This window comes from Epilithonimonas bovis DSM 19482 (assembly GCF_900108115.1).
GTDB classification, from domain to species: Bacteria; Bacteroidota; Bacteroidia; order Flavobacteriales; family Weeksellaceae; genus Epilithonimonas; species Epilithonimonas bovis.
This window is the reverse complement of record NZ_FTPU01000006.1, coordinates 1-57,671: the sequence shown is the minus strand read 5'-3', so window position 1 is coordinate 57,671 and position 57,671 is coordinate 1. Positions and strand designations below refer to the sequence as shown.

The 57,671-nt window shown below is 36.4% G+C and carries 52 protein-coding genes (1 of these 52 running past the window's edge); 13 read left to right on the top strand and 39 right to left on the bottom strand.

The window, feature by feature from the left end; translation table 11 throughout:
- A protein-coding gene (locus tag B0B05_RS03975; protein WP_143745935.1) for a hypothetical protein crosses the window boundary here: on the bottom strand, positions 1-622 show its 5' portion. Its footprint begins 92 nt before the window's first position; only the first 622 of its 714 coding nucleotides appear in the window; its start codon is at positions 620-622; the stop codon falls past the left edge of the window.
- A 340-nt stretch (positions 623-962) separates the two neighbouring features.
- Between B0B05_RS03975 and B0B05_RS03970 the strand changes: the two genes are divergently transcribed.
- The gene (locus B0B05_RS03970) at positions 963-1,502 is read left to right on the top strand and encodes a transposase (protein ID WP_076782190.1); all 540 of its coding nucleotides are present in this window, start codon (positions 963-965) and stop codon (positions 1,500-1,502) included.
- 196 nt (positions 1,503-1,698) lie between these two features.
- Here B0B05_RS03970 and B0B05_RS03965 read toward each other — a convergent pair whose 3' ends face one another.
- From B0B05_RS03965 to B0B05_RS03925, 8 genes are all read right to left on the bottom strand, one after another.
- The gene (locus B0B05_RS03965; RefSeq protein WP_076782189.1) at positions 1,699-2,532 is read right to left on the bottom strand and encodes a PRTRC system ThiF family protein; all 834 of its coding nucleotides are present in this window, start codon (positions 2,530-2,532) and stop codon (positions 1,699-1,701) included.
- Positions 2,529-3,251, bottom strand: coding sequence for a PRTRC system protein B (locus B0B05_RS03960; protein WP_076782188.1), 723 nt, complete (start codon positions 3,249-3,251; stop codon positions 2,529-2,531). Before B0B05_RS03960 ends, B0B05_RS03965 begins: the two co-directional genes overlap by 4 nt.
- 137 nt (positions 3,252-3,388) lie before the next feature.
- A complete protein-coding gene (locus B0B05_RS03955; RefSeq protein ID WP_076782187.1) occupies positions 3,389-4,546 on the bottom strand; it encodes a hypothetical protein in 1,158 nt (385 codons plus the stop codon).
- A 120-nt stretch (positions 4,547-4,666) separates the two neighbouring features.
- Positions 4,667-4,885, bottom strand: a complete 219-nt coding sequence (locus B0B05_RS03950; protein ID WP_076782186.1) for a PRTRC system protein C — start codon at positions 4,883-4,885, stop codon at positions 4,667-4,669.
- An 11-nt stretch (positions 4,886-4,896) separates the two neighbouring features.
- Positions 4,897-5,469 carry a PRTRC system protein E gene (locus B0B05_RS03945; protein WP_076782185.1) on the bottom strand — a complete coding sequence of 191 codons (573 nt, stop codon included), beginning with the start codon at positions 5,467-5,469 and terminating at the stop codon, positions 4,897-4,899.
- A gap of 18 nt (positions 5,470-5,487) precedes the next feature.
- Entirely contained in the window at positions 5,488-5,958 is a 471-nt protein-coding gene (locus B0B05_RS03940; RefSeq protein ID WP_076782184.1) for a hypothetical protein, read from the bottom strand.
- Positions 5,942-6,685, bottom strand: a complete 744-nt coding sequence (locus tag B0B05_RS03935; RefSeq protein WP_245799204.1) for a DUF1281 family ferredoxin-like fold protein — start codon at positions 6,683-6,685, stop codon at positions 5,942-5,944. The genes B0B05_RS03940 and B0B05_RS03935 overlap by 17 nt, the downstream gene beginning before the upstream one ends.
- A gap of 11 nt (positions 6,686-6,696) precedes the next feature.
- On the bottom strand, positions 6,697-7,107 hold the full coding sequence (locus tag B0B05_RS03925; protein WP_076782183.1) for a single-stranded DNA-binding protein: 411 nt from the start codon (positions 7,105-7,107) through the stop codon (positions 6,697-6,699).
- 682 nt (positions 7,108-7,789) lie between these two features.
- On the opposite strand from B0B05_RS03925, the gene B0B05_RS03920 reads away from it, so the two are divergent.
- Positions 7,790-8,326, top strand: a complete 537-nt coding sequence (locus tag B0B05_RS03920) for a Panacea domain-containing protein (protein ID WP_076782182.1) — start codon at positions 7,790-7,792, stop codon at positions 8,324-8,326.
- Positions 8,326-8,730, top strand: a complete 405-nt coding sequence (locus tag B0B05_RS03915; RefSeq protein WP_076782181.1) for a hypothetical protein — start codon at positions 8,326-8,328, stop codon at positions 8,728-8,730. The genes B0B05_RS03920 and B0B05_RS03915 overlap by 1 nt, the downstream gene beginning before the upstream one ends.
- Before the next feature lie 92 nt (positions 8,731-8,822).
- Here the strand turns inward: B0B05_RS03915 and B0B05_RS03910 are convergent, their stop codons facing one another.
- The 25 genes from B0B05_RS03910 to B0B05_RS03790 all read right to left on the bottom strand — a co-directional run bounded on the left by B0B05_RS03910 (position 8,823) and on the right by B0B05_RS03790 (position 35,244).
- Entirely contained in the window at positions 8,823-8,999 is a 177-nt protein-coding gene (locus tag B0B05_RS03910) for a histone H1 (RefSeq protein ID WP_076782180.1), read from the bottom strand.
- An 82-nt stretch (positions 9,000-9,081) separates the two neighbouring features.
- Positions 9,082-14,181, bottom strand: coding sequence for a helicase-related protein (locus tag B0B05_RS03905; protein ID WP_076782179.1), 5,100 nt, complete (start codon positions 14,179-14,181; stop codon positions 9,082-9,084).
- Positions 14,174-14,854: a hypothetical protein gene (locus tag B0B05_RS03900; protein WP_076782178.1), complete on the bottom strand. Its 681-nt coding sequence runs from the start codon at positions 14,852-14,854 to the stop codon at positions 14,174-14,176. Before B0B05_RS03900 ends, B0B05_RS03905 begins: the two co-directional genes overlap by 8 nt.
- 70 nt (positions 14,855-14,924) lie before the next feature.
- Entirely contained in the window at positions 14,925-15,680 is a 756-nt protein-coding gene (locus B0B05_RS03895) for a hypothetical protein (protein WP_245799202.1), read from the bottom strand.
- A 71-nt stretch (positions 15,681-15,751) separates the two neighbouring features.
- On the bottom strand, positions 15,752-16,471 hold the full coding sequence (locus B0B05_RS03890; RefSeq protein ID WP_076782177.1) for a hypothetical protein: 720 nt from the start codon (positions 16,469-16,471) through the stop codon (positions 15,752-15,754).
- A complete protein-coding gene (locus B0B05_RS03885) occupies positions 16,461-17,309 on the bottom strand; it encodes a M23 family metallopeptidase (protein WP_076782176.1) in 849 nt (282 codons plus the stop codon). The genes B0B05_RS03890 and B0B05_RS03885 overlap by 11 nt, the downstream gene beginning before the upstream one ends.
- A 4-nt stretch (positions 17,310-17,313) precedes the next feature.
- Complete coding sequence (locus B0B05_RS03880; RefSeq protein WP_076782175.1) at positions 17,314-19,302, bottom strand: type IV secretion system DNA-binding domain-containing protein; 1,989 nt, start codon at positions 19,300-19,302, stop codon at positions 17,314-17,316.
- A gap of 68 nt (positions 19,303-19,370) precedes the next feature.
- Positions 19,371-20,240, bottom strand: a complete 870-nt coding sequence (traN, locus tag B0B05_RS03875) for a conjugative transposon protein TraN (RefSeq protein WP_084173873.1) — start codon at positions 20,238-20,240, stop codon at positions 19,371-19,373.
- A gap of 14 nt (positions 20,241-20,254) precedes the next feature.
- Complete coding sequence (gene traM, locus B0B05_RS03870; RefSeq protein ID WP_076782173.1) at positions 20,255-21,448, bottom strand: conjugative transposon protein TraM; 1,194 nt, start codon at positions 21,446-21,448, stop codon at positions 20,255-20,257.
- The gene (locus B0B05_RS03865) at positions 21,449-21,838 is read right to left on the bottom strand and encodes a hypothetical protein (RefSeq protein WP_076782234.1); all 390 of its coding nucleotides are present in this window, start codon (positions 21,836-21,838) and stop codon (positions 21,449-21,451) included.
- Between the two features lies 1 nt (position 21,839).
- Positions 21,840-22,454, bottom strand: a complete 615-nt coding sequence (gene traK, locus B0B05_RS03860; protein WP_076782172.1) for a conjugative transposon protein TraK — start codon at positions 22,452-22,454, stop codon at positions 21,840-21,842.
- A gap of 37 nt (positions 22,455-22,491) precedes the next feature.
- A complete protein-coding gene (locus B0B05_RS03855) occupies positions 22,492-23,739 on the bottom strand; it encodes a TraJ family protein (protein WP_076782171.1) in 1,248 nt (415 codons plus the stop codon).
- 1 nt (position 23,740) lies between these two features.
- Positions 23,741-24,568 (bottom strand): hypothetical protein, encoded by an 828-nt coding sequence (locus B0B05_RS03850; RefSeq protein ID WP_076782170.1) that lies wholly within the window; start codon positions 24,566-24,568, stop codon positions 23,741-23,743.
- A 16-nt stretch (positions 24,569-24,584) separates the two neighbouring features.
- Positions 24,585-25,256, bottom strand: a complete 672-nt coding sequence (locus B0B05_RS03845) for a hypothetical protein (RefSeq protein WP_076782169.1) — start codon at positions 25,254-25,256, stop codon at positions 24,585-24,587.
- 2 nt (positions 25,257-25,258) lie between these two features.
- Complete coding sequence (locus B0B05_RS03840; protein ID WP_245799200.1) at positions 25,259-25,978, bottom strand: hypothetical protein; 720 nt, start codon at positions 25,976-25,978, stop codon at positions 25,259-25,261.
- A gap of 38 nt (positions 25,979-26,016) precedes the next feature.
- A complete protein-coding gene (locus B0B05_RS03835; RefSeq protein WP_245799198.1) occupies positions 26,017-26,724 on the bottom strand; it encodes a hypothetical protein in 708 nt (235 codons plus the stop codon).
- Positions 26,705-29,785, bottom strand: coding sequence for a TraG family conjugative transposon ATPase (locus B0B05_RS03830; protein ID WP_076782168.1), 3,081 nt, complete (start codon positions 29,783-29,785; stop codon positions 26,705-26,707). The genes B0B05_RS03835 and B0B05_RS03830 overlap by 20 nt, the downstream gene beginning before the upstream one ends.
- Entirely contained in the window at positions 29,757-30,071 is a 315-nt protein-coding gene (locus B0B05_RS03825) for a DUF4133 domain-containing protein (RefSeq protein ID WP_076782167.1), read from the bottom strand. Before B0B05_RS03825 ends, B0B05_RS03830 begins: the two co-directional genes overlap by 29 nt.
- Position 30,072: 1 nt before the next feature.
- The gene (locus B0B05_RS03820) at positions 30,073-30,390 is read right to left on the bottom strand and encodes a DUF4134 domain-containing protein (RefSeq protein WP_076782166.1); all 318 of its coding nucleotides are present in this window, start codon (positions 30,388-30,390) and stop codon (positions 30,073-30,075) included.
- A 55-nt stretch (positions 30,391-30,445) separates the two neighbouring features.
- The gene (locus B0B05_RS03815) at positions 30,446-30,991 is read right to left on the bottom strand and encodes a hypothetical protein (protein ID WP_076782165.1); all 546 of its coding nucleotides are present in this window, start codon (positions 30,989-30,991) and stop codon (positions 30,446-30,448) included.
- 46 nt (positions 30,992-31,037) lie between these two features.
- Positions 31,038-31,691, bottom strand: coding sequence for a ParA family protein (locus B0B05_RS03810; RefSeq protein ID WP_076782164.1), 654 nt, complete (start codon positions 31,689-31,691; stop codon positions 31,038-31,040).
- A gap of 60 nt (positions 31,692-31,751) precedes the next feature.
- Positions 31,752-33,245, bottom strand: coding sequence for a relaxase/mobilization nuclease domain-containing protein (locus tag B0B05_RS03805; RefSeq protein WP_076782163.1), 1,494 nt, complete (start codon positions 33,243-33,245; stop codon positions 31,752-31,754).
- A complete protein-coding gene (locus B0B05_RS03800; RefSeq protein ID WP_076782162.1) occupies positions 33,235-33,600 on the bottom strand; it encodes a hypothetical protein in 366 nt (121 codons plus the stop codon). Before B0B05_RS03800 ends, B0B05_RS03805 begins: the two co-directional genes overlap by 11 nt.
- Positions 33,601-33,630: 30 nt before the next feature.
- A complete protein-coding gene (locus tag B0B05_RS03795; protein WP_076782161.1) occupies positions 33,631-33,954 on the bottom strand; it encodes a bacteriophage spanin2 family protein in 324 nt (107 codons plus the stop codon).
- A 54-nt stretch (positions 33,955-34,008) separates the two neighbouring features.
- A complete protein-coding gene (locus B0B05_RS03790) occupies positions 34,009-35,244 on the bottom strand; it encodes a hypothetical protein (protein WP_076782160.1) in 1,236 nt (411 codons plus the stop codon).
- A gap of 799 nt (positions 35,245-36,043) precedes the next feature.
- Between B0B05_RS03790 and B0B05_RS03785 the strand changes: the two genes are divergently transcribed.
- Both B0B05_RS03785 and B0B05_RS03780 read left to right on the top strand, forming a co-directional pair.
- Positions 36,044-37,672, top strand: coding sequence for an ATP-dependent nuclease (locus B0B05_RS03785; RefSeq protein WP_076782159.1), 1,629 nt, complete (start codon positions 36,044-36,046; stop codon positions 37,670-37,672).
- The gene (locus B0B05_RS03780; RefSeq protein WP_076782158.1) at positions 37,662-38,771 is read left to right on the top strand and encodes a UvrD-helicase domain-containing protein; all 1,110 of its coding nucleotides are present in this window, start codon (positions 37,662-37,664) and stop codon (positions 38,769-38,771) included. Before B0B05_RS03785 ends, B0B05_RS03780 begins: the two co-directional genes overlap by 11 nt.
- A 209-nt stretch (positions 38,772-38,980) precedes the next feature.
- Here the strand turns inward: B0B05_RS03780 and B0B05_RS03775 are convergent, their stop codons facing one another.
- Positions 38,981-40,210: a site-specific integrase gene (locus tag B0B05_RS03775; protein ID WP_076782157.1), complete on the bottom strand. Its 1,230-nt coding sequence runs from the start codon at positions 40,208-40,210 to the stop codon at positions 38,981-38,983.
- Positions 40,211-40,556: 346 nt separating this feature from the next.
- Between B0B05_RS03775 and kdsA the strand changes: the two genes are divergently transcribed.
- The 3 genes from kdsA to B0B05_RS03760 all read left to right on the top strand — a co-directional run bounded on the left by kdsA (position 40,557) and on the right by B0B05_RS03760 (position 44,324).
- Positions 40,557-41,366, top strand: a complete 810-nt coding sequence (kdsA, locus tag B0B05_RS03770) for a 3-deoxy-8-phosphooctulonate synthase (protein WP_076782156.1) — start codon at positions 40,557-40,559, stop codon at positions 41,364-41,366.
- Between the two features lie 513 nt (positions 41,367-41,879).
- On the top strand, positions 41,880-44,063 hold the full coding sequence (locus B0B05_RS03765; protein ID WP_076782231.1) for a TonB-dependent receptor plug domain-containing protein: 2,184 nt from the start codon (positions 41,880-41,882) through the stop codon (positions 44,061-44,063).
- A 9-nt stretch (positions 44,064-44,072) separates the two neighbouring features.
- A complete protein-coding gene (locus B0B05_RS03760; RefSeq protein WP_076782155.1) occupies positions 44,073-44,324 on the top strand; it encodes a hypothetical protein in 252 nt (83 codons plus the stop codon).
- A gap of 54 nt (positions 44,325-44,378) precedes the next feature.
- Here the strand turns inward: B0B05_RS03760 and B0B05_RS03755 are convergent, their stop codons facing one another.
- The 3 genes from B0B05_RS03755 to B0B05_RS03745 form a co-directional block, all read right to left on the bottom strand.
- Positions 44,379-45,095, bottom strand: coding sequence for a C40 family peptidase (locus B0B05_RS03755; RefSeq protein WP_076782154.1), 717 nt, complete (start codon positions 45,093-45,095; stop codon positions 44,379-44,381).
- Between the two features lie 34 nt (positions 45,096-45,129).
- A complete protein-coding gene (locus B0B05_RS03750) occupies positions 45,130-45,777 on the bottom strand; it encodes an O-methyltransferase (RefSeq protein WP_076782153.1) in 648 nt (215 codons plus the stop codon).
- Between the two features lie 256 nt (positions 45,778-46,033).
- Complete coding sequence (locus B0B05_RS03745; RefSeq protein WP_076782152.1) at positions 46,034-46,870, bottom strand: OmpA/MotB family protein; 837 nt, start codon at positions 46,868-46,870, stop codon at positions 46,034-46,036.
- Positions 46,871-46,991: 121 nt separating this feature from the next.
- Here B0B05_RS03745 and tilS point away from each other — a divergent pair, with 121 nt between their 5' ends.
- The 5 genes from tilS (at position 46,992) to purU (ending at position 56,813) form a co-directional block, all read left to right on the top strand.
- Complete coding sequence (gene tilS, locus B0B05_RS03740; RefSeq protein ID WP_076782151.1) at positions 46,992-48,287, top strand: tRNA lysidine(34) synthetase TilS; 1,296 nt, start codon at positions 46,992-46,994, stop codon at positions 48,285-48,287.
- Between the two features lie 50 nt (positions 48,288-48,337).
- A complete protein-coding gene (locus B0B05_RS03735) occupies positions 48,338-50,404 on the top strand; it encodes a protein-disulfide reductase DsbD family protein (RefSeq protein WP_076782150.1) in 2,067 nt (688 codons plus the stop codon).
- 221 nt (positions 50,405-50,625) lie between these two features.
- Positions 50,626-53,871: a c-type cytochrome biogenesis protein CcsB gene (ccsB, locus tag B0B05_RS03730; RefSeq protein WP_076782149.1), complete on the top strand. Its 3,246-nt coding sequence runs from the start codon at positions 50,626-50,628 to the stop codon at positions 53,869-53,871.
- A gap of 236 nt (positions 53,872-54,107) precedes the next feature.
- Positions 54,108-55,916, top strand: a complete 1,809-nt coding sequence (gene typA, locus B0B05_RS03725) for a translational GTPase TypA (RefSeq protein ID WP_076782148.1) — start codon at positions 54,108-54,110, stop codon at positions 55,914-55,916.
- A gap of 66 nt (positions 55,917-55,982) precedes the next feature.
- A complete protein-coding gene (gene purU / locus B0B05_RS03720) occupies positions 55,983-56,813 on the top strand; it encodes a formyltetrahydrofolate deformylase (RefSeq protein ID WP_076782147.1) in 831 nt (276 codons plus the stop codon).
- A gap of 9 nt (positions 56,814-56,822) precedes the next feature.
- Here the strand turns inward: purU and B0B05_RS03715 are convergent, their stop codons facing one another.
- The gene (locus B0B05_RS03715; RefSeq protein ID WP_076782146.1) at positions 56,823-57,476 is read right to left on the bottom strand and encodes a YggS family pyridoxal phosphate-dependent enzyme; all 654 of its coding nucleotides are present in this window, start codon (positions 57,474-57,476) and stop codon (positions 56,823-56,825) included.
- Positions 57,477-57,671: the final 195 nt, after the last annotated feature.

Here is a 57,671-nt window from a genome sequence, read left to right as displayed (position 1 = left end):
TTTGAGGGTCTATTAGTATTGAAAATTCAATAAATTCTTTAATCTTTTCTTTTGGAATTTCTCTTGAAATGAAATACTCATCTCCATTTTGTTTAGTTATCCAATTAATATTTCTGTGCATATCTTCATATTTATAAAGAGTTTTCATTTTTCGAGCTTCACCACTCGCTGTCTTATAAATAGTATCAGGATTTAAAGAGAGTATAGCCAACGGTAAAGAAGTATTTGGTACTTTTTCTCTTTGAATACCTCTAAGCTGTGGTAGTCCTATTTTTTTTTGTAGAATTTCTTTTGAATAATCAGTTTTTAACCTATTAACATCCTTATTTAAGTCTCCAGTTGGTTTAATTACGACTTTCACCTCTTCAATCTCAATGGGAATTCTGTCTAATTTAATAAACATCGGTATTAAAAAATCTACATTTTGAATAACTTTAGATTCTCTTTCAAAATTTTCTTTTATAAATCGTAATTCATCATTTTTTTGAGCCTCAATTTTAAAATAACCTTCATTATTAGTGAATGTTTTGTTACCATTTTTCATATTAACAATTGTTACATTTTGAAGTACAAAACCACCTTCTGATAAAACATTTCCAGATAAAAAATTTTGTGCATACATTATAGTATTAAAGAAAAAAAATAGTAGATACTTCAATTTTGTCATTTTGAATGTCACACAAAAATACTTATTATTTCAAATAAAATTTCAATCAAAAAACTTTTTTTTATTGAAAGATGGCCTAAAATAAAAAATTGATAAAAAACAAAATTTACTCTATTTAGGTCTATGAATAAATCTAAAAAAGAGGTTGCTCCGCCCGATTTAAAAATTCGGTTGCTTTAAAAGAGATAAGAAACTCAGAAATGACAAATGATTTCACGGTAAAAAATCAAAAAGCATCGGTCAAAAAACACCATTTTAATAGTATCTTTGGGCATTCAATCAATAAAAAAACAAAATGAAGAAAATCCTATTTTTATCCGCAATTTCGGTAGTTTCATTGATGTATAGCCAAACCAATTGCGATGCTCTCAAAAAAGAAAATGAAACTTTACAATCGACGAATAAAACTTTGACTTCGGAAAATGAATATTTGAAAAAAGTTCTCGAAATCAATAAACCAATTCTTGAAATAGAAACGGAAAATTCTTCTTTTAAAATCACAAAAATTGTTGGAAATAAGGCGGAAAAAAATATTACCATTAGTTTTCTCATTGAAACAAAAGACGAGAACAAAAAAATGACGATTGAAGATATTTCTATCGTTGATGTTGAGGGAAATGAATATAAAATTGATTTGTATAAATCCAGTAAACCTTTTCCGGAGTTGGTAATGGGAGTACCGATGAAACTCAATTTTTCATTTAAAGATATACAGGGCGAACCATTATTTATCAAACTATTCAAGTTCAAAGCGACCGCACAATCCGGGAAAAATTCATTTGACAAAAAGAGGTCGAATTTAGAATTTAAGGATTTAAAAGTTTCTTGGAATTAATTCAACAATTTGGGTTTAAAGTTCAAAAAAAAAATTAGTCCGCAACCTCTTTTCCAAAACATCAAAAGCCCAAACCCGGCAATGTTTTTGAAATGTGGTTGCTCCGATTTTCCGCAAAAATACGTTTCCGACCGCAGGGAGGAAATGTATTTTTGCCGCCCGCCCCAAATTTTGGGGTCTTATTTGGCGACAAAAATTACAACCTTATCGGTTGCGATTGAAAACTTTTCAAATTCAGAAAAAACCCTCTGTTTTCGGTCATTCCGTTGCGGAATAAGTTCCACAAAAGCGAACTTCCCATTTGTGCCAAAACCGAATTGATGAACAAATCCTGCTTTTCGAGTGCTTCCGCCAAACTACAACTCGGTGTATCGTCCTCTGTTTCAGATTGTTTCAAAAGTTCGCCAAATTCTTCGGTTACGAAAGGCAGATTTTCCACCGTTTCGTATTTTTCGGAATCGGGTTGTCTTATCGTTCCGACTGTGGAAAGTAAAACCTGCCCCGAAAATTGGCTGTTCCCGAAGTCCAACCAATATCTCGAACGGTTGGAATAATAACCGGAATTGCTCAAACTCTTCAAAATTTCGGCAATTTCAAAACGGGATTTTACGCTGTCCACACAAGAAATAAAAATATTGGCACTCGCATTTTCGGGTAAATTGTTCAGATGATTTCTTTCAAATTTCACGGTTTCGGCTTTCCAATTTGTCCCGAAAAATCGGTTGGTTCGGTTGATTAATGCGACTGATTTTTTTAAACCCAATTCGCTTTCCGCAAACAATTGTCTGCCTAAATTAGCTCTCGTTATCACATCATCGTCCCACAATCTCACAGAAAATCCAGCGTGATTGAGTTCGGTCAAAGCGTGGCTCATTCTCGCCAAAGTTGTAAGCATTTGCGAACCTGTTCCACCTGCTCCGATTAAATTTATCGTAATCGGATTGGTCGGATTGAGCAAAAAATTTTCCGTAAAATGTATTCTCGTTTTTGCCATTTCGTTTGCGGTTAAAATTTCGTTTTCTGTATTCATTTCAATAAGGTTTTTAAAGTTCTGTTGGTTTTTTTTAATGTTTCTTTCGGAAAAATTCCGCCTGTTTTGATGAGTTTTTTCCAAAGATTTACGCAATTTCCGTTGATGGGATTGTAATTTCCGAGCAAATGACTGAAATAGGAATTGAAAAAATAATCTTCCCAATTTGCCGTAAATTCTTCCAACGAAACGGAGTTTTTGATGTTCATATTTACCGTTCCCATACACACATTTCCGCTTTCGTAAACATTGAAAAACGGAGCGTAAAAAAGCGGTGTTTTCTCTGTCGGTCTGCGGTTTTGGGCAAGAGCAAAAACGCTTAAACTTCGTTTCGTTGCCCTCCAAATCATTGCTGGAACTTCTGCCGTTCCGTTCGGAATTTCTAAATTTTCGCTAAAAAACATTGGGCGTTTTCCTGCTTTCGTGAACCACAAAACCGTAGCGTTTTCCCCCGAATTGATGTGCAAAATGTTGGTCGGCAAAATGCCTTTCGGTTTCAAATATTCCTGACTTTTTTCTTTTTTCAAATTCACGCTCAATGCTTTTGCCAATGCTTTACTTTCCCGCTCTGTCAAAGGATGTGCGTTCATCGGATTGCCGTTTTTGTCCATATCGAAATGCTCCACATAAGTATTTTTGTTTCGTTCATCAGTTTGATAAAAAACTAATGCCGATGTCGGATAATAAAGCGTTCCGAAATTTTGGGTTATATCTTCCATTTTTAAATTTGTTTTTAATTTTAGACTTATTTTAATATTGTTAAGTGTCTGATTTTGTTTGAATTATAATCTTATTTTATGGTCTAAGTAATTTGCCAAAAGCCATTAGCAACAAGCCAAATGCTATTCGCCAACTGCTAAAAGCAACTCAAAATGTAAATCAGTTCTTCAATCAAAGGGAAAAGTCGGTTTTCAAAATCGAGATTGTTATTTGTGATACTACTTCCGTCAAATTTCTTAATGATAATCGGCTCTTCCGTAATGCTACATTCGTTTAATTCTGCATTTATGGTTTCAAAAAGCATATCAGATAGCATTCCTTTTGTTTCGGCACAAAATGAAATATATTTGTCCATCGAAAGTATCGTATCTCTTTCGTACTCGTCTGTTTCAGCGTTTGGTCGGGAATTTCTGTAAATGGTTTCATTCGGAAATTGGCGGTAAAGCAAAAATATTTTTGATGCCAACAAAAAGCAATCGTTCTCGAAATTATCTTTCGCTTTAAATCCTTTCAAACGCTCTTTAAATCGGCTTAAATTCTGCGGATTGCAGATTTTCTTTTCCATAAAATCGCCAATTTGTTCCGCCTGTTTCATTTCGTGCAAATATTTGGCTGTATCTTCGTTTTCTTCATCGGAAATTATCCAATCCGTAAGTATTTCATACATCCACAAAAGATAACTGCTTTGCTCTCGGTAATACGGAATTTTCGCAACGTGAATCAGATAGCAACATATTGATTTTAAGAATTCTACAACCTTTTTCCGTTTCGGATTTTTGCTCAATCGAAACAACGGAAGTATCGGAATATAATGTAAAGTTTGCCCTGTATTGTAGCGTTCTTCACTCGTGAAATAAGTCGAATTTTCGTCCTCTATCAATCGGATTTCCTGCCAATTTTCTGTCTTATTTTTCAGTTGGTTTTGCACATCGTTCAATGTCAAAGCGATATTGTAAGGAAACTCAAAATTTTCCGTATTCATCGGGTTTATTCCGTAATGTTCCACCAATCGGAAAAGCGATTTGTAAAAATCTTTTTCCGTTTTTTTGGATTTTTTTTGGGTCTGTTCCTGCCAATAATTTTCCTTTAATTTTGGTAAAAATTGACATTTCAGAAAATCATTGGAACTTGGTTCACAGGAGCGGATTTCCGCCTGTCTTTCCGTATTTCGCTCGTATCTTTCGGGCGTTTCAGCCAATCTGCGAATTCGCCCAACTGTCGGTGCAGTTCTCTTTGTTTTTGCTCTTTGGGAATGATTATTTTTCCCGAAATGGTTTTTTGTTGCATAGTCCATAAGTGATAAGTAATGAGTAATGAGTAATGAGTAATGAGTAATGAGTAATGAGTGATTTTTTATTCTAAAAAGTATTTTTGTAAAAGTCCCTCTCCTTTGGAGAGGGATTTAGGGAGAGGATTATCCTTTCGTTCCCATTACGCTTTCAAATCGGTATTGAACGCTGTCATTTTTGATTTGTGGTTCGGAAATTTTTGCGGTGGTTAAAATCGGATAGGTATTGGCATAAAAGTTCATTACGGCTTCTACACTCCATTTCGGTTCCGGGTCGGGAAGTTGGATTTCCTGTCCGTTTTCTTTCAAAATGAAAATCCGTTCTAATTGTGTGGCTAATAACATAATTTTAGGTTTTAAAAGTTAAAGTTTTGATGAGCATTTTCGCTTTCCGTTGCTTTGTCAGTCGGTGTTTCCGTGAAAAGACTTGGTGCAAAATGTCTTTCGTATTCGTCTTGTTTTTTGCGGATTTCTTCGGTAAAATCGGGATATTCAGAAACTTTAGGAAGTGCCGACCACGCCTCTTTGTATTTGCCCTCTTTTTCGAGCGTTTCGGCTTTTTCAAAAGCGTCTTTGTACTTTTTCGCTTTGACTTCCTTTTCCTTTTTTTCTCTCTCGGATTTCTCTTTTTCCATTGCGGATTTCTTTTTGACTTCCTCAAGTTGTTTCATAAAATTTTCCATATCCACCATTAATCCCGAAGTAGTTTGTAGCGGTGTGGAAATATTTTCAAAAAATCCGTTGTCCAATTCTTCGGCTGTTCCCCGAAGATTTAAAGGTGGAATGAGTTTTTTGGCATCGTCTCCGCATTGCTCATTTTTGAGCAATACGGAAAGCACGAAACTGTTTTCTGATGTCGGTCTTAGCGTAATTTGCAAATCGCCCGAAAGGTTCATTTTTGCGATTTGTCTGAAAAAATTGGTTTGCATAATTTTTGGGTTTAAGGTTTAAAGTTCAATGTTTAAAGTTGTTGGTTCTGAATGTTTTACGAGTTGGTTTAATGAAAATTCTTCGGTGTAAAATTCTTCGCCTGTGTGTTTTCCGAATGCGTTGTAAATGGCGTTTCCGTTTTTGAAAACCTGCATTTGGTAGCAGTTCAAACTGTTTTCGGGTTGCAACAATTTCTTTAAATCGCCCGTTTCCAACTCAATGAAAATTTGGCTTTTTTCCGAAAGTAACTCCTCAATTTCGGGATAATCATCTTCCGAAAATTTGAAGAATTCCACATTGGTATCGGCATAATTCAGCCACTTTAAATCGTAATCGTTTTCTACCGTTTTTGCGGTTTCCAAACGCTTTCTTTGGGTTTGTTTCCACTCGTCCGAAATGTGAATTATTGCAAAATCGCATTCGTCCCAATCGCTGTTGTTCATTGCTTTTATGAGCAAATGTTCTGTTGGTTTATCTGATAATTTCATTTTGTTGATTTTTAATAGTGTTCAACTGATTTTCGATTTTTCGCTCCAAAAGAATTTCTAATATTTCGTAATCGCTACCGTAAATATTACCCTCGAAAATCCATTGGTCTTTTTCTTCATCGTATTCGTATTGGTCAAAATCTTCATCTTCCAAATAAATGTCGGTCAGTTCGCTGTTTTCAAAGATTGCTTTGCCAAAAATCAAGTTTCCCATTTCTTCATAATCTTGCACAAAATCGACCTTAAAATGTTCCGCAATTTCTTGGACGATTTCAATATTTGGCGACCATTTCGTCTGATACTCGAAAGTGTCGGTATTTTCGTCATTCAAATGGATATAGAAAAAATATCCGCCGTTGTTTCGGTTCACAAAATCGGGAAGTTGTCCGCAACCCTCTTTTTCCTGTTTTTTTGCCATTGTTTGAAACAACCATTTTATCTGCTCTATCGTTTCGGGGTTTCCCTCGAAAACTACCGTGTTACTGCACCAATTAGGCATAATTTTTAATTTTAAAGGTTCTGCTTGTTCGTAAATGTATGTTCCGCTTGTTTTCAGCGGTTCTGCTCCTTGTGTCATTCGGATTTCCGAGTGGAAAATCTTTGAAAGTCGCCTTGCATAGCGGATTGCCGTGTTTCTTTCGCAATAGATTTGATAAGAAACTTCGATGAGTTCCCAATCTCGCTTGTCTTTTCGGTTTTTGATTTGAAAATTGAATTGTGTTTCCATACTACTGAATTTTAAAATGGTAAATCGTCCTCCAAATCATCGGCAAACACTTTATTTTCCTGCGGTTTTGCCGTTGTCGGATTGTTTGTGGTTTTCGCTGTTTGGTCGGTTTTTCCCTTTCCGTGAAATTTTATCCGTGAGGTGTTTAAATTCAATCTCGATTTTATTTCACCGTCTTTGCCAATCCACGCACTCGAAGAAATTTTCCCCGATAATTCCACCAAAGTCCCTGTGGTAAGGTATTCCGCTATTTTGGAACTTATCCAATACGCACAATTATAAAAGGTGGTTTGGTCGATTTTTTCGCCTTGTTTGTTTTTGTAATAATCATTCACGGCTACTGAAAAATTCACGACTTGTCGGTTGTTTGCCAATGTTTTGATTTCTGCATTTTTGGTAATTCTGCCTACGATTGTGTTCATAATCTTTGATTTATTTTGTTAATGATTTTGTTAATGATTTTGTTAATAATGATTGATTGTATTAATAATTGAAATTTGCGAGTGAATTGATTTGGTATCGAGGACACTCGGCTTTTTTTTAACTTTTACCAAATTGTAAAAGCATAATTTTTTGTTGTTGTTTCTTCTGATTTTTTTCCGTTGATGTCAAAGAACGTCTGCATTTTGAATTGATTCGTACAACTGAGGTTCCGGCTTTTTCTTTGCCGATGACCATTGGACAGTATCTTTCACACAAAACCCGGTTCGGTTCCGTTTAGAAAAAACAGAAATCCCGAACCTGGCTTGAAATCTTTTTGCTCGAAGAGTTTAGGAGTGTCTGAAAAAATTGTTGGAGCGAAGTGGAGAGAATTTTTTTAGAAACCCAAAAAGATTTTTTTGTGCGAAAAATGCTGTCCTACATTTGCAAACGTAAAAGCCAAAACCACAGTTGGGATTAATTTCAAATGACGTTGTTTGTCAATGGAAAAATAAAAGGAAATTCATTAAGGAAATAGGTTATTTCAATGGATTTTTGAAGTTTTATAATTAATTCCATAAATAACTATTTTATCAAAAATTTACTTCACATTGTGCTATATAGCAGATTTTCATTACATTTGTATCATATTTCCAACGACTTATAAGAGTTACGAGTTTTAGAATGAATTTAGATTTTAATATACAATCTTTTATACAACCTGTTTTATATATTCTTAATAAAGCAGGTAAACCGCTTGATACTCATAAGATTTCAAAAATATTATACTTTGCCGATAGAGAACATTTGGCAAAATACGGTACATCAATTACAGATGACAGTTATATTGCGATGAAGTATGGACCGGTGCCGTCCACAATTTATGATATTATTAAGGCGGTTTTAGGATCCAGTGAGATTATTCCTGAAGAAGTGGTAAATAATTATTTTGAAAAATTTTCCGAAAAAGAAATTAATGCTTTGGCAGGATATGATGAAGATGAATTTTCTCAATCAGAAATTGAATGTTTGGATAATTCTCTCAAAAAATATCTGAATCGTTCATTTAGTTTCCTTACCAATGAATCCCACGATTTGGCTTGGGATAATGCGTATTATACGATGGACGTTCTCAAAATTGCTAAAGCAGGTGGTGCAGATAGAAATATGCTCAATTACATTAAAGAGCATAATGAGTTGGCGAACGCAAAATTTTACTAATGGTAAATGTTGGCGATGTTCTTTACCTATTTGTTGAAGACACAGATCCCCCAAAGAAGAAATACTTTTTTGTGCTGGGAGTTACAGAAGACGAAATATCTTTAGCTTCTTTCTTCGTAAATTCCGAAATCAATTTCAATGTAAACCGCAATGCTGTTTTAGTTAAATATAATATTGAACTAAATCCGGTTGATTATCCTTTCCTGCACTATACTTCTTATTTGGACTGTACCAAAATGGTAATCAGAGATAAAAGAGAGTACGATGAAATTGTGAAAAACCGTCCCGAAGCTGTTGTTTATCAACTATTGCCGGAACAATTGGAATTTTTTCGGCAGGTAATTAGAGAAGTTCCTACCATTAAAGGTAAAATTGTGAAAAAATTTGGATTCTATGATGATTAATGAGTTTTAACCACTATAAAATTTAGACAAAAAGGATTACAAACCCCATTATATAAAACACCCTGTTTCGATGAGAAACAGGGTGTTTTTTCTTATTTTTTTGATTCCTCCACAGATATTTTTCTAAAGTCTTTGAACAATTTGCTCAATTCCAATGCTGATTTTCTCGCTCTGGTTCCGGCTGCTTTGTTTCCTTTTTCAACTTGTAGTTCTGCCTCTTTAGAAAATGCTTCAAATTCTGCGTTAATCTTTTCAATAAGTTCTTTCATTGTATGAAATTATAAATTAAGGGTGCAAATATAGAAGATTATTCCAATCCCGAAAAATTTTCACAAAACCACTCATTTCAAATCATCTCCTCCTCTGAAAACCCACCTTTTCCTCTCTTTCCTCATTTTCTATCCGATTTTGATGTTCCGAAAGACTACATTTCTCTTCGTAATTTTCAATATTTTCTGCTTTAAAAAGAGAAATATTTTCGGTTTCCCTTTCTTTGGCATAATTTCTTTTCAAATTATCAGCGGTTTGTTGCTCCTTTTCCTCTTTGTATCGGGAAATCAAAGCCATTCGTATTTCCGGAAGTTCTTCGGATAATTTTTTATCAATTTCCTCGATTTTATCATTAGTGGCTTTAATTTGCTGTTCAATTTCAGCAACATTTACGCCTTGTTCTGCTAATTTGAGTGCTACTTTTTCCGCTTCGTCTTCGGCAAGTTCTACTGTTTTTCGGTAAGATGGCAATCTCGTTTTCCAAAATCCGTCTTCTTGTTCTTCTTCATTTGCCCACATTTCGAATTTACTATATTCATCTTTTGCCTTTTGAATCTCGTTCTGTGCTTTGATATAACCTTCATACTTCCTCAAAACAAACGCATTATCTGCCAAAAATTTATCTTTCTCGGCAGCAATCTGCTTTTTCATCAGTTCGATTTCAATATTGGCTCTGGTTTCCGGATCGGTAATAATCGCTGTTTTCAGTTCCTGCGTAGAAATATCCGAAATATCCAAAACATCAGCACCTTTTTTCATTGCTTCTAAATATCTCGCCTGTTTGGATTGAAGTTTTTGAAGCATAAAAACATCGATACTGTCATTCGTGAGCATAAAATTAATTCTCACATTATCGTTTTTATTGCCTTGTCTCCAAGCTCGACCTTCTACTTGTCGAAGCGAAGTAAAATTATACGGCAACGAAAGCATATAAATATCCGTCGTGTTTTCCTGCAAGTTCATTCCTTCCTGAATCGCTTCGCTTCCAATCACGATTTTTATTTTTCCATTATTAAATTCATCTTGAATTTTCAAACGGTTCGGTTTGCTCGTTGCTCCGGTAATAATCCCGATTTCTTCGGGTTTGTAGCCGATTTCATTCACGAGATATTCTTTGATTTTCGGAAATTCCGATGTCGCCAATTCGGAATAAATGATTTGCCCTGAATCGGGAATATCTTTCTTGTTTTGACGGATTAAATCCACCGTCTGCATCAGCTTTGGCGAATTTTCGACATACTCTTTTATGCTCGGTTCATCTCCGTCATAATACGGCGACAAATACGGCGAAATAGCAATCATTCTTGCGTTGAGAATATGGGTAAGAATTGCTCCTTTTTGCTCGTAATCAAAATTATCATTGAGATTTTCGTATTGCTCTTTCGTGAGGTCATTCTGCTCAATTTTATATTCTTTGTTAAGTTTTGTCGGACGTTTCAGTTCGGGATTGTCTTCTTCGCCTTTGATGTCGATAAATTCGGATAAAAGTTGCTGAAACAAGGTATTGTTTTTAAATCTCCGGACATTGGTTTTGAATTTCACATCGCCTTTTGCATCAATTTCCATATCATTGTCCGCCTCCATAAAGGTTTCAAAAAACGTATTGACATTGAAATATCCCGATTCTTCCAAACGATTATTGGCAATCAGCGACAAAATGGAATAATATTCCAAAGGTTTGTTGGTAAAAGGCGTTGCAGAAAGGAGTGTAACATTTCTGCCATCGTAATTTTCCTGAATGTATTGTGCCGCCATCCACGTATTCATTCCCAACTTTGAAGTCTGTTGGTTCTGACTTCTGAAATCGGAAGCGAATTTTCTGTCCTCAATCCGCACTTTACCAACGATGTGATTGGCGTTATGAACTTCATCAAAAGTCAAATGGTCAAAACCGAAATCTTCCCAATCGTAGATTTTCCCACGTTTCATTTTGCCCTCAATTTCCTTTTCTTTTTCTAATTCTTTTTGGAAATCCCTTTCACTGATGGTGTTTAAGCTCCTCAATTCACTTTCTGAAATGTAGGAATACTGGGAAGCCAATTGCCGTGTCATATTTTCGGAAAAACCGATATTGTTAAAACCTTCATAAGTAACAATGGTAATTTCTCCGTCTTTATTATCGAATTTTGAAAGGTCGTAATCTTTCCCCAAATTCCCTAAAATATTGACTTTCGCATTCGGAATGGTTTCAAAAATTGTATCAACCCATTGTTTCAAAATACTTTCGTTGGGAACAGCAATCAGCGGTCTTTTTGCATTTCCCCTTTCCATTGCTTCGTGCATTGATAAAATTCCCGATAACGTTTTCCCGAAACCGACTTCGTGAGCCAATAATCCAACTCCTTTTGTTGTCAATCTTCCGATTCCGGCTTTCTGAACTTCGGTTAAATTGAGAGGTTTTCCTTTAAAATTCTGATGAATTTCCGAAAACAAAGGAAATTTAGAATAGTCCGGAACGTGGATATGGTTGTAATTTCTGTTGAATCCACTTACAAAACGCTCTCTGTCATTATCGGATAATTCTTCCCTCAAAAATTTCTGAAACAAATCGTTGGCAGCCGCTTTTCTTCGTTCACGAATTAAGGCATTTCTTTCTTTGTCGCTTCCCGTAACCGTTTCGTTATCGACAAACTCACGAACTTCCCACGATGAAGAACCTGCAAACGCTTCACGGGATAATGTTCCGACAAAATCTTTGAATTTATCGGCAAGGCTGTAATCGGCAACAATGGTTTCTCTTTGCTTTTTTTCGGAATTATAAACCTCTTTTTCAACCTTTCCCATTGGGAATTTATGTATAAATTCGTGGTTCGGACTGATTGAAATTTCATCAAGCGATTTTGGTTTTGGCAGAACGCTTTCCAATAATGACTTTTGCTTTTCATACTGATTCTCTGTTCCGCCGACAGAATATTTAACGGCAAAATCTCTTTCAAGCTGTTCTAACTTTTCATAAATATTCCCTTCCGCATAATAAAAATCGTGAATCCATTTTCCGTAGATATAATTGGCAAATTCATAGTGTTTACCGTAATTATTGAGCGTTCCGTCATATTCTGTATCCCGAAATGCTTCAATCTGTTTTTCGGAAATTTCCGAACTGTTTTGAAGTGAAGTATTGACGATTTCATCGGGTTTTATAAAATGATATTTCAGAATTTTTTTCTGAATATTCGGTTTGGTTTGAACTCTGTATTCTGTGGATTTTTCGCTTTGAGATTGAATGATTTTATCCGCTTTTTTTCGGATTTCCTCGATTTGGTTTTGAGAAAAAATTTCGGGTTCATTCAATATTTGGGATTGAAGTTGGGTGTATTTTTCAATCTCTGTCAAAACCGCCGGAGATTTGAATTTTACAGCATCAAGATCTGATAAAACCTGTCCTATTTTCTCTTGAATTTCAGCAAAATTTAGCTCCTTTTTTTCTTCATTAATGAAATTTTCCGATTCATTTTCAGCTAAATTATTTTCAGTTTTTGTTTCAGAATTTTCTAAAAACAAATCCTCAAAAAGATTTCCGATTTTTTCGGGTTTTTCAACTTTTTCAATCTTTTCAGATTTTTCGGGTTTTTCAACTTTTTCAGTTTCAATTTTATTTTGATTTTTAAACTGTTCAATTTTGAGCAAAGCATCTTCCAGACTGCCGTGAACGTATTCTTCCAATCGCCCGAAACGATTGGTTTTTTCTTTGGTTTCGCCTAAAATTTTATCGGGATTATTTTCAAAATAATTGGAAATATCCTCCGAAATTTTCTGTGAATTTTTCTTCAGAATAATAATATCCGTCCCGATTTGCGTTCCCGAAAAAGCACCGACAGGAAGTCTGAAAGCATTTGTGATTTCGGTATTTTTCAGATTATTTTGACGGTTCAGCCAACCCGATGGAAGCACCATCGCCAAAGTTCCGCCGTCTTTCAAAACGTCCAAACTTCGTTTTACAAAATAATCTTCATATTTCGAGATTTTCGGTTCTTCTCCCAAACCTTTGTAAAGTCCACGATGGTCGCCATAAGGCGGATTTCCGATGATTAAATCGTATTGGTTTTGATAATTTTCGGGATTGGTTTTAAGTCCTTTTTCGTTAATAAATTCGGTTTCAAAAGAACGGAGATTAATGTCGGTTTCGGGATAAAGAATTTTTGCAATTTTCGCCGTAGTTTCGTTGATTTCAAAGGCGGTAATGTTGGTTTTTATTCCTAAATTTTTCGCTGCATTGAGAAAATTTCCCGTTCCAACGCTGGGTTCTAAAACGGAAATTTCATTTTTTCCTTTGAATTCATCTTTGATGAGATGGCGAACTGCCTCTACAATTTTTGAATCGGTGTAGTATTCATCGAGGATTCCTCGACCTTCTTTCGCTGTTCCGCCACTTTTGAATTGGCTACAGATTTCCTTTAAATCATCGGAAATTTCCAGATTTTCTTTGAGTAAAATCTTCTTGTCGCCGGAAACAAAACAAGCTGCGGAAACTACTTCTGCAACTTGTTCGTTGGTCAGTTTCTGACCTTTGTATTGTTCAATAAGATTTTCTACATCGGAAAATAATCTTCCTCTTCCTCCGTTTCCGACCAAATGCTGCTCGATTGTGTCTGCAAGTCCATTTCCAGCATCGTTGCTGCCCAAAGTTTGTCCGCTTCGGTGATTTCCGTTTTGCTCGGATTGGCTGTTTTGGCGAGGTTCTCCAATGTTTCGTTCAGGTGTTTCTCGTTCCAGGTGCTGAGTTTCGGAAATTCGGTTGGGTTCAGTTCTGTCTGCATTTTCTGATTTTTTTGGTTCGACTAAGTTAGGATTTTTCTCTTGAAAATTGATTTTATTTTGCAAATATCCGCTCAAATTTTGGTTGCCGTTTTCGGAAATTCCGTACAACAAACGGATATCTTTAATGTTTTTATTTTTGAACTCCGCCAAAATTTTTTCCGTTGCGAAATTTCCGCTTCGGTTTCCGTTTAAACAAAGAAAAATTTTACCATTGAAATTTTGATAGCGGTTCAGAAATTTTTTGGTATTTTCAATCGAATTTAAGGAAATCAAAGTCCGGTTATTGCTTTGATTATTCAGTTTCAGAAGTTCCAAAAAAGATTGGGCATCGTTTCTGTTTCCAAAAACAACGAGTTCATTTTTACTTCCTTCCAAAACGGAAATATCATCAGAAACAGGATTTAAAACGGTTTGGTTACTCACTTTTTCTGTTTTTTACAAAATGGTTGAAATCAAATAATTCTTTTGCCGAATCGTCCCAATTTTTTCTCGGAATAAGTTGGAGCGTTACGAAAATATCGGTTTCTTTGTTGTAGGAATCAATGCGTTCCAATCTTCCGCGATAGTCTTTTTCAGCGTGTTTGTAAAGCGAATACGGCAAAATCGTATCAGTCGGATAAACGTAAAATCTCGTGTAATTCCAAGGGGAATTGATTTCAAAACGCTTGTATTTTTTCTTGAACAAAACCGTGTCGGAAAGGTTTCTTCGGTTTCGGTAATATGGGATTTCTTCTTTTGAAAAAATAGCTCCGTCTTTTTTGTTCCAAATTAAATTTGGTTTTTGCTTTTTTGAAATTTCCGAAAAAACAAGCGTATTATTTTCCGTTTCGAGTGGAAAATACAGCGAATCTTTGATGAAATACACCTGTTTGTTGATTTCGGGAAAAGTAAAATCGGGAACTAATTCCACAATGGAATCTCTGGAATAATTGATTTTTGATAAATGGAAACTTTGAAGCTGGTTCAAACCTTTCGATGCACCAAAATAAATGTTGGAAATGATGTCGATTCCGCCTTTTTCAGATGGAATTTCTTTATGGCAGGAAATGCTTGCGAAAAGCAAAAAAAGATAGGACAATAGTATGATTTTCTTCATTTTTTGAATTTTAAAAAAGCGGCAAATCATTGGCTGACTTACCGCTTTCGGATTATGGGTCAGTAAAATTTTATCGTTTGATGCTTTGCTCTTTCACGTTGGCTTTTTCGTGTTTTTCTTCATTTTCAATTCCCTGCAAAGGCTTATTGGTATTGATTCGGTTCATATCGTTGTCGTATAATTTCAGATTTCTGTTTAGTGGGTCAAGAATTGCTTTTCCCTCCATAATTTTGTCGTCCAAATCAAATTTTACTTTCACGATATTTCCTTTTTCCAAACTTTTAATCGCATTGTCTTTGTATTCGGGTTTATCGAAAATAAGGTTGGATTTTTCCACTATTTTTTCGGTGTCCACGCCGTAATTTTGATAAAAATTCTGGAACATATAATTTCCTTTTTCGGTTTTGGGTTCATCAAAATTGAACTGCACAAAAGCGGTTTCCTGTTGGTCGTTTTTCGGATTGTGAAATTCGATTTTTACGCTTCGACCTTCCATCAGATTGATGGCTTCTTTTGCAGTAAACGAATTTTCCCGATTAACACGGAAGTTTTGGGTAATTTCTTCGCCGTTTTCTTTGGTTAATTTCGCATCGTAGGAATTGAAAAAAACGCCGCCGTTTTCACTTTTGTTGAATTTCAAAGCAAATTCCGCCTTGTTTCCCGGCAAAGTTTTGTCGGAAGTGGTTTTGATTTCAAATTCCTGTTTTTTGGAGTTGATGCCTTTTTCTAAATCTTTGTGAAGTTGCTCACTTTCCCCGAAACCAAGGTATTTCATTTGGTTTTTCAGGTAGTCTGTCTGGTTGAATTCTTTTTTTGTTTCCATCATTTTTGGATTTTAATTGTTAATAAATAATTGTTAATTTTTTAATTCTTTAATTCTCTAATTTTAATTGTTTGCTATCTTCTGAAACCTCTCGGTTTTTCAATTTCTTCGTCCTGTTCTTCCTTTTCATCACGGATTTGGTTTGCATCTTCGTACAAATCTTTGTCGTTTACATTCAGATGAACTTCGGAATTTTCGCCTTTGGAGATTTGCTTTTCATCGGGAGAAATACTGTTTACCGTGTCGATTTCTTTCGAAACAATATTCAAATCTTTGGAAATTTCTTTAGCGATTTCGGGATATTGGTTGATTTTATCAAAAAGGAAATTTTTCAGTTTTTGTAGTTCGTTTTTGTAGCGGTTGGTTTCCGAAATATCCTTTTTGTCAGCGATGATTGCGGTGAGTTCCGTCCGGTTTTTGATGAAGTCGAACTCGGTAATTTTTTCGTTTTCTTTATCATAAATAAAAGCGGTTTTTGACCAGTTCAGTTGTGCAGCATTTTTTTCGTCGTTCAGGTCATATTTTGAAAAAGTTTCGGAATATTGGATTTCCTTTTTGCTGTTTTCCAAAATTTCGGACAAGTTTTTATCCCTTTCCAAAAAGATAACTTTCAGTTTTGTGTTGTTTTCAACAAGCTGAAAAGTAGCCCTGTTTTTGTCGTTGTCGGCAACAATCGTGTAGCCGTTCAGAAATTTTTGAATATCATTTTCATTGAGTTTTTTTGAAAATGATAAATCTTCATTGATGATTCCGAATTTTTTCAAATCTTCGGTTGGTAATTGTTCATTTTGCATAATGTGTTGCTATTAAGTTGTTTACTTTGATTAAATCGTTTAAAAAATGGGTCGGATTGATGAGTTGTCCGAATTCTCTCACGGAAAAATGCAAATGCGGTCCGGTGGAATTTCCGGTATTTCCGGATTTTGCAATGATGAATCCTGCTTTTACTCGTTCTCCAACTTTGTAATAAATTTCGGAAAGATGGAGATAAGCCGTTTCAAATCTTCCGAAATGATTGATTTTAATGTAATTTCCGCCACCTTTCGGATCCCAACCGGAAGCGGTAACAATTCCGTCCATTACGGAATAAACATTTTCGTAATGGGCTTTTAAATCAATTCCGTTGTGGGATTTTTTTACGCCAAAAATGGGGTGAGTTCTTATTCCAAAACCCGAAGTAATTTGAATTTTATTGTTTAATGGCATAAAAGCCCCCAAACCCCCAAAGGGGGCTTTTCCTTGCTCCTGAACAGGTTTTTTGGTGTTTTTATTTTCAAAAATTTTTGTTTGAGTATTCAAAATCAAGGAATCTTTGGAGTTTTGTAAATTCCATTTTTCATTATTGAAATCGGTGTAATTTTTCATCAAAATTTTCAGAGAATCCAATTGATTTTTCAAATCAGATTTAGTGGTAATTCCAAAAACTTTCTTCAGAAATTTTTTCTCTTTTCTCGGATTTTCTTTTGATTTTTCATCTTTATTAAATTCGGTTTTCCCTGAGTTTTCAAGGTTTAAAGAGATTTTCGGTTCTGTTTTTGGAACAATCGGTTTGAGCGTATTAAACTGCCCAAACGCAAAAGTTGTAGAAAGGAAAACTCCTGAAAACAGTATTTTTTGAATGTGCTTTTTCATTGGTTTATGCTTTTACGAGTTCGTTCACAATCAATTCGACTTCTTTGTTAATTTTTCGGAAATTGGTCATTAAAACATCGTCTTTTCGGTTGTTTCCGGCTTTGTCCACAAACGAATAATAGGACGGCATTTTCACATAATTTTCTTCTTCCGTTTTGATGGCTTTCATATCCAAATTAATTTTTCCGTTCACTGCGGAAGTCTTGTATTCATCGGTGTCGTTTTCTTCGCCTTGAGCAATCATTCCGACCATTTCTCCGGTTTTGAGAGCCGCAATTTTTCCCGCAGGAATCATAAAATCCATTTTTTCGTTGATACTCGTCGTTGTTCCTTGCTGGGAAATAGATTGGGAGTAACTTTTTTGCTTGATTTTACCAAACATTTTTTCCAACCAATCCAAAGTATTTTTATCTCTTGCCGAACCTGAAAGAATATTTCCGACAATGGCTGAAATGGTATCGGCAACTTCTTTTTTGTAAAACTGACGAAGCTGTGGAAGTTCCTGCAATCCCAATAAAACCGCTACTTTATTACTTCTCGCAGTTGCTACAACATTGTCGATTTTATGAATGTAAATCGTGGGAAACTCATCGGCAATAATTCCTCCGGGAAGATTTTTTTTGGAATTGACCAATCGCAAAGTCCGATTCAAAACTGCGGAATACAAAGCGGAATTGATGTCTTGTGTTCCCGGGTCGGAAGCGAGAATAATAATCGAAGGATTTTCTCTGTCTGTCATTTTCAGTTCCACTTCATCACCGGAAAACACCCAAAAACTTTCTTTGGTTGCCAATCGGGAAAGGAAAATTTTGAGTGTTCCAATCTGTCCTTCCAATTGGTCAAATGCTTTGTTGTCATAAGCCGATTTGAACGGAGATAATAAAGAAAAGAGTTCTTCGTGGTCGAAAAGCGTGTCAAAAATTTCTTTATAGCTTCGGTTCATAAACGACAAAATATGAGGTAAATCCGAATATTTTCCGTTTTCGTGAGTGGCAAAAAAATAAATGCAAGACGAAAGAAAATTGATTGCTGATTGTGTAAAAAACTGGTCTGAACCGCCTCCTGCACTTGCTCCGCCTTTTTGTAATGAACTGACCATTGCTTCTGCCATTTCCTGTGCTTCGGCTAAAGTCTGCACATATTTTTTATGAAACGGATTTACTCTTTTTGATTTTTCAACTTCATTTAGATTAATGACGTGAAAACTGTAATTGTAATCGGAATCCTTGCTTTTTTTGAGCAAATAATGATAGTAAGCAATCTGTGCCAAATCGGGAAATTTAAAATCATAAATGCAGAGACAGAAACCTTTTGCAATCATTTGACGAATCGCAGGATTGATTACTCCGAAAGATTTACCCGAACCCGGCGTTCCGATGACCATTGTTCCACGAAACGGATTAATGTTCATCCAACCCTTGTTATTTTTTCCTTTATATCTGAACAAATACGGAATATTGATGCTTGTATCGGTATTAACCAATTCTTTATTTTGGTCAAAACTTTCTTCATCTACATTCCATCGGTCTTTTCCCATTTTTTGCTTCATATATTTTGAAATATTATCTGCTCCCATTTGCAAAATAACCGCTCCCAGAAACGAAAGCACGGCATAAATCAGTTGATACAAATTCATTCCCGGAAATATTTTTGGAAGTTGTGAGTTTCCGGCTTCGCTTTGCCAAATCAAAGAAGAAAAAATCATCAATAATCCAAAAATCATTGGAAGCACGATTTCCGTAGCAATATTGAGGTCTTTCTTTTTCTTTGCCCTTGTTCCAATAGCAACCAATCCAATCAAAATCAAGGTTGCAAACTTGGCATTGACAGGCGGATAAATGAATTTCATCTTTGTGAAATTTTTCAGCAAATTGGAAAGCACCGGCACATCGGCATTGAGATAAAAAAGCGAAGCACAATCCAATGCCACAATGGCATAAACCGCTTTTTGCAGAAATCCGTAAATTTTTATTTGGTGTTGTTGTTCTTGCATAAGCCCCCTTTCCCCCAAAGGGGAAGATTGTTTTAAGATTAATGATTAATTAGATGCCGAGCTTCGGCTTAAAATGTATCGGCTTTTAAAATTTCCGAATAATTTACTTTCATTTCGATGGTTCTTCCGGAGAGTTGTTCTTCGATTAATCGTATCATCATTACTTTGGAATTTGGATAGGTGAATTTTTTGAAGACATAAATATTTCTGAAGTTTTTTCTAAGATGTTTATTTGGATTGAGTTGGAAAATCGGAGTCATTTCGATGCTCTGATTGTTGGTGGCTTTGTAGATTTTTTTGTCCTCAATGGAAAATTTTAAGTCTTCAATATCATAACTCAAATTGGAATTATTTTTAAAAGTCATATCCAAAAAAATGTAGTCGCTTAGAACATAGACATTATTCAGTTGGACACCCAGTTTAAAATCTTTTTCCTCTCTAATCGGGTTTTTATCGGCCTTTTTTTGGATAATATCCATCGCAAATTTTCTGAGTTCCAAGTTGGAGAAAATCATTTTATTGAACTCAATGGGTTGCATATCTTCGGCTTGAATATGAATATTGGTAATCGTGTTAAAGTTTTCAGAATTTCTGTAAACCGCTTTGTATTGGGCGATGAATGATTGTCCGACAACGGTAATAATTCCGATATTTTCGCCAACGGAATAATGTATCGGATTTTTTGTTTTTCCGGTTTGGTCGGTTTCAGCATCGGTGATTTTTATTCTTGCGATGTTGGAAGTCGGTAAATCTCCGGTCAGTTTTTGGGTGGACAAATCCACATACTGAATGGGTTCGGGTGAAATTATGTGCAGATTAATTCCTTCAGTAATTTCGAGTTCGGGTAAATCGGAAACGATTTGTTCTTTGGTTGCAGTTTGAGCGAAGCCCCCTATCCCCAAAAGGGAGAAAATTGCTAATAATAGGATTTTTTTCATTTTTTTGAAATTTTTTATTTGTTTTTGGATTCTTTAAGTTGTTTTTCGTCGATTAAAAAGACATAAGAGTTGTATTTCAGTTTGGCTTTGTTGGTTTTTATGAGATTGGCGATGGATTTTGAAGTGGAAGTAAATAGTTTAGTTCCCAAACTGGTAAAAAATCCTTCTCCGCCCATATCCATCTGCGTTCCCTGAATAGAATTTTGCCCCATTTCACGCATCATTTCCCGGAAAACACTTTGCGGAACGTATAAACCTTTCATTCCGTCTAAATCGTAAATCGAGAGATTGACAGGGAAAATTTCGCCTTTTGTGAATACCGAAACAATCGTTAAATCCACTCTTTGCATAGAAAATCCTGAGATTTGTCCGTAAAGAATTGAACCTTTTTCAATTTTTCTGTTGCCCACGAAAATATCTTCGAGTAACCGAAAACGGATTCTGCTTCCCAGAAAACCTTTGTTGTTTTCATCAATTACTGCTTTGATAAAATTGTTTTCTTTCTCTTTATAAAAAGCATTGAAATCACTATTAATCCCCGATTTACTGACATTGAAAGTGGAATTGAGAAACGCTTCCATTTTTTCTTTGTTGGCTTTCAATCGTTGTTCAGCAGCGAGTTTGCTTTGGTATTCCGGGTCTTTTGCTTTTTCCAAAGAATCCATTACCAGCATTTGCTGTTTTAATAATTTTACAGGGTCTTGTTGCTGATTTTGTGCCTTTTCTTTCGGTGTATCAGCATAATTATTTTCAGATTTTCCGTAAGATTTATCGTTGAGCATTCGGATAATGTCCGAAGAACGGTTGTAATCTTTGTCATCGTTTTGTCCTTTGGGATTGTAATATGAAGACGGATTTCCTTTTGCCTGATAGCCGTTTTGACGACTTCGTGCATCTTTCAAAGAGTCAATTTTTCTTTTTTGGGCGAGTGATAATTGGTCTTCGTAACTCATCAAAGAATCCTGCTCTTTGTCCAATCCGCCAAGCATTGTCCGGTTGTCATCTTTTTGAAAAAGTGCATCGTAAGCATCATTTTTCGTCATAATGGAATCCTGCGTTTCGCCTAAGGAAAGCGAAAGTTCCTTTGGCTTTTCTTTCGGTTTTTCCTCTTTCGTAAACTGTGCTCCGACATAGACGAAAAGAAGCAAAAAAGGCAAGGCCAAAAGTGGCAGAACGTATTTTTTTTGTTTGAAATTAAGTTTTTTCATTTATTTTTGATGTTTAGGTAAATTGCCTCCGGTGCTACCGGCATTTTTTAGTTGTTGGTATTGATTATACAGATATTCTATTCTCAAGCTATCCGTTTTCAGTAAAGTTTTTTGGTCTCTTTTGGTTTTTAAAATTTTGAGTTCATTCACAATTTTTTCCATTTCTTTTTCATTGTTTTTAAAACCATTTTCAGTCACAACGCTTTTGGTATAAAAAGCAGGAGGTTTTATTTTAAAAGCGTTATCCGAAGGGAAGAAAATCCCCTGTATCAGTGATCCGATAAAGGAAACCGACAAAAATACCATCGAATAGATGTAGAATCTTTTGGGGTTGTTTACTGCCCAATTCATCCATTTTTGTTCAGTGAGCTTGTTTAAAATATTGTTCATTTTAGTAAGAATTTTTGGTTTGATTTGAGATTTCTTCATTGTCAAGGATTCGCCAGTTTTTAAGCAAAACACCGTGAGGATTGTTCGGACTTCGGATAATGTCGTCAAAGAAACCTTCGGTAATGAGTTTTCGGGTAATGACCGCCGATTTTCTCGTAATCATCTCTTTTCCGAAAAACTGAAATTTCTTTTGTTCCATATCCAATTTTATTGAATCAGAATGAATGCTGACCATTGAACTGGAAGCTACAATCTGATTGTAAAATCCTTTTTCTTTGAGGTTGGTGTATTCTTTTTTTCCGCTGTCGTCAATGAGATACAATGATTTTTGAATATTTTCCTTGATGTAAGCATCATCGGGAGCGAGGGTAAAAAATAATCGGTGAAACAATTCAATTTGAGCTTTGTATTCCACAGGTCGGTTCAAAAGTTCATCGGTTTGTTTGGCTAAAACCGGAACGCCGTTGTCCAAAATGTAAATGGATTTTCTGGAATCCTGAATCATTTTATAAGCAAAGAAAAATCCTGCAATGACGATGATTACGGCAAAACCAATCGCTCCGAGTGAAACCAATTTGTTGATTTTAATTTTCTGTTCTATATTTTTGATAAGCATAATTTTTATAATTGATGATTGATAAATGATGGTTGATTTATTTTCCGTTTTTCATTGCCTGCTGAACTCTGCCAGAAGCTGAACCCGCTGCTGCTGATTTTGCGGTGGCGGCAACTGCGGAAGCTCCTCCTGTTTTTGCGGCTAAGACTGCGGTTTTTGCACCTCCTGTCATTTTTGCAGCAGCACTTTTCATTTTGGTCATCGCTCCGGCTCCTCCTGCGGTAACGATGGTGTCGGCAATAGTCGGTGTCATCAGAACTCCGATGCCTGTAACGATGTAGGCAACACAGGTAAAAAGCTGGTTGTAAATCATTCCGGAATTGCTTACATAAACCATCAAAGCATCTAAATTGGTAATCGTTCCGTTGGTTAAAAGCGTGTCGTATCGTTCGATTTCCATTGTATAACCCGATGCGATAAGTTGCTGACCGATATTGATAATGGTGTAAGCGACAAACGTATAAAGATTGATGTTGATGAATTTGGAAACCCAGCTGTACAACGAGTTTTCAAATCCGGGAATGAGTGCCATTCCAACTGCAATCGGACCCAAAATAATCAGAATATATGCCCAAATTTTTTGAATAAAGAAAATCAGATACACACAAATTCGGAGAATGGAAAGGCAGACAAATTCGATGATTTCGGCAACGAGTTTTTGCAACTGAAATTCCATTCTGATTTGCCATTCTTTAATCGGTTGAATGAGTTTATCCAATCCCTCACTGATGTCAAACCAAGAATCATCGGCATCTTTTCCGGTGTTGTTGATTACGTCTTGCTTGGCATCTTCATCGGCTTTCAGCTTGATGACTGCATCTAATAATTGCTGTTGCTTTTTAAATCTCTGAACCCGCAAATCATTGACTTCGGATTCTATATCGGAAAAAATGGAAATTCCCGGCTCGGCAATCGCTTCAAAAGGTGCTTGAATGAGATTGGTAAATCCCGACCAATAAACGAGGGTAAAGCCAATGATAATCGGTTTGAGCATCGGAGTAATTTCCCATTCACGGTCGCCGGCAATCATTTGCCAACCCATATATCCGAGATACATCAACGCTCCCAAACCGCCAATCGCCCGTCCGACCAAAGCGGAACCGGCAGCACTGTCCTGAACACTCGTGTCCAATTTGGTAAAAACTTCCATAAACCATTTTTCAAAAGCACCATCGCCTTTTAAAAACTGGAGCAAATTGCTGTAATCGCCGTCGGTTTGGGCAAAGCCAAGTGTTGGTAATAATATCGCCAACAGGCAGAAAAAAAGTGTAAGATTTTTATTCATTTTAATATTGGTTTTTATATTGTTGCATAATATTTTGAACGATTTGCTTGTCCGTCTGCGGGGTAAAACCCTGTGGTAAAGCCGTGGACAAATGGTTTTTCAGAATGTTTTTATAATCCAAAAGCAATGTGGTTTTGTTGTTGTGTTTTCGGAGTTCTTCGACAAATTTTCGCCATTTGATAAGGGTTTCGTGGTACATCAAAAATCGTTTTCCTCTCGGCATATCCATACTTCTCGACATCGAATATTTTTCTTTGATTAAATCCAATTCTTCCTGCAATCTTTTCAGTGTTCCTGTCGTATTGAGGGTTTCATAAGTTTGCTGGTCTTTTAATCGCCATTCGATAAAATTTTGCGGATTGTCCGGAAATTCTGTAATCGGTTTGAGCATTCTTTTGTAATACAACAACCAAAGCGGGTCTGCATCAACGGTTGCGGAAGTCCAATGGGCAAAATCCTGAACGCTTCTTTTGTAAATGGTGTCGGAAGCGGCTTTGATTTTTTTTGCCTGTTCTTCTTGAAATTTTACTTCAGCTAATCTTATATTCTGTTCGCCGGTCGGCTTTAATGGTCTGATGTCATCACCGTTTTTGTAATCTCTGTTGATTTGCGGAGCCCACATTCCCCAAACCGTGGCATAAGCAAAATTGGTCTGAATGCCCAAAAAATATTTGGGATAAGGTCGCCAATCGCCCCAACTTTCAAAGGTCATTCTTTTATGTTGGGCAACGATGGAAGGGTCGTTGAGTCTTTTTACCGTTTGTCCGAAAACATTGGTTATCATCAATAATAAGAGGAAATATTTTCCTTTTTTAAATAGTTTTTTCATCGTTTTTTTATTGTTTTTAATTAAAAATGTATTTGTATTTTGTGATAATCTCGCCGACAATGGCTCTGTCGATATTGACGTAATTTCTCAGCACCGGAACTTGATACAGATATGGAATTTTCTTGGCGTTTTCCAATCGTAAAATGATGTAGAGAATATTTCCATTGATATTTCTGACACGAGTAAAAACCTTTTCTATAAGCATTTCTCTATCCGAAGCGTCCATCAGAAAATCTTTGTTTTCATTCAAAATATCCTGCGTTACTTCCTGCTGGAGTTTCAAAACCTGATTACCGATTTCTACATAATATTTTGAAACCAAAACCGCATATTCCGGGTGTTGTGCCGATAAATCCAGCATTTTATTGGAATTTTCGGCAATTTCCCCCAAATATTGATAGAGATAAATCAACTTTTTACTCTGTGTTAAAGCAGAATTAACGTTTTTCAACTGTTGATAAATGTATTCCTGAATGGCAATGACTTGAGCGGTTTTTTGCTTAATATCGTCGTATAATTCTTTTTGTTTTTCGTAAGAATTGAGAAAAGTTTGTTCACTTGCTATTCTCACAGCGTGGTCTTTGGTAAGCTGAACCAATAATTTATCGTTGATAACAAAACTATAACTTTGGCTTTTCACGGAAATTCCTGAAAACATCAATATTGCAATGGCTGAAATTTTCTTCATTTTTAAAAGTTTTTAATGTTATTCATAATGTTTTCCACCACCTGTCTGTCCCTGTTCACATAGTATTGGAATGCTCTTTTATTCCGTAAAACTTTGGCTTTTATATCTTTGATTTTGAAAAGCATATAGGTTGAATTTCTGCTCAATGTTTTGACTTCTCCCAAAGCATAATCCAGTAAAATTTTTCGTTCTGATTTTTCCATTTGGTTCATCGCTCCGTAAGAGAGGATAATCCCCGTGATTAAGCGTGTAACCATTTGTAAATCATCTACAAACTGCACTTGCGAAGGCAAAACCGAAATAATGGAAGGTGGTGCGGAACTGATTTCGTTGATAATTGAGGTTTGGTTGTTCGTGATTTTCGTAATCTCCCTGCTCATCGCAATTCCCGTTGGTATTGCCTGAATCGCAAATGAAACAATCCGGAGTCTGTCCTGTACTTTCGTTACCTTGTCTTTAAAATCTTTCCATTGGGTTTGGTTGGCGGTTTCTACGGTTGCATTAAGGGTTTGTTTTTGCCGCATTTCCTTTTGCCTGTCGTGTTCTTTCATTGCCGCATTAATTTGAATATCCATCATCGGAAAAGAAACATTTTCCTTTTGCCAAGCAGGAGTAGAACCGCCACCGGAAGATGTGAGGACGAGATAAACCAACAAGCCCAAGCCCCCTTTCCCCCAAAGGGGGAATTTCAGAGCCTTAATTTTTTTCTTTTTTATTTTCATTTTACATTTTTCTCCCCTTTGGGGGGTAGGGGGCTTGGTTAAAAATTTCGTTTGTACCGGTTCATTATATCTTCCACAATGGCTTTGTCGGTGTTGATGTATCCTGCAAACGGATTAATCGAATTCCAAAATCCTAAGCGGTTGGCTTTTTCCAATCGCAGTTTGATGGCTAAAAGCCAAAGTTTCAGTGATTTTACATTGCCCTCGATATTGTGCAAAATTTTGTATCGGTCGCCGGAAGTAGCCAAATTCAGTTCGCCGGAAGCGAGAATATCGGAAACATCGGTAACAATTTTCAAACTTTGCTCATACGTTTTTTGTGATGCTCTAACTCCAAAAATCGCATATTGAGGGTGTTGGGAAGCCAACTGAACGACCTGTGATGAATAATTGTAACATTTGTTCAATTCCGAATAAATCTGCTGTACCTGAATCCCATTTTGCAAAGTCCCGGAAACTTCTTTCAAACCTTTCAAAATTTTATTCTGAATGTCATTAGCAGCAACCATTTGTGTTCCGACCCACGTTTGGGCGTTTTTCAGATTGGAAGTCTCATCAATGACATCATTTTGCTTGGCTTTCAGATTTTCCGAATAGAGAATCATTGCTGCCGTTACAGTTGGGTCGATGTAAGTATTTTGAGCGAAGCCCCCTGTCCCCCAAAGAATAAAAAAAAGAAAAAGCCTCCCCCAACCCCTCCAAAGGAGGGGAATTTCGTGTGTTTTATTATTGAACTGCATTTTCATAAGTGTATTTTTTAGTGTTGATTAATTCCGAAAAACTGATGTTTCTATTTTCTAATTCCTGTGAAATGATTTTGAAAACATTTTGTCCTTTGTGTTTATTTTTCATCATTTTGTAGTAGGAATCTATTTTTTTGTCCAAAGGATTTTGGTAGAGATTGACGAGTGCCACCAAATTTTCTAAACTGTCGCCGAAAATTTTTAAATCGGAAACAATTTTTATGAGTGCTTCATCGTAACTGCCGTATTTTTGGACATAATATTCAACCGCAGATTTTTCAGGTTTTTCGGTGGTGTAAGTCAGATATTGTTCGAGCGAAACTTCGTTGCCGTAAACTTCTCCCTTAGAACCTCGTTTCAGATAAAATTCTTTGAAACGGCTTCTACCAAATTTATTGTTGAGATTGTTAATCGTGAAAATCTTGTTTTGCTCGACTTTATTGAGTGAAAGCAAAGCCGCAATTCTGTCGAAATTATCTTTAAACTTGGTTTGGTCAAGCAAAATAAACGTATCGGAATTGTTGATAATGGAATCTTTCACGACCGCATTTCCGATAATATCGTCGAGTTCCTGCGTTACAACAACCGCTTCTCCCCAAAATTTTCTAACCGTTTTGTAGAGATACAAAATGTAACCACCCATTAATTTGCTGGCAATCGCTTTCCACGCTTCCTCGATGATTAGGGCTTTTCTTCGGTCTTTTCGGAGTCGCATTTTTTGGATAAACGTATCCATAATAATCAGCGTTACAATCGGAAATAGTTTCGGATTGTCTTTTACATTGTCAATTTCAAAAACAATGAAAGGCTCATCAAACAGCGTATTGTCAGCTGATTCATTCAATGTTGTTCCATATCTTCCGCCTTTGTAAAAATCTTTCAGAACAAATAAAAAAGTACGGAGATTAAATTCTCTTTCATTGATGGCGTGTTTTTTATTGTTCAGATAAAGCGGCAAAAATTTATCGCAATAGTCGTAGAATCCGTTAAAAGACAATTCTTTGGCTTCTAATTTTTCTTCGAGTTCCTTGATTTTTTTGATGATGGCTTTTCTGAACAATTCGTTCCAATCTTCAGCTGTTTCCGGTCTTTTGATGATTTCATTGGATTTAATGAGAATCAGCTGGGTTTCATTGTAGATTTTTCTACGTTCATCATCGTTCAAAGTTTCATACGCTTCGTAGACTTGATAAAATTTTTCGCTGTCATAATCGGGATTATTTACGTTTTTGTCGGGGTGATAAAATTTCAACAACTTTCTTCCGGCTTCTTTGATTTCTTCGGAATTGGCATCGAAAGCAATTCCCAAAATATCATAATAGGAATTTTGTCCGTTTACTTCATTTTCAAACTCTGCGTAAATATCTTCTTCGTGAATGTTGTATTTTCCCAAATAAAGAATCAAATCTTCCGTGCTTTTATGTTCGTACCATTGCTTTCCGTTATTGAAATACTGATGATAATAAGACATCAGTACATTATCCAAAATGGATTTTTGAGTTGCCGACATTGTTGCATCGGGACCTTGCCAAATCAAAAAAATAAGGTTGGTCAAAAATTCGATTTTCTCGATATTGAACTCTTTTTTGTTCATCAAAAAAGGATTCATCGTAATGGGTTTTTCTTCGGTGTATTGAATGTATCTTCCGCCTTTGTATTTGCAAGTTCCCGAGTAAGAATCTCCTGTATCAACGATGACTACATCATAATTATATGTCAGATATTGTTCGATAATATTATTCATCAGGAAGGATTTTCCCGAACCCGAAGGTCCGAGAACAAACTTATTTCTGTTATTGATTCTTCCTGTTTTCATTGGTAAATCTGCTGGGTCTATTTTGAGCGGAACGCCTTGTCTATCGGTAAATCTTAGATAAAAATTGGACTGCTCGTTTACGGGGTAACTTTCCTTAAAAAAAAAACACAAGGCAGCTTCGCTTGTCGTCATAAATAAATCGTATTCTCTAAGTTCCGTCGCATTACCCGGAAGTGCCGCCCGAAAGAGTTCTAATTGGTTGTAGGCATTTTTGGAAACGATAATTCCTTTCGTAAACAGTTTATTTTCGACCATCGACTGGATATTTTCCATTTTTTCCAGCGTGTTTGCAGAAAATATTAAGGAAAAATGGGCATTGACAACCAACTGTCCATCAAGAGCAATATTGTGTAAAAGTGTTTGGATTTCCTCAGCAATAATGGCATTGGACGGAGAATTGTTTGCTGCTCCTTCGTGCTTTTTCTTTTTTTTGTCGAGTTCTCGTTGTTGTGGAGCTTGAAGCGGAATCGTGATGACTTGATTGTAAATAATCGTTTCATAATCTTCCAATTCATTGATAAAAGTGAAATTATCAACGGCTGTTTCTGATGCTGCACCGTTTCCGCCTAAAACGGAAAATGGGTCTATTTCAGAGGGTAAATCAATGTTTTCGACATCAACATAAGAGATATTTTTAACGAAACGATTTCCAATTTGCAGATATTCGTTGGTGCTTTTGATATTGTCAAAAACAGGTTTTTCGGAAAATTGCATCGACAATGCTCCGGAAATGTAATATTCAAAATCTTTTTCAAATAAAAATTCAGGTTCGCAATCGCTTTGTTTCAACAGCATAAAAACTTTTTGGCATTTGTCCCGAAGTTCTTTGTAACTTTTTTCGCTAAAATTGTAAGGCTTATTTTTCTTTTTCAGTTTGTCATCAATAATATCCGTGAAAAGCAAAATGGTTTCAATGGTTTTAAACAATCTACCGTCAAAATGTTCGGAATATTTTTGCTGAAGGAATTGGTTGGATTGTTCCGCATCATATCTTTTCTTTGAAAAAATATCGAGTTTCTGAACAATTCTTCCTTCGCCGATAATGGAAACGACTTGGTTTAAAACCGTATGAAAATTCAAATAATTATCCGGGTCGGCTGAATATTGCTCTACTACATTTTTAATTCTGATTCCGATAATGGGATTGCCGTATTGTCCGAAAAGAACATCAAAATCCCAACCGAAATCTTTACCAAAATCGTAACCGATGAAGGGAATATCAAATGCTTGTTTCTTTGTTGTTGCCATTTTTTAAAAGTTTTTTGTTGTCTAATTTTTTTGGGAAAATTAAAATTTGGTCGAAGTTTTTGGTTTTGTCGTAGAGTCCATATTTATCCTGTCTTTTGAAAATGAGATAAACACCTCCGGCTGTTACGGCAAGTCCGAGCAATGAACCGAGCAATCCGAATTTGGATAAAACGAGTGCGGAAATAATTCCTGCACCGATGACACAGACTGCATAAATGATGTATTTGCCTTTCAATCCGAAGAAAACAAGGGGTTTTTTAAGCCCCTTGTAAAGATAAAATCCCATTTTAGGCAAAGAATGCAGTTACAAATTCCGGAACTACGATGAGGAAAATCATTGCTCCTCCATAACCGAGAATTTCTTTGTTGACATCTTGGTCGCCGTTCGTCCATTTGTTGTAAACCCGCAATCCTCCGATAAATCCGACCAATCCTCCGACTGCTTTTAGGATTAATTTTATCGGATCCCAATAATCCCGAATATCACTCGCTGCATTCGAGATTGCGGTTGCTCCGCCTTGTGCAAATGCAGGAGTTGCGGCAAGCATTATCATTGCCATTGTTAAGAGATTTCTCTTTGTCATCATTCGTGTTTTTAATTTCATTGTAAAAAATAATTTAGGTTAAAAAAATATTGATAAATAAATGTTGTTCAGTAGGTTATACAAGGGAATGGTAAACTTTATGTCCTTCGAGATTGGCAACCATTTTCACGGTGGTTTCCGCTAAATTCAAAAAGTCTTTCCATTGGTTTTCTTTTTTGACGATTGCTTTTCTTTTGGAATTTTCGTCGGTTTTATTGATATTTTGATTGGGGAAATTTTCTTTGTCAGACGGTTTTTCGGGTTCTTTTTCTTCTTTGTTTTCAGAATTTTTTTGAGTCGGAAATATTTCGTCAATGTCTTGCTCGGCTTCAAATCTTTTTCTTAATTCGTCCAAACTGGGATTTTCTTCAAAAGAGTTTGGATTTTGGGCAGGATTAATGTCTTTTTTCAGATAAGATTTTGGCGTTTTGATGTTTTCCACATCTTCGATTCCGACTTGAACAGACGGTTGATTCTCCGATTTTGAAATATCGGCGAGGGAAAATTCTTCCGTCATATCAACTTCCGAAATTTTTTCTTTTTTTATAAAAAGGTCGTAAACGATATTTCCGGCGTAATACAGAAAATAGGGGACTAAAAGGAGGAGTGAGTATTTTATCATAATTGGGGCTTTTGGCGGTTGGCTTTTGGCTAATAGCAAGTAGCTTTTAAATTGTTATTTTTAATTCTTTGTTGATGTATTCTATGATTTCATTAAATGGTTTTTTCACGGCATTTTTTTGTTCGTAATTCAGTTTTCGGGTGTCGATGCTTTGCAGAATATTTCTTTTGAAGACGGGATTTTCCAGCAACAAACCGTATTTTGAGAGTTCTTTGTCCATTTCCGGCTGGTTGCGGTATTTGTAACTTTTGTCGTATTTGGAGCGGATAAAAATCCGTTCTGCCTGACTTTCCAACAAACCGAGCAGATTTTTAAAAACCAAAGTAGATTTCACAGAAACATCGGAATATTCAAACGGAATGATGATAAAGTCGCTGTAAATCAGTATATCGCTGTATTTTTGGTCGAGCGTTCCGGCTAAATCGAAAAGATAAATTTCTTCGCTTTCTTTCAGTTCGATAATGTTCTCCAAATCAGCCAAAGGTTGTTCTTCATCATCGTCGCCAATGACTTCTACATCGTAGATTTTCGGCAGTTCCGATTCTTCGTCTTCTTTCCATTTGTTGAAAAAAGATTTTTGAAAATCAAAATCAAAAACCTTGATTTTTCTTGATGAAATCTCAGTCAAATAATTGGCGAATGCGATGGCAAGAGTGGTTTTTCCGGCTCCGCCTTTTTGGGTGGCAAATGTGATAATCATAGATTTTGGCTTTTGGCAAATAGCTTCTTGCTTTTGGCTTTTTGGCTGGTTGCTGATTGTTTATCTTTTCTTTTTCTTTCTTTTTTTAAGTTCATTTTCCGCAGGGTATTTTCCCGAACCTGATGATTTGCTGAACTCGAAAATCAAATCTTTGATGCTTTTTTGAAGTTCTTTTGAAAGTGTTTTATTTTCATTTTCTGATAATTCGGTTGAAGTCGGATTCAAAAATTTTTGATATTCTTTTTCTCCGATTAATCCTTCCAATTCGCCTACATAATGCAGTTTTGAATGAATGGCGTAATATTTTCCGTTTTCCGATTTTATCAGTTCGACATCATTTTTATTTTGGGTTTTCAGATATTCTTTCACATCATTTTTTATGGAAGTGAATGTTTCTTTGTCCTTAAATTTTTTATTCTCAAAAAGCATAAAATCTCTTATTTCATTTTCCGGATTTTTTCGCTTTAAATACTGTATTAATGCTTGTTTTGAAGTTTCATCTGAAATATTAAAATCCTTCAAACTTTCAAAAAGTCTTTTGTCCATTTTTTCATTCGTGAACTCAAACAATTCATTCATTTTCATAATCTCGCTACCTTTGAAAACACTTTGCGTTTTGTGGTCAATTATCGTGTAACCAAAGGGGCGGAGTCCGCCTTCCATTTTTTCTTTGGTTTGAGATATTTCGTCTTTGTGATGAAAAACCACATCAATTCCGAAAATATCTCTCAATTTTTTTTGAAGTTCGCTTTCAAATTCAATTTTGGGTTTCCAATCGTCTTTTTGCTTTTCTTCGGGAAGCATTTTTTCCAAATGTCTTCGGTCTTCCACTTTGAAAACCTTATCCGAACAGAGATTTTTATACTTGCTCAAAATGGCTTTGAGTTGTTTTGCCCTGTTTTCGTTTTTCCGATTTTCAAAGACTATTTGGTTTTCAAAAAAAGTCCGCTGAAACACTCCGTTTTTTAAAATGGTTAATGCTCTTTCATCATTTGTGTTTTCGCTTAGCTTGTAACCATTTCTCGCAAGCAGAGTTTCCAACTGTTTCAGCGAACCAAATTTGTATTGCAGAAGTTCGTCAATGCGTTTTTCGTTATCAATGCCGAATTTTTTTTCCAAAACATTGCTCAATGCTTTTTGTGCTTTCAGTTTTTCATAACTGTCATTGATTTTTTTGCCCGATTTTTTATCTACTCTTGTCGAAACGATATGGACGTGATTATTTTCGGTATCGTTATGAAAAACCACGATGAATGGCTGGTTTCCGTATTTCATTTCCTGCATAAAATCTTCTGCAATTTTTGCGAGTTCTTCTTTGGAATGCTCCCGAAATTTGCAGGAAATCACTGCGTGAAACTGCGGTTTTTTCATTTTTTCGTTTTTGGAAACAGATTTAAAATAATCTCGAACTTCCTGCTGACTGCTGTTTTCATTAATGAAAGAAGGAAAATTTTTCATCAGCATCAGTTCGCCTGTTCCTTTTTCTACTTTCTTGTCGTTGTATTGAACGCCGTGAAATTCCGAACTTGCCGAGCCTAAAATTTTAACAATCATCGGCGATTAGGGAATAAATTTTTACAAAAATTTCGTTTTGTTTTTCTTTCAGTTTCGTGATGGTTTTCAGTTGGTTTTGAAACTCGTCAAATTCGGTTTTACTGATGAATTTCTGACCGTTTACCATTTTCGCCAACTGATTGATATTGGTTTCGATTTTTATGAAAATGTTGTCTTGTTTTTCAATGAACGCTAATATTTTTCTCCTTTCGTCGTCCTGCATTCTGCCCTCGACAGAATCGGTAATTAAACTCGTCAAAGAGATATTTTTTTCCGAACAGAGCTTTTTCCAGTTTTCTTTTCGGGATTTTTGAACTCGTATGAGAATCAGGTCTTCTTTTCCATCGTTTTGCATTTTTTAATTTAAGTTTGTCTTTATCTAAGTTTAATTTGGACTGAAAATGAATGGTGTAATTGCCAGGATACCGACAACAATCGAACTTGCGATTTTTACTTTTTTCACTTCCCTGATTTGCTTTTTATTGATAGAGACCGTGTCGCCTTTTCTCGAAATTCCCGCCACGCTTTTATCATCAACCGACATCATTTTTATTTTATGAATTTTTGCATCAAAATCCTGTATCTCATACCATTGATTCAGTTTCAGAGCATCATCTTTTAAAGGTTTTCCGGGATTGGCAATAATGGCTTTGCAAGACGAAAGCGAAATACAAATAAGCAGCGATAAAAATTTGAAGTAGTTTTGCATTGCTCTGTTTGATTTTATTCTGAAGTAAATTGTTGTCTCTTTTCTGAACCAATTTTAAGGTGTTACCCAGCTTGTAATCCCGTTCACACTTTTTAGGATATAAGTGCCGGAAGAAGGTGGCTGTGGAATGCTTGTAAAAGTTTGTACTGCTATCTCGCCACTTGAAGGGTTTTGAAGTAAGACATTAGTATAAGTGCTATCAGCCGTAGATATGTTGGCCGGATTAATCTGAAATCTTCCATTCACTCTCAGCCATCGTTCTGAAAAATCTCCATAAATCAGAGTGTTGGTTCCTACCGGAGAATTCGGGAGATTACCGGAAGAATCAAAAGTATGATTGTGAATCATCAATTTATTGCTGCTGTTGAACGCTTGAGAATATGATTCTGAACCTGCAACCCAGTTGCCAATAATCACATTGTTTTTTCCGGACATTCTTACGCCTGCCGATCTTCCAATTACAATATTTCCGAAAGGTTGGTTTGCCAAGCGTAAAGCATTACTGCCAATTGCTGTATTGTAGGAAACTTTTTCTGTGCCGATACCTTCAGACATTGCTTGTTGACCTATTGCTGTATTTTGTTCGCCAATCCAATTAGAATTTAGAGATGAAAATCCGAACGCAACACTATAATCTCCTTTGAAAAGACTACCAACATTGAAGCCTACTCCTGTGTTATATTCATTTTCCACAGTTCCAACTGTTCCTGTAGAATTTTTGAAAGCGTTATTTCCAATGGCAACAGTTCCGTTTCCGGAAGTTAAATTTTGAAGAGCATTCAGCCCGATTCCAAGATTATTTTTTCCTGTGTGATTTGGATTTAGATTGCCAAAGAAGTACGAATTTGTAGAAGAATTAAATCCCAAAGCGGCAATTCTTGTCCCTTGCTTTGAAATGGAATCTCCGGAAAAAGAAATGAACCTACCCGCAAAATTTCCTCGTTTTACAACATCGTATAATGTATCTTCATCATTGCCGAAAGGCTTCCATTCTGTGCCGTCAAAACCGTAATAACCTGCTTTTGTTATTAATGAGGTTTGGGTATTGTTTCCTGTTTCAGTAAAGGGTTCGGTAACATATAAAAAAGTACCTTTCTTGGTTGATGAATATGTTTTTGCTGCGAGTTGGTCTCCCGTAATTCGGGGAGGAATAATGCCGTCATAGTGATTGAGGTCGTTGGGTTTCCCGACCACTTCAAAAGTGGCTTCGGGTGTTTGGGTGTTAATGCCGACCTGTCCCTGAACTGCTATTCCGATAAGTGGCACAAAAAAATAGATTAATGTTTTCATTCTGTTTTTCGATTAAAATTTCTACTGCAAAATTGAATCAGAAATTCTAACGAAACAATAGTGTTCATCGGCGTTGGACTAAATAAGACGAGTTTGGATTATTCTGGACTTTGAAAAGATTAAAAAAGATTAATTTGGACGAGTTTGGATTTCTAAACCTAATTTTCCGAAAAAACAAAAAACGAGTTCCGAAGTTTTTTCCCCTTTTTGCAAAAAAGGCAAGATAGTCTTTGGGTATGGAAATTTGCCAAAATTTGTATATACAAAGACACATCTTGCCATAAAAAAGTTACTTATTTTTCAGAGGTCTGGAAAATGGATAACAGAGTTATCTTGATTTCAATAAGTTGCTGATTATCAATATTTGTTTTTGTAAATATTATTTTTAGAGCGTGAAATTAGTACCCTACATTATTTTTAATAGGTCAGTTACTGAACCTTATACTATTTTTTACAGGTTATTGGTTGAACCCTGCGTTATTTTTTATAGGTCAACGACTTAACCCTGCATTATTTTTAATAGGTTAATGTTTGAACCTTACATCATTTTTTATAGGCCAGTGTCTTAACTCTGCATTATATTTTATAGGTTAGACAGTTGAACCTTGCGTTATTTTTTACAGGTTAGCGAATTAACCCTGCATTATTTTTTATGGGTAAGTAAGTGGTTGAACCGTGTATTATATTTTATAGGTTAGTGGATTAACCCTGTGTTATTTTTTACAGGTAGTGAATATTTAATACTTTTGTGAATGGTTAATTGTTAATTTTTAAAATTAGAAAAGAAATACCGAACTATATGAACATTACCAAAGTCCACATAGAAAATTTTAAAACCTTTAAAGGTTCATTTAAACTCACTTTGAACAAAGGAGTTAATATTCTTGTGGGCGACAATGAAGCAGGAAAATCCACAATCATTGAAGCAATTCATCTTGCTTTAACAGGTTTATATAATGGGAAATATCTGAGAAATGAACTGTCGCAATATGTGTTCAACAATGAAGTTGTTGCTGAATATATTCAAGGTTTAGAAGAAAACAATGTTGCACAATCATTGCCAAAAATCCTCATTGAAGTATTTATTGAGGGCGAAGAAGCCGCAGAATTTGAAGGGGACGGAAATAGTGAAAAAGCAAAAGTTAGCGGATTTTCATTGAGAATTGAGTTTGATGAAAATTGTAAAAAAGAATATGAGGACTTGGTAAAACTTGGTGGGATCAAAACTTTACCGATAGAATACTACAATGTTTCGTGGTCAAGTTTTGCCCGAAATGAAAGTATTACACCAAGAACGATTCCGATAAAATCAGCTTTGATTGATTCGTCAAGTAATAAACTACAAAACGGCTCTGATATTTATATTTCCCGAATTGTAAAAGAGTTTTTGGAATCCAACGAAGTTGTAGAAATATCGCAAGCTCACAGAAAAATGAAAGAATCGTTTATGGAAAACGATGCAATAAAAAAAATAAATGAGAAAATAAAAACAGCATCAAAAATTTCAGATAAAAAGGTTGAAATTTCTGTTGAGTTATCATCAAAGAACGCTTGGGAAAGCAGTTTAATGACTTACTTAGAAGATGTACCATTTCATTATATCGGAAAAGGCGAACAATGTTTGGTAAAAACAAAATTGGCATTAGGTCATAAGAAAGCAAAAGAGGCAAATTTGATTTTGTTGGAAGAACCCGAAAATCATTTGTCATACTCAAAACTCAATCAACTAATCAGCGACATAAAAAACGATAATGGAGGTAAACAAATTTTAATTTCTACACACAGCAGTTTTGTAGCGAATAAATTAGGGCTTGAACATTTGATATTGTTGAATGACAAAAAAACAATAAGGCTAAACGAACTTTCAGCAGGAACTTACAAGTTTTTTGAAAAACTATCAGGTTATGACACTTTACGTTTGATTTTATGCAAGAAAGCTATTTTGGTTGAGGGAGATTCTGACGAGTTAATTGTTCAAAAAGCATTTATGCTTAATAATGACGGCAAACTTCCGATTGAAAAAGGGGTTGATGTAATTTCTGTTGGCACTTCGTTTTTACGATTTTTAGAAATATCCGAAAAAATCGGTACAAAAGTTGCCGTTGTTACCGACAATGACGGTGATTATGAAAACAAAATTACGAAAAAATACGAGGCATATAAAAATTCTACAACGGTTAAGATTTATGGGGATAATCGTAATAACTTAAATACGTTAGAACCTCAAATTGTTGAAGCCAATAAAGATAATATTGATCTATTGCAAGAAATATTGGAAATTGATAAAAACAAATACGACACGCCAGAAAAAATATCCAAGTATATGCAGAACAATAAAACCAATTCCGCATTGAAAATATTTGATACAACAAAACAAATCGTTTTTCCTCAATACATTTTAGATGCAATCAAGAAAGATGAACAATAAACTAATCATAGCTGCCGCAGGTTCTGGAAAAACAACTTTTCTTGTAGAGGAAGCCCTAAAACAGAAAGAAGGAAAAGTCCTTATCACTACATATACACAGGCGAACGAAGCCGAAATACGAAAGAAAATCATTGAAAAGAACAAGTGTATTCCTGAAAACGTTACTGTTCAAACTTGGTTTTCATTTTTACTACAACACGGTGTTAGACCATTTCAAGGAGTTTTGTTTGAAAAGAAAATCAAAGGTTTGATTTTAGTAAATAATCAATCAGGGCTTAAAGGATATACAAAATTTAAGCAACCCATTTATTTTGGTGAAGAAAAAGAATTTGAAAAACATTATTTTTCCAATGCTCTGAAAATATATTCCGACAAACTTTCAAAATTTGTTTTTCGTTGCAATGAAAAATCAAACGGAAATGTAATTGACCGTATTTCACGGATTTATTCTCACATTTTTATTGATGAAGTTCAGGATTTGGCAGGTTACGACCTAGAATTATTGAAACTATTTTTTAACTGTAATTCCACAATTCAATTAGTTGGCGACCCAAGACAAGGAACATATTCAACGAATAGTGCCCCGAAAAACAAACAATTCAAAAAAGCACAAATTGTAAATTTCTTTTCGGATAAAATTGATAACCTTACAAAAGACGATACTTCTTTAATGACAAATTACAGATGTAATAAACCTATTTGCGACTTATCAAATAAACTGTTTCCAAATTTTCAAGCAACAACATCGGGAAATAATGATACAACAGAACATAGCGGAGTATTCTTTATCAAAGAGCAAGACGTAGAAAATTACTTGCAAAAATTTCAAGCACTTCAACTTCGGGACAGCAAAAGAACCAACGTAAACGACAATTACAGAGTAATGAATTTTGGAGAATCAAAAGGATTATCGTTTGACAGAGTTCTAATTTACCCGACAAAGCCTTTTTTAGATTGGCTCAAAGACAATAATACTGAATTAGCCGAAACAAGTCGCTCAAAACTTTATGTAGCAATAACAAGAGCGAGACATAGTGTTGCCATAATTAGCAATAAGGAGAATATTTGTGAAAATATAGAACATTTCAGTTTTGAATGATTTAAAACTTTCTTACAATCAAATTTTTAGAAAACCTATTATCTTGTATTATTTTTTATAGGTAAGTGATTGAACCTTACGTTATTTTTTATAGGTTTGTGAATTAACCTTGTGCTATTTTTTACAGGTTTTTAGTTGTTTATGTGTAGAAACAAAAAAAACGGAAACAGTTTTAAAACCATTTCCGTTTTACATTTAATCAAATTTTCTCAAAAATTTACCGCAAACTTCCTTTCGGTTTCTCTCATACTTTCTGCAAAAACTGCCATATCTCTGCCCACTTTTTCGGTGGTCATTTTAGCGTAAATTTGGGTGGTTTGAATATTTTTATGCCCCAACATTTTACTTACACTTTCCAATGAAACGCCTTTTGACATCGTTAAAGTCGCAAAAGTATGACGTGATAAATGGAACGTCAAATGTTTCTCAATGCCACAAATTTTTGCAATTTCTTTTAAATGGCGATTGACCGTTAAACTCGTTTTTACAGGAAGTAATTTTCCGTTTTTGAATGTTTGCCCTTTATATTTTTCCAGAATTTTCTTCGGAATTTCCATCATCGGAATAAAATAATCCATATCGGTTTTCTCCCGTTTTCCCATAATCCACTGTTGTCCATCGATGGATAATTGGATTTGCTCATTGGTCAATTTAAAGACATCAATATATGATAAGCCCGTAAAACAGCAGAAAATGAAAACATCTCTTGTACGTTCCAGTCTTTTATCCAACTTCCAATTCATCAAAATTTCGACTTCTCTTTGTGTAAGATAACCTCGTTCCGATTTTTCATCTTCAATTTTATAATTGAAAAACGGATTACGATAAATCCATTCATTTTTATATGCTAACTCCAAAATCAGTTTCAGCAAAATTAAATTCTGTGCAATGGTGCTTTGTTTGTTCCCACGAACCGTCAGCATATACATTTCAAAATCACGGATAAATTGGTAATTGATTTCCCGAAGCGGAATATCCGAAAGGTTGTATTTTTCCAAAAGAAATTCCGCCAATCGGATTCGCAGATAATAATAATGGTTGTAAGTCCCTTTTACAATTTTTTTGCCTATCAGATTGAATTTTTCTTCAATTTGTTCATCAAATGCTTTCAGCAACATATATTGTTTGCTGTCTATTCCAAGAAAAATATTCTTTACTTTTTCAGCAGAAACTGCATTTTCCCGTTCTTGAACGTCTCTGTAAATTTTGTGGATTCCAGCTTTTGTTTTTTCAAGCAGTGCATTAATTTCGGAAGATTCTGTACTTTTTCCCGTTGCTTTCCCTTCTTTGACGTTCCAGAGTTTTGGGTCAATGTTTTTCTTCATTCCGAAACGGGCTTCCTTTCCATCAATGGTAATTCTGCAATATACAGGCACACTACCATCTTTTTTTTGTTTGTCTCTTTTCAGAAAGAAAAGGACTTTAAATGTACTTCTCATACGCTTCATTTTTATTGTTGTAAAATTAAATTCAACCTCTAAAAATGAGCGGTTTGCAGGGTGGACAATATCAGTCAGTTATCAGTCAAACACAGCCATTTCAGCCTTTTTTATGACCTCCTTTTGTCTGCATACAAAAGGGGTATGATTTAGAGCGGCAACTTTGTCTCTTTATGGCTGATTTATGGCTTTTTTTGTCTAAATTCGTACCTTACAAAATCATCAATATGTTGACGTTGTCCTGTTTTTGTCAGGGTTTGTCTGCATAGTGCAGATTATTTTGTAAATTTGTCTTAAATTTTAAGAAAAGCTAATGGCTTAAAATTTAATTTAACATCTATAAAAAATGATACAATATCTGGATAACATCCATCACAAAGATTCAAAAAACTTTTTTCTCATTGCAGGACCCTGTGCCATAGAGGATGAGACCATGGCCTTGCAGATTGCGGAACATATTGTAAAACTTTCCGACAAATACAACATTCCGTACATTTTTAAAGGAAGCTTCAAAAAAGCCAACCGAAGCCGCGTGGATTCTTTCACGGGGATTGGTGATGAAAAAGCCCTTAAGATCCTTAAAAAAGTGGGAGAGACCTTCAATATCCCGACTACTACCGATATTCATGAGAACGAGCATGCCGCTTTAGCAGCAGAATATGTGGATGTTTTGCAAATCCCTGCTTTTCTGGTAAGGCAAACCGATCTTTTGATTGCTGCAGCAGAAACAGGCAAGGCAGTGACACTTAAGAAAGGGCAATTTCTCTCACCGGAAGCGATGAAATTTGCAGTACAAAAGGTAAAAGATTCCGGGAACGACAAAACAGCCATTATCGAGAGAGGTAATTCTTTTGGTTATACAGATCTGGTGGTAGATTTCCGTGGGATCCCAACCATGCAACAATACGCACCGGTTATACTGGATGTTACACACTCGCTGCAACAGCCGAACCAAAATTCCGGCGTTACAGGCGGAAGACCGGAACTGATAGAAACCATTGCAAAAGCAGGTATTGCTGTAGGAGCCGACGGTATTTTTATAGAAACGCATCCCGATCCTTCCTGTGCAAAATCAGATGGCGCCAATATGCTGAAGCTTGATTTGCTGGATGATCTGTTGGGCAAACTCACGCGTGTAAGAGAAGCTATTTTATAAATTAAAGTCCGGGTTGCCGGACTTTTTTACGAAGTCATTTCTTGAAAAGAATTAATGATCGACTTGTGGATGATAACAGTTTGATAGTAGGTTTTATTTTCTTTTCATCTACTTATACCATTCATTTTATAAAATTAGGGGCAAACAAATTGTTTTTCTGCATAAGAATTAAATTATTCTTCCGTTCTTTAGATTAATTGTTATTTTTGCTTACCAAGCTTATTTATAATCAACGACGAAAAAAATAAAACTTTGAAAAACTATATTCTTTTATTTCTTCTTCTTTTGCCGGTTGCGGCTTTTTCTCAAATTAATATTAAAGTGCTGGATGAGGACGGTAAAGCAGTCGCTCAGGCCAATGTATCCTACAACAGCCAGAATTATCAGACCGATAAAAACGGGTTTATAAAAATCCCACTGGCCGACTCAGAACAGGCGCTGACGGTGCAGAAAGAAAATTACAAAGGTTTTTCTAAAGTAATTAAACCCAGTCCCAAAACACAATCTGTTAATATTCTTTTTTTGCCAACAGCTAAAGAAAATGAAATACAGGAAGTGGTTTTCCAGAAAAGGGCGAAGTTTAAAACTACCGACATCACATCTGTAGAGATATCCACAAAAGAGGCTCAGGCTGTGGCTTCTCTTGGCGGCGGTGTAGAAACACTTTTGAAAAGTCTGCCTTCTGTTAATTCCAATGCCGAGCTTAGTTCCCAATATATGGTAAGGGGTGGCAGTTATGATGAAAATCTAATTTATATCAATGATATCGAGCTTTACAGGCCGTTTTTGGTCCGTAACTCTTTGCAGGAAGGGATGAGTATCATCAATCCGGATATGGTTTCTACGATCAATTTTTCTGCTGGCGGTTTTGAGCCCAGATATGGAGATAAAATGTCTTCCGCACTTAATATCTATTACAGGCAACCGGAGAAGTTTGAGCTTTCCGGTGAGGCCAGTTTAATTGGTGGCAGATTATCAGCTGGTTTTGCGTCAAAGGATAAAAAATTCACGGGGATTATTTCCGGGCGTTACAGAAATACTAATCTGGTCCTTAATACGCTGAATGAAGATACAGATTTTAATCCAAGGTATTTTGACCTTCAGTCTTATCTTAATTATCAGTTTAATGATAAATGGTCAGTCTCGTTCCTGGGATATTTGGCTAAGAATGATTACGAAATGGTTCCTAAAAAGAAGGAAGTAGATTTTGGGAGTCTGTTGCAGCCTTTGAGACTGACAGTTTTCTACAACGGACAGGAGGATGATCAGTACAAAAACATGATGGGAACAGTAAGTGTTAACTTTAAGCCGAGTAAAAAATGGCAGTTGACGCTGGATAATTTTGCATATCAGAACAGGGAGCGGGAATACTATTCGATTGCTTCGGGCTATATCCTGGAGGCTTTTGATGAGAACGGAAATCCTACCGCAGGTTATGATGCCGGTGGACAGATAGACCATGCGAGAAACGACTTATTAGTAAGAGTGGTTGGCTCACAGTTCCGTACCAAATTCTCTCCGGATATTAATACCGATGTGGAGGTCGGCGCTAAATTTGAAAGGGAAACCATCAAGGATTTTACCAATGAATGGCAGTTTATAGATTCCATCGGGTACAGCAACCCCAGAGATTTTGTGATTCCGGGGCAGCTGGATGCTTCTTCTCTTAACCTTAATTATTATATCGCAGGGCAAAACAATATTACGCCGACCAGAATCTCTGCTTATGCCCAGTTTTCCAAAAAATTCTATTGGGGAGATAACCGGATCTTTGTTAATGGTGGCGCGAGAGTACAGAACTGGAGTTTTAATAAAGAAACATTGTTCAGCCCAAGAGCGCAGATCGCTATCAAACCGAACTGGGATATGGATATGCTCTTCAAACTTGCCGCAGGTGTTTATTATCAGGCGCCATTTTATAAAGAAATCAAGGATCTGACAGGGGCATTCAATCCCGATATCAGGGCACAGAAGTCTTATCAGGTTATTTTATCCAACGATTACGAATTTCAAATTGGTGATTCTCAGCGCAAACCATTCAAGCTGACGACAGAAGCTTATTATAAAAAAATGGAAAATCTAATCCCATATTATCTGGATAATGTGAGGACACGGTATTCCGGCAAAAATAATGCAGAAGGCTACGCTTATGGTATCGATGCAAGATTGTTCGGGCAGTTTGTGCCGGGTGTAGATTCCTGGATATCTGCGAGCTATGCCCGCGTTTACGAGAGTATAGAAGGCATGGGCTATATCCCAAGGCCAACGGATCAACGGTTTAGGTTTACCATGTTTTACCAGGATTATATGCCGAAGTTCCCAAGCATGCGCGTTAATTTGACTCTGACTTATGGCAGCGGATTACCATCCGGAACGCCTGTCCTGTTTGATGCCAACGGATTGCCGGATTATCTGGCTGCTTACCGTTACCAAAAAACCCTGCCTGCATATAAGAGAGTGGATATTGGCCTTACCAAAGTTTTTATTGATCAAAAGGATAACAAAGCGAGCGGCGATTTCTGGAGGAATTTCAAAGAACTGACTTTGGGCGTTCAGATTTTCAATGCCTTCAATATCAATAATACGATTGCCAACCAGTGGATTAGCGATGTTAACTCTACACCGCACATTTATTATCCTGTTCCGGTAAGGCTTACCGGTCGGTTTTTTAATGTAACTTTAGGCTTTAAACTTTAAAAGCTGAATATGAAATCAAAAGAAAATCTTTCGCAGATGTCAAATGAAGCTCTGATAAAGAATTACAAAAGTGCCAAAGGCATCTACATTGCTTTTGCTGCGATATTTGTGTTGCTTTTGATTAGTTGTCTTTATCTTACTGTCGCAAAAGGCTTCAGTGTATTTACGGTACTGCCGTTTACATTTATACCAATTCTCATTGCCAATGTCATGAGTTTTGGTAAAGTAAAAGAAGAAATGAAAGCCCGAAAATTAATATAGCCGGCTTGACAAATTTAAAAAAGCTTCCCGATTGTGGAAGCTTTTTTTATGGTTTTAGAAATAAGACCTGATGAACCTCAATTTGTGCGTATGTTTATTCTGATCTTTATTGAAAATGCCTGACGAATCCAAGCTGTCTATTCTTACTTTGCCGTGGGCGTGAATGATTTTTTGATCGGCCAGGATAATGCCAACGTGGATGATTCGTCCGTCTTGATTTTCAAAAAATGCCAGGTCGCCCGGTTTAGCTTCTTCTACAAAGGTTAATGCTTCTCCCAATTCTGCCTGCTGATAAGTGTCTCGCGGGATTTTTATACCATGTACTTTATAAACCGTTTGTGTAAATCCACTGCAATCGATCCCAAAAAAACTTTTCCCGCCCCAGAGATAAGGCACGTTCAGGAACTCTTTGGCGCAGTTCACAATGCTTTCGCTAAGATCTTTTCCTCTGGTTGGGGAAGTAGTATCAAATGGCACTTCTGAACCTATCGACAACAAAGTTCTGCCATCTTCTAACATGGCTGACTGAAAGGCTTCTTTTACCAGGTTTACTTTTCTGGAGCTTAAAAATTCGTCAGAAACCGGCGAAATTTGTTTGGTGTCCATCCAGGCTTCGTAATGGTCGTAATGCGTGCAGACTTTGGTCCAGTTGTTATTCACTTCCAAAATATCGGCTGACTCGCCGTAGAGCAGTTGCGATACAATTTCGCTTTTATCAGAATTTTCTGCCCGCAGCGGAGCGATGGAAACATTACAAATGCCTTTGTTCATGGTTTGGATAATTACGAATGTTAAATTACGAATTTTATTTCTTTCTGATGAGATGCAATCCGTCTCGCAAAGGTAAGATTAGATTTTCGAAATCGGGATCTTCGGCAATAATTTTGTTAACCAGCTTGATCTGTTCTGTCTGTTTATCTTTTGGGTTGTTATCCAGGACTTTACCATACCATAGCACATTGTCTATCAGGATAATGCTGCCGGAACGCAGGTTGGGTTTGATGAGTTTCAGATACTCCAGATAGCTTTCTTTGTCGGCATCGATGAAAATGAGATCCCAGATTTTATCCAATGTTTTGATTTCCTCTTTCGCATCACCCAAGATGAATTCGATTTGGTCTTTATAATCACTTTCTGCAAAATATTTTTGTGGGATATACGCGAGATCTTCATTCTTATCAATCGTATAGATTTTACCTTCTTTTGGCAAACCTTCAGCAATGCTTAAGGCGGCATAACCTGTGAAAGTCCCAATTTCCAGAACGTTTTGTGGCTTGATGATATGCGAAAGGATACTCAGCAGCCGGCCTTGCAGGTATCCAGAAATCATGTGCGGCTGCGTGGTTTTCTGATAGGTTTCTTTTCTGAGTTTTTTTAGGATCGCAGGTTCTTCGGAAGCGTTGTCTTCCAGATAGCGGTCCATCTCTTTGTCTAATTCTTCGAAGTAACTCATAGGGTTTACAGCGTTTGAGGTTTAAAGTTCAAAGTTAATCTAATTTGAATTGAAAAACCAATGTTGATTGAATGCGGGATCCGCAGCCCGGCTTGAACGAAGCTCATTTTTTGTGGCTGGAAAAGCGAAGGCAAAAATAGCGGGAGTGGAAGACGGATAAAGCTGCCCAAAATATTAACACAAAAAAACCTTGCCATTCCTGACAAGGTTTAATTATGAACTCTGAATGAATCAATTATCATTCATCGTATATCTTTTATTTCTTAACCGGAGCAATGTCCATCAATTTCATGAACTCATCCAGTTTTGGCATAATGATGATCTCTGTCCTACGGTTTTCTGATCTGCCGGAAACAGAGGCATTGGTTGTCTTAGGATTATACTCGGATCTACCACCAGCTGTGATTCTGTTAGGATTTACACCGAACTGTGTTTGCAAAATCTTTGCAACTGCGGTAGCTCTAAGAGCAGACAGATCCCAGTTATCGCGCGGCACATTATTGCTGGCAAGAGGTGTGTTGTCTGTATTACCTTCGATAAGTACACTGTACGTGTCATAATCGTTGATAACTTTGGCCACTTTACCTAAAACTTCCTGAGCAGCCGGCAATACATCGTATTTACCTACCTGATAAAGCATTTTATCAGACAATGAAATCATTACGACACCTTTGAGAACTTTTACGTCCACATCCTGATCTGCGATATTATCCAAAGAACGTTTCAGTTTGTTGGATAATGCAAGGTTGAGGCTGTCATTTTTAGAGTTTGTGGAGATCAGCTGCTTGATATATTTGTTGGACGCATTGATCTCGCCAACCAGTTTATCAATATTGGTAGATGACTTGCCAGAGTTGCTAAGGCAAGCATCCAAACTGGATTTCAGCGCATTGTTTTGTCCCAAAAGCAGGTCATTCTGGCCTTTGAGCGCAGAGTTCTGGCTGGTAAGATCCTGGATCTGACGCTGTCTGTCGCCGGCATCTGCAATACATTGTTTGTAATTGAGATTGAGGGCATCAAACTGTTTTTTGCTGACACAAGACGCCAGGGAAAGCCCCAGGGCAGAGATGGTCAAAATTTTAAATAACTTCATAAGTAAATATTTATTTGTTTTTTATCAGAACTTGTTGCAATAGCTTTGCTTTGATGATTTCAAAAATAAGAATTAATAAGCTTATCTTTGTTGTTAAAACTTAATATATCGTTATAAAATTGTGTTAAATCTTGCAGCGTTTCAAAACAGCCTTTCTGAGCTGGTTCCCAATCCGCATCAAAAAACATACCTTTTAGCCGTTAGCGGTGGTGTAGATTCTATGGTTTTGGCTGATCTGTTCCGTGTTTCAGGTCTGGATTTCCATATTGCCCATATCAACTATCATCTTCGGAATGAGGATTCTAACCTAGACCAGAAGATTGTTTCTGATTTTTGTGATAAGTACAGAGTTCCTTTTCATTTATATGAAATCTCCGAAAAAGATAAGCAGCCGGAAAATTCGATACAGAATTGGGCAAGGGAATTGAGATACCGGTTTTTTAGGGGAATCCAGGAAAAAGAAAAGCTTGATTTTCTGATGACAGCCCATCATTTGAATGACCAGTTGGAAACTTTTATCATCAATCTTTCCAAAGCTGCCGGAATCCGTGGTCTTGGCGGAATTCCTGCTAACGAGAACGGGATTGTCCGTCCACTTTTGGGATTTTCTAAGGATGAAATTTACGATTTTGCAAAGCAAAACAAGATTGATTTTCGCGAAGACCTGTCCAATCAAAAAACGGATTACCTAAGGAATAAAATCCGACACAACATCGTCCCGGAACTGGATAAAATCAACGATCATTTTCTTATTAATTTTTCAAAAAGCGTCCGTTATATTAACCAGGCTAAGGATGTTATAAACACTTTGATAGACGAAAAAATCAAAAGTTTTGAAACTGATATTGCAACAGGGCCAATCATTATTAATAAAGAACAATTAGAAAATGAGCCGGAATTGATTCGTTTTGAGATTCTGAAAAAACTTGGTTTTACTGATAAAAATGAGATGCAGAAGATCTTCACAGCACATACAGGAAGTATTTTTTGCAGTCCTGACGGTCGCCTTGTTGTCAACAGGGATGAGTTGATTTTTGAGAAGAAGTTAGAAGCTGAAAGTAAGAAGTTAGAAGAAGTAATGCTGGATATTGTTGACAATGAAATTCTTATTCCTGAAAATATTGAGAAAGAAATCCATGAATTCGGCAATTGTAACTGGAAAATCGATCAGAATAAAATTCAGCTGCCATTAAAGCTAAGAAAAAAAAGAGAAGGCGATTTGTTTTCCCCAATCGGGATGGTTGGAAAAAAAAAGATTTCCAAATTTTTTAAGGACGAAAAATTGTCTATTTTAGCGAAGCAAAAAATCTGGCTTTTGTGTGATGCTGATGATAAAGTGCTGGGCGTGTTGCCTTTTCGTCAGGATGGAAGATATAGTTCGGACAATTCAAAAACAGAATTAATTATAAATATATAAATATTAATCCACAAAAGATTAGAGATTACTGTGATTAAAACTAAATAAAAATGAAAGATTTAAAACTGGTGTTTTCAACACTGTTTCTATTTATAATAACCTTTGTCAACGCGCAGATCAAAAATCCTGTTAAATTTAAATTTGATGTCAACCCTGTAGGAAAAGAAGAGTACGAGGCAGTTTTGACGGCAACGATAGAAGACAGCTGGCATATCTATTCCAAAGATCTTCCTCCGGATTCCGGGATCCCAACAGAGTTTAAAATTGCTTCAAAACAAGGTATTCAGCTGCTTGGCAAAGTTCAGGAAGTAGGCAAGAAGCACGACGAGTTTTCAGAAGCTTTTGGAGCGCAAATTATTTATTACTCAAACAAAGTTACTTTTAAGCAAAAATTTAAGCCAAAAGATACTTCAAAACCTTTGACTGTTACGGCCGAGATTATGTATCAGACCTGTAACGACCGTGTTTGCCTGGCTCCCAATACATTGGAGTTTGAAAAACAGATCGCTGCAACTGCAAGCCCCGATGCTTCTCAACTTACTAACGCACCAAGTCTCAAATCCGATAGTAATTCTGTTGCTGCGCCCGAATCTCAAACAGAAGTAGCTGTCGTTTCACCGGTTAACCAGCAAAAGCAGGAAGGTTTGAAAATCAATTCTTTAGATTTTAAAAACCCCTTGACCAACTGCGGAACTGCTCAGCAAAAACCAAATGATGATAACTGGCTGGTTCTCGGCCTTGGCTTTTTGGGCGGATTGATTGCATTATTGACGCCTTGCGTTTTCCCAATGATTCCGCTGACGGTTTCGTTCTTTACAAAAGGGAATAAAAACAAAGCGAAAGGGAAACGGGATGCTTTTATTTACGGCTTTTTTATCCTGTTGATTTTCGTTTTGCTCAGTATACCGTTTCATATTATTGACGGGATTTCCGGGAATATTTTCAATCAAATTTCAACTAATATCTGGCTGAATCTGTTCTTTTTTGCCATCTTTTTGTTCTTTGCACTCAGTTTTTTCGGTTATTACGAGATTACATTGCCAAGTTCTATCGCCAACAAATCATCCAAAGCGGAAGAAGCAGGCGGATTGATTGGCATTTTCTTTATGGCTTTAACTTTGGTTATCGTGTCATTCTCCTGCACAGGTCCTATTTTAGGAAGTTTGCTGGGTGGCGTTGTGGCCGGAGCAACTAATGTTCCAACATTGTTAACTTTTGCATTAGCCGGTTTTGGATTAGCCTGGGCATTGGTTTTTGGGTTGTTGGCATTATTTCCGCAGGCGTTGCAAAGTCTACCAAAATCCGGCGGTTGGATGAATACTGTGAAAGTTGTTCTTGGATTTATAGAATTGGCTTTGGCTCTCAAATTTTTGTCGAAGGCAGATTTAGTTTCCAAAACATTTTTGCTGAAAAGAGAGTTGTTCATAGTACTTTGGATTATTATTGCCATAGGATTGGTATTGTACTTATTCGGGAAAATCAGGTTTCCGCACGATGATAAGAAACCGAAGATTTCTTTAACCAGGAGGATTTTAGGGGTTTTCGGAATTGTGTTTATCGGCTATCTGATTCAGGGATTGATTCCATCAGAAAAACCAAAATTACAAATGCTGAGCGGCATTTTGCCGCCGCTGAATGTCAGTTATTTCCATAAAGAATCAGACGGTATTTTGGGCTTAAAACCTTATCATAATTATTTTGAAGCAATAGAAGTTGCGAAGAAAGAAAACAAACCTGTGTTGATAGATTTTACGGGATATGGCTGTGAAAACTGCCGCAAGATGGAGGAATTTGTCTGGAGTCAGGATGATATTCTGCCGATGATTCAGAATGATGTGATTCTGGCTTCGGTCTATGTTGATGATAAGGAGGAATTGCCGGAAAATGAGCAAATCAAAATCGATATGGGCGAGGGACAGATGAAGAAGATTAAAACCATTGGTGACAAATGGAGCCTGTTTCAGCAGGTTAATTTTAATAATAATTCTCAGCCACATTATGTTTTGGTAACGCCTGATCAAAAGGTAATTAATGCGCCGGTTTCCGGTTATATGCCAAAAGAAGATTTTAAAAAATTTCTGAAATGTGGGATCGACTATTTTAAGAATAACAATTAACAGATACAGTTAAGCGGTCTTTACCGTTTTTTTTATAACAGCGATTTATGATTCTGTTCCTCATCTGAATAAAATCATAAATCGCTGTTTTAATTAGTCCAATCAAAATTTCATCCTTATTTTTGCATTTCATACATTTTAAAAAATGCCTCTCTTGCTGTGTTTTATAATCACTGAAAGATGACAGGCAATATCATGGCAAAAATATTAGAAATCTCTATATGAAAAAGATTCAGGATATTCTTATTTCTACCCGAACAATGGCTGTTCTTCTGCTTGCTTTTGCAATCTCTATGGCCGTTGCAACCTTTGTCGAAAACGACTACGGAACACCTACAGCAAAGGCTTTGATCTATGAAGCTAAATGGTTTGAGGCCATCATGTTTTTATTAATTCTTAACTTTATAGGTAATATTGGCCGCTACAGGTTGTGGAGAAAAGAAAAGTGGCCGGTTTTGGTTTTCCACCTGGCTTTTATATTGATTTTTATTGGAGGTGCTATCACAAGGTACATCAGTTTTGAAGGGACGATGCATATCCGCGAAGGTGAAACATCCAACGAAATTGTTAGCGATAAACATTTTTTCAAAATCAAGATTGAGGAAAAAGGTGAGCAGCAAAATTACCAGGATATCCCTTATCTGATGTCGCCGCTTCATCATAATTTCAATGCCACTTATGATTTCCTGGGCAAGGAGAAAGTTGTGGTAAAAACATTGGATTACATCCAAAGGAAAAAGGACAGTCTGCAGCCCAATCCCAACGGGAAAGAATATCTGCATCTGGTGTCTACCAGCGATATGGGCGGCCGCCAGAATATCTATCTTGGCGAGGGCGATGTGCAGGATGTTAACGGAACATTGGTTTCCTATAACAGAACCTCTATTGCCGGTGCGGTAGAATTCAGGAAAGTTAATGGTGAGCTGTTTATCAAAACACCGAGTGATGCCAATTATATGACGATGGCAACACAAGCCACAGGTACTACAAAGAAAGATGAGTTTCAGCCATTGGCGTTGCGAAGCCTTTATACCATAGATCAGCTAAAACTGGTAATTCCCGAAGGGATTAAAAAAGGGAAACTGGTCGCTTACGAAGGTGATAAGCAAAAAGATAAAGATGTACCGGATCTATTAAAAGTTGAAGTTTCCGGGCCAAAAACCAGGCAGATTGTAGATTTGGTGGTAGAAAAAGGCAATCCCAATAATTACAAACAAATACACCTGGATGGTTTGGATATCATGCTCGGATTCGGACCCAAAATTTATTTCACCCAGCCTTTTGCTTTGAAACTGGACAAATTTGTGATGGAAACGTATCCGGGAAGTTCATCACCATCTGCTTATGAGTCCCATGTTAAGATTGTGGACGAAGGTAAAGAGACACCCTATAATATCTATATGAATCACGTTCTTAATTATAAAGGTTACCGTTTTTTTCAATCCAGTTTTGACCCGGACAGGAAGGGGACGGTTCTCTCTGTTAACCATGATTTCTGGGGAACACTGATTAGTTATATTGGTTATGTATTTTTATTCTTGGGTATGTTTGTCTCGATGTTTTGGAAAGGTTCGCGATTCTGGGATCTTAATAAAATGCTAAAGCAGGTTAGTAAAAAGAAAGCAGCAGCATTGCTTTTGATCATGTTGAGTGTAGGGTTTAATGCACAGGAAATCGATATGCATGGTAAAGACGGCAGTCATGATGGTCATGCCCATGCCGAGGCAAAACCTGCTGCAACCGGCAAAAATCCAATGGTTTTGGATGCCGATGCCATGGTTAAAAATATCGAGATTAGTAAAGAGCATGCGGATAAATTTGGATATCTGTTGGTTCAGAATTACGAGGGAAGGATTGTGCCGGTTAACACGCAGGCTATCGATATTCTCCACAAGCTGACAAGCCGGGATCATTTTCAGGATTTGGATGCCAACCAGTGGTTTTTGGCGGCTACGATAGATCCTATGTTTTGGGCTCAGGTCAATATCATAAAAATAGAGACCAAAGGTAAAGTTGGAAAAGATCTTGAGGCTAAAACCAAGGCGACAGAAGATGGTTTTACCAGTCTTATCAAATTATTTCCGGCAGATAAAAACGGGAATCTTAGGTTTGTTTTAGAAGATGATTATAATGAGGCTTTTAGAAAAAAAGCTTCCGAAAGAACAAGATATGATGACGCTGTCATCGCACTTAATGATAAAGTTCAGGTGCTCAATGGGATAATGTCTTACCAATATTTCAGAACTGTTCCCGTAAAAAATGATGTCAATCATACCTGGAACTCGGTAATGACGCCTAATTTTGAACCGGACGAAAACGCGCAGGCTGTATTGGGGCCTTATCTGTCGAGTGTGCTTTTGGCAACACAAGGCGGCAGTTGGGCTAAAGCTGATGCAGAATTGGCAAAAGTTGAGGCTTATCAACAGAAGTGGGGTAAAAATGTAGTGCCAGATGAGAACAAAGTGAAGCTTGAAGTTCTGATGAATACTTTAGATATCAACTTCAAACTGTTGATTTTCTATACCATCATTGGTGGCTTGTTGTTGGTTTTAGGTTTTGTAGAGTTATTCAAACCGAGTAAAATTCTTCATAATGTAGTCAAGGCATTAATTTGCCTTGGAGCTGTAGGCTATTTCTTGCATTTCCTGGGGTTGGTGGCGCGATGGTATATTTCCGGACATGCCCCTTGGAGTAATGGTTATGAGGCTATTATGTTTATTTCGTGGATTGGTATAACAGCCGGTTTTATATTATACAGAAACTCAAATACTCTGATACCTGCAGCTGGTTTTATGGTAGCAATGATTTTAATGGGATTTGCACATGGCGCTATAGGACTTGATCCGCAAATTACTCCGTTGGTACCAGTTCTCAAGTCTTACTGGCTGGTTATTCATGTAGCAATAATTACTTCAAGTTACGGTTTTTTCTCCCTGTCGATGATTATCGCCATGATTTCGTTGATTTTTTATATTATTGCCAGTAAAAATGCTTTTAAAAAGCACAATGATACCACATTGAAAGAATTAGCTATCGTTAGCGAAATGTCGCTCAATATCGGGCTGCTCACATTGACGGTAGGTAACTTTTTGGGCGGAGTTTGGGCGAACGAGTCGTGGGGACGTTACTGGAGCTGGGATCCAAAAGAAACCTGGGCTTTTATCTCGATAATGATTTATGCGTTTGTAATTCATATGCGATTAGTTCCGGGGCTTAGAGGCCGTTATACCTTCCATGTTGTGACAATGTTTGCGTTTTGTTCGATGGTAATGACTTATTTTGGGGTTAATTATTACCTGTCAGGTTTGCATTCTTATGCGAAAGGTGACCCGATCCCGTTGCCATTATGGGTTTACATCAGCATTAGTTATATGATCGTATTATCTGTAGCCGCTTGGTTTAAGTATAAAAAACTTCACAACGATCTTCATATCAAAAAAGATGAGAGAACACAGGTAGAACCTTAGTTTTAATTCGATATATCTTTATAAAAATTAAAATCAGTCTGTAGCAGGCTGATTTTTTTTTAAAGCTTTAACATGTTTAAGATAAGGTGAATACAGATGTAAGAAAAATGTTGCAAGCTTCTGATCGACAAAAAATTAAGTATATATTAATAATTTAGCCTTATTTTTAAAAATCGTCAATCGGGACTTTAACTTCCCGTAAAAATTCATTACATTTGCACGCGTAAAAAATGAATATGCAAAACATTAGAAATATAGCGATTATCGCACACGTTGACCATGGTAAAACGACTTTGGTTGATAAGATTATTCACGCAACACATATCTTCCGAGACAATCAGGAGAGTGGTGAGTTGATTATGGATAATAACGATCTGGAGAGAGAAAGAGGGATTACCATTCTTTCAAAAAACATCTCCGTCAATTACAAAGATGTTAAAATTAATGTGATTGATACACCTGGTCACGCCGATTTTGGAGGTGAGGTAGAAAGAGTTCTTAAAATGGCTGACGGTGTCATCTTATTGGTAGATGCGTTTGAAGGTCCAATGCCGCAAACCAGATTTGTACTTCAAAAAGCTTTGGAATTAGGCCTTAGACCATTGGTAGTTATCAACAAAGTAGATAAGCCAAACTGCCGTCCGGAGGAAGTTCATGATCAGGTTTTTGATTTATTCTTCAACCTGGATGCTACAGAAGAGCAGTTGGATTTCCCAACTTTCTACGGTTCGTCTAAACAAGGATGGTTCAATACTTCATTAGAGGAAACTGATAATATATTCCCATTATTAGACGGTATTTTACAATATGTTCCTGAACCAAAAATTGAAGAAGGCAACCTGCAGATGCAGATCACTTCTTTGGATTATTCTTCTTTCTTAGGAAGAATCGCCATTGGTAAAGTAACAAGAGGCGAAATCAAAGAATCACAGTGGATCGGTCTTGCACAGGCAGACGGAAAAATCGTGAAAGGTAAAGTAAAAGAACTTTATGTTTTTGAAGGCCTTGGAAAGAAAAAAGTAACCGAAGTTAAAGCAGGAGATATTTGTGCTGTTGTTGGTTTTGACGCTTTCCAGATTGGTGATTCTTTTGTAGATCTTGAGAATCCGGAACCATTGCCAAGAACCGCGATCGACGAGCCAACATTGAACATGACGTTCTCTATCAATAATTCACCTTTCTTTGGAAAAGATGGTAAATATGTTACTTCTAACCACTTGAAAGACAGATTGACTAAAGAATTGGAAAAAAACCTGGCTTTGAGAGTTCAACAGACTGATGATGCCAACACATTCCTTGTTTTTGGTAGAGGTATTCTTCACTTGTCAGTTTTGATTGAAACGATGAGAAGAGAAGGCTACGAGATGACTATTGGTCAGCCTCAGGTTATCCTGAAAGAAGGTGAAAATGGTGAGAAGTTGGAGCCTTACGAATCCTTGGTAGTAGATGTGCCGGAAGAATTTGCTTCCAGAGTTATCGATTTGGCAACTCAGAGAAAAGGTGACCTTCACATTATGGAAACCAAAGGTGAAATGCAGCACTTGGAATTTGAGATACCTTCCAGAGGTTTGATCGGATTGCGTTCTCAGATGTTGACGGCTACAGCCGGTGAAGCTATTATGGCACACCGTTTTACAGAGTATAAGCCTTTCAAAGGTGCAATACCAGGAAGGAATAATGGTGTGTTGGTAAGCAAAGGAACAGGACCTGCAACAGAGTATTCCATTAACAAACTACAGGACAGAGGCAAGTTCTTCGTAGATCCGGGTGAGGAGATCTACACCGGTATGATTGTTGGGGAACAAAATAAACCTGGTGACCTTGTGGTGAATATTGTGGAAGCTAAACAGCTGAACAATATGCGTGCAGCCGGTAAAGATAAAGATACGGGCGTTGCTCCAAAAATCCTGTTCTCTCTGGAAGAATGTATGGAATATATCCAGGCAGACGAGGCGATTGAAGTAACACCAAACTTCATCAGGATGAGGAAGAAAATACTTTCCGAAGAAGAAAGAAAAAGAGTAGAGCGATCTGCTAAAGCATAAGCTTAATCAATATTTAAGTCCTCATTTTTGAGGACTTTTTTGTGTTTAATATTAATAAGTACTCAAATGAATTTTACCATAAAAATCAACTGCAAAGACGAAAAAGGTTTGGTTTACAGAATCTCCGAAATCCTGCTGGAAAATGGACTCAATATTATAAAGAATGATGAATTCGTAGATAACGAAAAAGCACTGTTCTTTATGAGGACAAAAGTGGCCGGAATAGCTGAGCCAGAGAAAGTAATTGACCAACTCAAAAAACAATTGGGTGAATGCTCAATTGAATTGAGTCAAAATAAACCTAAAAATGTGGTAATATTAGTGACTAAAGAACATCATTGCCTGGCAGATTTATTAATTAGAAATCAGTTTAACGATCTTAATGTTAATATTCTTGCAGTGCTAGGGAATTATGAAAATCTAAGGGAACTGACGGAGAAATTCAATCTGCCTTTTATTTATATTCCCACGGAAAATATCACAAGGGAAGAACACGAAAAAGAAATCAAAACGGCTCTCCAGGCTTTTGATTTCGATTATCTGGTTTTGGCGAAGTTTATGAGGATTCTTTCACCAGATTTTGTGAAAGATTTTCAAGGTAAAATTATTAATATCCACCATTCGTTTTTACCGGCTTTCATCGGTGCCAATCCTTACAAACAAGCATTTGAAAGAGGTGTTAAAATCATCGGGGCAACGGCGCATTTTGTGACCAATGATCTGGATGAAGGGCCAATTATTTATCAGGACGTTATCAAAGTAAGCCACTCCAAAACAGCGAAAGATTTGGCAAAAATGGGAAAAGATGTAGAACGAATTGTTCTGGCAAACGCCCTAAAATTGGTTTTCGAAGATAAAGTTTTTATTTATGGTAATAAAACTATTATTTTTGAATAAATACATTTTTTAATAATTCCGCTCCCCAAAAATTGCAGATCCTACACGCACCGAATTGGAGCCCGATTCTATTGCCAACGGGAAATCGCCACTCATTCCCATAGACAAAGTTTCCAAAGGTTTTAGCTGAGATAATTCATCAAAAAGGTTTTTCAGTATAGAGAATTCTTCGCGGATTTGGCTTTCATCATCTACAAAACTGGCCATTCCCATCAAGCCTTTGATTTCGATATTAGGGAAAGTCTCAAGCAGATATTCTTCAAAAATAGCTTTGGCCTCATCTATAGTTAAACCAAATTTTGTTTCCTCTTTGGCAATTTTCACCTGAAGTAGCACGTTAATTTTACGGTTGCTTTTCGCCGCTTCTTTGTCAATTTCTTTTAATAATTTTTCGCTATCCACACTTTCTATCATGGCGACAAAACCAGCGATGTATTTCACTTTATTGGTTTGAAGATGACCTATCAAATGCCATTCGATATCGTTGGGAAGAACGGGTTGTTTTTCCAATAATTCCTGAACTTTATTCTCTCCGAAAACCTTTTGTCCCAAATCATAGACTTCTTTGATTTTCTCTGAAGGGTGATTTTTGGAAACTGCAACCAGTTTTACATTTTGTGGAAGCTGAGAAAGTATATCTTGATAATTTTGTTCGATTGACATTATAATTGAATTTAGGAAAATCTGATGCAAAAATAAGGATTAATTAACTTGTGTAAAATGAATTAAAAATTGGTAAATTTAACTTTAAATTGAAAATCAATATGTATATCCGTTTTTAATCATACTGCTGTAATATTAGCAATAATGAGCCTTTCGAATAGTTTGTCTCCGAAATATCTTCGATTTAGTTTGTAA

What these genes read in the sequence shown, in the direction of transcription:
- B0B05_RS03855 (WP_076782171.1), bottom strand. Translation starts at nt 23,739, where the DNA reads ATGAATAAAAATCTTACACTTTTTTTCTGCCTGTTGGCGATATTATTA.
- B0B05_RS03780 (WP_076782158.1), top strand. Translation starts at nt 37,662, where the DNA reads ATGAACAATAAACTAATCATAGCTGCCGCAGGTTCTGGAAAAACAACT.
- B0B05_RS03920 (WP_076782182.1), top strand. Translation starts at nt 7,790, where the DNA reads ATGAATTTAGATTTTAATATACAATCTTTTATACAACCTGTTTTATAT.
- B0B05_RS03715 (WP_076782146.1), bottom strand. Translation starts at nt 57,476, where the DNA reads ATGTCAATCGAACAAAATTATCAAGATATACTTTCTCAGCTTCCACAA.
- B0B05_RS03815 (WP_076782165.1), bottom strand. Translation starts at nt 30,991, where the DNA reads ATGATAAAATACTCACTCCTCCTTTTAGTCCCCTATTTTCTGTATTAC.
- traK (WP_076782172.1), bottom strand. Translation starts at nt 22,454, where the DNA reads ATGCTTATCAAAAATATAGAACAGAAAATTAAAATCAACAAATTGGTT.
- B0B05_RS03810 (WP_076782164.1), bottom strand. Translation starts at nt 31,691, where the DNA reads ATGATTATCACATTTGCCACCCAAAAAGGCGGAGCCGGAAAAACCACT.
- B0B05_RS03750 (WP_076782153.1), bottom strand. Translation starts at nt 45,777, where the DNA reads ATGAGTTACTTCGAAGAATTAGACAAAGAGATGGACCGCTATCTGGAA.
- B0B05_RS03900 (WP_076782178.1), bottom strand. Translation starts at nt 14,854, where the DNA reads ATGAAGAAAATCATACTATTGTCCTATCTTTTTTTGCTTTTCGCAAGC.
- B0B05_RS03945 (WP_076782185.1), bottom strand. Translation starts at nt 5,469, where the DNA reads ATGCAAACCAATTTTTTCAGACAAATCGCAAAAATGAACCTTTCGGGC.
- B0B05_RS03760 (WP_076782155.1), top strand. Translation starts at nt 44,073, where the DNA reads ATGAAATCAAAAGAAAATCTTTCGCAGATGTCAAATGAAGCTCTGATA.
- traN (WP_084173873.1), bottom strand. Translation starts at nt 20,240, where the DNA reads ATGAAAAAAATCCTATTATTAGCAATTTTCTCCCTTTTGGGGATAGGG.
- B0B05_RS03915 (WP_076782181.1), top strand. Translation starts at nt 8,326, where the DNA reads ATGGTAAATGTTGGCGATGTTCTTTACCTATTTGTTGAAGACACAGAT.
- B0B05_RS03965 (WP_076782189.1), bottom strand. Translation starts at nt 2,532, where the DNA reads ATGAATACAGAAAACGAAATTTTAACCGCAAACGAAATGGCAAAAACG.
- B0B05_RS03850 (WP_076782170.1), bottom strand. Translation starts at nt 24,568, where the DNA reads ATGAAAAAACTATTTAAAAAAGGAAAATATTTCCTCTTATTATTGATG.
- B0B05_RS03935 (WP_245799204.1), bottom strand. Translation starts at nt 6,685, where the DNA reads ATGGAAACACAATTCAATTTTCAAATCAAAAACCGAAAAGACAAGCGA.
- B0B05_RS03775 (WP_076782157.1), bottom strand. Translation starts at nt 40,210, where the DNA reads ATGAGAAGTACATTTAAAGTCCTTTTCTTTCTGAAAAGAGACAAACAA.
- B0B05_RS03820 (WP_076782166.1), bottom strand. Translation starts at nt 30,390, where the DNA reads ATGAAATTAAAAACACGAATGATGACAAAGAGAAATCTCTTAACAATG.
- B0B05_RS03745 (WP_076782152.1), bottom strand. Translation starts at nt 46,870, where the DNA reads ATGAAGTTATTTAAAATTTTGACCATCTCTGCCCTGGGGCTTTCCCTG.
- B0B05_RS03865 (WP_076782234.1), bottom strand. Translation starts at nt 21,838, where the DNA reads ATGAACAATATTTTAAACAAGCTCACTGAACAAAAATGGATGAATTGG.
- B0B05_RS03755 (WP_076782154.1), bottom strand. Translation starts at nt 45,095, where the DNA reads ATGAACAAAGGCATTTGTAATGTTTCCATCGCTCCGCTGCGGGCAGAA.
- B0B05_RS03835 (WP_245799198.1), bottom strand. Translation starts at nt 26,724, where the DNA reads ATGAAAATGCAGTTCAATAATAAAACACACGAAATTCCCCTCCTTTGG.
- kdsA (WP_076782156.1), top strand. Translation starts at nt 40,557, where the DNA reads ATGATACAATATCTGGATAACATCCATCACAAAGATTCAAAAAACTTT.
- B0B05_RS03885 (WP_076782176.1), bottom strand. Translation starts at nt 17,309, where the DNA reads ATGAAAAAGCACATTCAAAAAATACTGTTTTCAGGAGTTTTCCTTTCT.
- B0B05_RS03960 (WP_076782188.1), bottom strand. Translation starts at nt 3,251, where the DNA reads ATGGAAGATATAACCCAAAATTTCGGAACGCTTTATTATCCGACATCG.
- B0B05_RS03840 (WP_245799200.1), bottom strand. Translation starts at nt 25,978, where the DNA reads ATGAAAATAAAAAAGAAAAAAATTAAGGCTCTGAAATTCCCCCTTTGG.
- B0B05_RS03830 (WP_076782168.1), bottom strand. Translation starts at nt 29,785, where the DNA reads ATGGCAACAACAAAGAAACAAGCATTTGATATTCCCTTCATCGGTTAC.
- B0B05_RS03825 (WP_076782167.1), bottom strand. Translation starts at nt 30,071, where the DNA reads ATGGGATTTTATCTTTACAAGGGGCTTAAAAAACCCCTTGTTTTCTTC.
- B0B05_RS03955 (WP_076782187.1), bottom strand. Translation starts at nt 4,546, where the DNA reads ATGGACTATGCAACAAAAAACCATTTCGGGAAAAATAATCATTCCCAA.
- B0B05_RS03925 (WP_076782183.1), bottom strand. Translation starts at nt 7,107, where the DNA reads ATGAACACAATCGTAGGCAGAATTACCAAAAATGCAGAAATCAAAACA.
- B0B05_RS03970 (WP_076782190.1), top strand. Translation starts at nt 963, where the DNA reads ATGAAGAAAATCCTATTTTTATCCGCAATTTCGGTAGTTTCATTGATG.
- B0B05_RS03845 (WP_076782169.1), bottom strand. Translation starts at nt 25,256, where the DNA reads ATGAAGAAAATTTCAGCCATTGCAATATTGATGTTTTCAGGAATTTCC.
- ccsB (WP_076782149.1), top strand. Translation starts at nt 50,626, where the DNA reads ATGAAAAAGATTCAGGATATTCTTATTTCTACCCGAACAATGGCTGTT.
- purU (WP_076782147.1), top strand. Translation starts at nt 55,983, where the DNA reads ATGAATTTTACCATAAAAATCAACTGCAAAGACGAAAAAGGTTTGGTT.
- B0B05_RS03795 (WP_076782161.1), bottom strand. Translation starts at nt 33,954, where the DNA reads ATGCAAAACTACTTCAAATTTTTATCGCTGCTTATTTGTATTTCGCTT.
- typA (WP_076782148.1), top strand. Translation starts at nt 54,108, where the DNA reads ATGCAAAACATTAGAAATATAGCGATTATCGCACACGTTGACCATGGT.
- B0B05_RS03950 (WP_076782186.1), bottom strand. Translation starts at nt 4,885, where the DNA reads ATGTTATTAGCCACACAATTAGAACGGATTTTCATTTTGAAAGAAAAC.
- B0B05_RS03895 (WP_245799202.1), bottom strand. Translation starts at nt 15,680, where the DNA reads ATGATGGAAACAAAAAAAGAATTCAACCAGACAGACTACCTGAAAAAC.
- B0B05_RS03890 (WP_076782177.1), bottom strand. Translation starts at nt 16,471, where the DNA reads ATGCAAAATGAACAATTACCAACCGAAGATTTGAAAAAATTCGGAATC.
- B0B05_RS03735 (WP_076782150.1), top strand. Translation starts at nt 48,338, where the DNA reads ATGAAAGATTTAAAACTGGTGTTTTCAACACTGTTTCTATTTATAATA.
- B0B05_RS03910 (WP_076782180.1), bottom strand. Translation starts at nt 8,999, where the DNA reads ATGAAAGAACTTATTGAAAAGATTAACGCAGAATTTGAAGCATTTTCT.
- B0B05_RS03805 (WP_076782163.1), bottom strand. Translation starts at nt 33,245, where the DNA reads ATGATTGTTAAAATTTTAGGCTCGGCAAGTTCGGAATTTCACGGCGTT.
- B0B05_RS03790 (WP_076782160.1), bottom strand. Translation starts at nt 35,244, where the DNA reads ATGAAAACATTAATCTATTTTTTTGTGCCACTTATCGGAATAGCAGTT.
- B0B05_RS03800 (WP_076782162.1), bottom strand. Translation starts at nt 33,600, where the DNA reads ATGCAAAACGATGGAAAAGAAGACCTGATTCTCATACGAGTTCAAAAA.
- B0B05_RS03785 (WP_076782159.1), top strand. Translation starts at nt 36,044, where the DNA reads ATGAACATTACCAAAGTCCACATAGAAAATTTTAAAACCTTTAAAGGT.
- traM (WP_076782173.1), bottom strand. Translation starts at nt 21,448, where the DNA reads ATGAAAAAACTTAATTTCAAACAAAAAAAATACGTTCTGCCACTTTTG.
- B0B05_RS03880 (WP_076782175.1), bottom strand. Translation starts at nt 19,302, where the DNA reads ATGCAAGAACAACAACACCAAATAAAAATTTACGGATTTCTGCAAAAA.
- B0B05_RS03940 (WP_076782184.1), bottom strand. Translation starts at nt 5,958, where the DNA reads ATGAAATTATCAGATAAACCAACAGAACATTTGCTCATAAAAGCAATG.